This is a genomic window from Ralstonia sp. SA306, assembly GCF_054792405.1.
The window spans coordinates 1,943,731-1,999,882 of the sequence record NZ_CP096451.1 but is presented as its reverse complement, the minus strand read 5'-3'; the positions used below and the strand labels follow the sequence as shown (position 1 = coordinate 1,999,882).

Sequence of the window (56,152 nt, the reverse complement as noted above, 5' to 3'; positions counted from 1 at the left end):
CCGACACCATTCTTGCGTCGGTGATGATGGTAAACAACGAAATCGGCGTGGTTCAGGACATCGAGCAGTTGGGCGAGATCTGCCGCGAGAAGGGCGTGATCTTCCACGTGGATGCCGCCCAGGCCACCGGCAAGGTGGGCATCGACCTGCAAAAGCTGAAGGTCGACCTGATGTCGTTCTCGGCCCACAAGACGTATGGGCCGAAGGGCATCGGTGCGCTGTACGTGCGCCGCAAGCCGCGTATCCGCATCGAAGCGCAGATGCACGGCGGTGGCCACGAGCGCGGCATGCGTTCGGGCACGCTGGCTACGCACCAGATCGTCGGCATGGGCGAGGCCTTCCGCATCGCCAAGGAAGAAATGGCGACCGAGAACGAGCGCATCCGCATGCTGCGTGACCGTCTGTATCGCGGCCTCAATACGATGGAAGAGGTGTATGTGAACGGCGACATGGAAGCCCGTGTGCCGCACAACCTCAACATCAGCTTCAACTTCGTCGAAGGCGAGTCGCTGATCATGGCCATCAAGGACGTCGCCGTGTCGTCGGGCTCGGCCTGCACGTCGGCATCTCTGGAACCGTCGTACGTGCTGCGTGCGCTGGGCCGCAACGACGAACTGGCGCACAGCTCGATCCGCTTCACGGTGGGCCGTTTCACCACGGAAGAAGAGGTCGATTACGTGGTCGAACTGCTCAAGAACAAGATCGGCAAGCTGCGCGACCTGTCTCCGCTGTGGGAGATGTACAAGGACGGCGTGGATCTGAACAGCATTCAATGGGCGGCGCACTAAGCGCGGCGTTTGAGAACAACGGCGCCCCCGCGCCAGCCAACGATTGATAGAGGTGTGAAATGTCTTACAGCAACCAAGTTCTGGACCATTACGAAAACCCGCGCAATGTCGGTTCGTTCGAGAAGGGCGACGACACGGTCGGTACCGGCATGGTCGGCGCGCCGGCTTGCGGCGACGTGATGAAACTGCAGATCAAGGTCAACGAGCAGGGCGTGATTGAAGACGCAAAGTTCAAGACCTACGGCTGCGGTTCTGCCATTGCTTCGTCGTCGCTGGTGACGGAGTGGGTGAAGGGCAAGACGCTGGATCAAGCGCTGGAAATCCGCAATACGGCCATCGCTGAAGAGCTGGCGTTGCCGCCGGTGAAGATCCACTGCTCGATCCTGGCCGAGGACGCCATCAAGGCGGCGGTGGCGGACTACAAGGAAAAGCACGGCTCGGCCGAGCAGAAGGCGGCTTGAGCCGGATTGGATAGAAAGGACGCAGCATGATCACCCTGACCGACAAGGCCGCGCAGCACGTTTCCCGCTACCTGACCCGCCGTGGCAAGGGCGTGGGCTTGCGCGTGGGCGTGAAGACCACGGGCTGCTCGGGCCTGGCCTACAAGCTCGAATATGCAGACGAGATTGCCGCCGAAGACGAGGTCTTTGAGTCCAACGGCGTCAAGGTGATCGTCGATCCGAAGAGCTTGCCGTACATCGACGGCACCGAGCTGGACTACGCGCGAGAAGGGCTGAACGAAGGTTTCCGCTTCAACAACCCGAACGTGAAGGACGAGTGCGGCTGCGGCGAGTCGTTCCGCGTGTGAGCGGGGCGCATTGAAGCAGGCGATTGTCGGTTTCGAGCGGGACGAGGAAGGCCACTGGGTCGCCCGTCTCGCCTGCGGGCATGGGCAGCATATGCGCCACGATCCGCCCTGGCAATTGCGGCCCTGGACTGAAACCGAAGCCGGGCGCGCCAGCAAGATCGGCGTGATTGTGGAATGCCTGAAGTGCGATCGGGGTGAGCCGGTCGAATAAGGAACACGAGGCGGCGCAGCCGCTTTTTTTATTCATGAATTTCGGCTTGTCAGCGAACACGACGCATTTTTCCCTCTTCGGTCTGCCCGAGCACTTCGAGGTCGACGACGACGCGCTGAACGCTGCGTACCGCACCGTGCAGTCGCAGGCGCATCCGGATCGCTATGCCCACGCAGGCGACGCCGAACGCCGCGTCGCCATGCAATGGGCCACGCGCGCCAACGAGGCGTATCAGACGCTGCGAGATCCGCTCAAACGGGCGACGTATCTGCTGCATCTGCGTGGTATCGACGTGCAGGCCGAGAACAATACCGCCATGCCGGCCGCGTTTCTCATGCAGCAAATGGAATGGCGCGAAGCCCTGGGCGACGCCAAGGTGGAGCGCAACGTCGATGCGTTGGACGGTTTGCTTGGCATGCTGCGCAAGGAAAAACGGGCGCGTTATCAGGCGCTGTCCGGTCTGCTCAATGGCGATGGCAACACCGCGGCAGCAGCGGACGCCGTGCGCCAATTGATGTTCATCGAAAAGATCGAACGCGATACCGCCGAGGCCATCGACCGGCTGGAAGACTAAAACCCAGAATTTGCGACAATGTTGGGTTTGCCTCGGCAGGCAGCCCATCCGCGCAATCGAGACATCCCCATGGCTTTACTGCAGATTTCCGAACCTGGCGAATCGCCCGCACCGCACCAGCGCCGTCTGGCGGTGGGCATCGACTTGGGCACGACCAACTCGCTGGTGGCCTCCGTGCGCAGCAGCGTGCCGGAAGTGTTGCCCGATGATCAGGGCCGCCCGCTGCTGCCCTCCGTGGTGCGCTATCTGCCCGCGGGCGGTGCCCACATCGGCTACAAGGCTCAGGCCGAAGCTGTGCGTGACCCCAAGAACACCATCATCTCGGTCAAGCGTTTCATGGGGCGCGGCTTGAAGGATGTGGCCCACATCGAGAACACGCCATACGACTTTGTCGACGCGCCCGGCATGGTGCAGTTGAAGACCGTGGCCGGTGTGAAGAGCCCGGTGGAAGTGTCGGCGGAGATTCTCGCCACGCTGCGCCAGCGCGCCGAAGACACGCTCGGCGATGAGCTCGTCGGCGCCGTCATCACCGTGCCCGCGTACTTTGACGATGCGCAGCGCCAAGCCACCAAGGACGCGGCCAAGCTGGCCGGCCTGAACGTGCTGCGTCTGCTGAACGAGCCGACCGCTGCCGCCATCGCCTATGGCCTGGACAATGCCGCCGAAGGTATTTACGCGGTCTACGATCTGGGTGGCGGTACGTTCGACATCTCGGTGCTCAAGCTCACCAAGGGCGTGTTCGAGGTGATGTCGACGGGTGGCGACTCTGCGCTCGGCGGTGACGACTTCGACCAGCGCATCGTCTGCTGGATCGTCGAGCAAGCCGGTCTGCAACCGCTCTCTGCCGAAGACACGCGCCTGCTGCTGAACAAGGCACGCGCCGCCAAGGAATGGCTCTCCACCGCCGACAGCACCGAGATTGACGCGATGCTCTCCACCGGCGAGACCGTGCACCTCGTGCTGACCGCAGAGGCCTTTGCCGAACTGACCGCCAACCTGGTGCAGAAGACGCTGTCGCCGGTGCGCCGCGCGCTGCGCGATGCGGGCGTGACGGTCGAAGAGATCAAGGGCGTTGTGCTGGTCGGTGGCGCGACGCGCATGCCGATCATCCGCCGTGCCGTTGGCCAGCTGTTTGGCCAGACGCCGCTCACGAACCTCGATCCCGACCAAGTGGTCGCTATCGGTGCGGCCATGCAGGCCAACCTGCTGGCCGGTAACCGTGCGCCGGGTGAAGACTGGCTGCTGCTCGACGTGATCCCGCTGTCGCTGGGCGTCGAGACGATGGGTGGCCTGGTCGAGAAGATCATCCCGCGTAACAGCACGATTCCCGTCGCTCGGGCGCAGGAGTTCACCACCTTCAAGGACGGCCAGACGGCCATGGCGATCCACGTGCTGCAGGGCGAGCGCGAACTGGCGAGCGATTGCCGTTCGCTGGCGCGTTTCGAGTTGCGTGGCATCCCGCCCATGGTGGCCGGCGCTGCGCGCATCCGCGTGACGTATCAGGTGGATGCTGATGGCTTGCTGTCGGTGTCGGCACGCGAAACGGTGTCGGGCGTGGAGGCGGCGATTGCTGTGAAGCCGTCGTACGGTCTGGGCGATGACGATGTCGCCCGCATGCTGAAGGAAGGTTTCCAATCCGCCGAAGACGACATGCGTCGTCGTGCGCTGGCGGAAGAGCGCGTTGAAGGCGAGCGCTTGCTGGAGGCACTGTCGCAGGCGCTGGCGGCCGATGGCGATTTGCTGTCGCCCGAAGAGCGTGCGGCCATCGACACCGAAATTGCCTCGCTGCGCACCACCATGCAGGGCGAAGACCACCGCGCCATCAAGGACGCCGTGGACGCCCTGTCGCACGCTACCGACGAATTCGCCGCGCGCCGCATGGATCGCGGCATTCGCAAGGCGCTCGCCGGCAAACGTATCGAGGAGCTCGGCTGATCGCCGATCGCATCCCCCAAAACACACTTATCGAACGAGTTTCTTCATGCCACACATCGTCGTTCTTCCTCACGTCGAATACTGCCCGGAAGGGGCCGTGATCGAAGCCAAGCCCGGCACGACCATCTGCGACGCGCTGTTGGGCGCCGACATCGAGATCGAGCACGCATGCGAGAAGTCGTGTGCCTGCACGACGTGCCACGTGATCGTGCGCGAGGGTTTCAATTCGCTGGAAGAGGCGACCGAGAAGGAAGAGGATCTGCTCGACAAGGCCTGGGGCCTGGAGCCGAACTCGCGCTTGTCGTGCCAGGCCAAAGTGGCGGATACCGACCTGACCGTCGAGATTCCGAAGTACACGATCAACCACGCCAAGGAAAACCACTGAGCCGAGTGGCCAGCGGTGGAGGGAGCCCATCATGAAATGGAACGACATCCAGCAGATCGCGGAAGCGCTGTATGACAAGTACCCCGACGTCGATCCGACGCGCCTGAATTTTGTGGACTTGCACAACAAGGTCGTCACGCTGGAAGGCTTCGACGACGACCACAAGCGTGGCGGCGAGAAGTTCCTCGAGGCCATCCAGCAAGCCTGGATCGACGAAGCGGAATAAGCGCGCAGCCTAAACGCGCACGCATGAAAAAACCGGCCCGAAGGCCGGTTTTTCTTTGGGGCGAAGGCGACGGCGAGTTAGCCAGCCACCAGCGTACCGTTCTCGATATGCACGCGCTCGCCTGCCTGGAAGCCCGGGGCAGCCTTGTACGTGAAGCTGCGGTTCGTGCCGTTGTCCATGCGCACGTTCACGCGGTATTGAGTGTCGCGGCTGTAGTAGTTCTCCGCCACATGGCCGCCGTAACCGCCCGCCACTGCGCCGCCGACTGTCGCCAGCGTACGGCCATTACCGCGCCCAATCTGGTTACCCAGCAAACCACCCACCACCGCGCCGCCGATCATGCCCAGGCCGGTTTCCTTGCCCTGCGTGGTGATCGGGGTGACCGACGTCACATGGCCTGCATATGGGCTGGCCGACTGGCGCGGCTGTGTTTGCGCATAGCTCGGACTGGTCGACGGCGCGCGTTCAGCGTACGACGGCTCACGGGCTCGCGTCGGAGCGGGAGCCATGTTCTGCGCCGGATACGGAGCAGCCTGATTCGGCTGCGTGGTCTGGCCCGGTGCAGCCAGCGCCATCGGGGCCGAAGCGCCCGGCATTGCCGCTGCCGATTGCGCAGCCACATTCGGATCTGTGCTGCCCTGCGTAGCCTTCGAGGTCGGCAGCACGCCAGTGATGGCGGCCACCGCAGTCAGGCTGGCGATGATGACAGCCACAGCCGCCGTGGTCATCAGCGGATGCATGCGTCGTGACGACGACGGCACCTGACCCGGCGACGTGCCGCCATATTGTTGACCTTGGTTCGGTTGGATGTTGTTCGTCATCTTCGTTCTCCTGCGGCCCGTGATTGGTTCGTGGTTCGGCCCTTCGATGATCACAGTGTGGTCCATCGCCCGAACGGATGCCGTTTTAATTTGTAAGCATCTGTACTCCAGTTTTTCTATTTAAAATCAATGGCTTGGCAGGATTTGATACACATTGTCAAAGCGGGGCGATGTTACAAATAGCGGGGTGGGCGCGGGATTTGCGCACCTGCGGGGCAACAAAAAACGCCCCCGAAGGAGCGTTTTTTGAGATGGAGGACCGAGTCGATCAGTCTTCGCGGCGCAGGTGCGGGAAAAGGATCACATCGCGGATGTTCGGGCTGTCCGTGAGCAGCATCACCAGGCGGTCGATGCCGATGCCGCAGCCGCCGGTCGGGGGCATGCCGTATTCCAACGCGCGGATGTAGTCGGCGTCATAGAACATGGCTTCTTCGTCGCCGGCGTCCTTCTGCTCGACTTGTTTGCGGAAGCGCTCAGCCTGGTCTTCCGGGTCATTCAGCTCGGAGAAGCCGTTGGCGATCTCGCGGCCGGTGATGAACAGCTCGAAGCGCTCGGTGATGCCGGGAAGCGTGTCGGAGCCGCGTGCCAGCGGCGACACTTCGACCGGATAGTCGATGATGAAGGTCGGCTCCCACAGTTGCGACTCGGCGGTTTCTTCAAACAGCACGAGCTGCAATGTGCCCACGCCGGCGTTCAGGAATTGCGGCGCGTTGGTGTCGATCTTGAACTTCTTCAGCTCGGCGCGCAGGAAGTCGACATCCGCCAGTTGCGCGTCGGTGTACTGCGGCGCGTACTTCTGGATCGCTTGGCAGATGGTCAGGCGATGGAACGGCTTGGCAAGATCCAGCTCGCGGCCCTGGTAGGTGAGCGTGGCGGTGCCCGAGGCGTCGATCGCCGCTTGGCGGATCAGTTGCTCGGTGAAGTCCATCAGCCAGCGGTAGTCCGTGTAGGCTGCGTAGAACTCCATCATCGTGAACTCGGGATTGTGTCGCGGCGACACGCCCTCGTTACGGAAGTTGCGGTTGATCTCGTACACGCGCTCGAAACCGCCGACGATCAGGCGCTTGAGGTACAGCTCCGGCGCAATGCGCAGGAACATCTGCATGTCCAGCGCGTTGTGGTGCGTGATGAAGGGCTTGGCTGCCGCGCCGCCCGGAATCGGATGCAGCATCGGCGTCTCGACTTCCATGAAACCGTTGCCGGCCATGAAGTTGCGCAGCGAGGCCATGGCCTTGGTGCGGGCGCGGAAGGTGTCGCGTGTTTCCTTCGACACGATCAGATCGACGTAGCGCTGGCGGTACTTCTGTTCCTGGTCGGCCAGGCCGTAGTAGTCGCCCGGCAGCGGACGCAGGCTCTTCGAGAGCAGGCGCAGCTCCGTCACAGCCACCGACAGTTCGCCGGTCTTCGTCTTCATCAGCGTGCCGCGCGCAGCCACGATGTCGCCCAGGTCCCACTTCTTGAAGCTGGCGTAGACGTCTTCGCCCACGGCGTCGCGGCTGATGTAGAACTGGATGCGGTCGGTGGCGTCCTGTACGGTGGCAAAGCTGGCCTTGCCCATCACGCGCTTGAGCATCATGCGGCCGGCAACGGCCACCTGCACCGGTTCGGCTTCCAGCGCAGCCTGCTCCAACTCGCGGTACTTGGCTTGCAGATCACCGGCATGGTGCGTCGGGCGGAAATCATTAGGGAACGCGACGCCTTGCTGGCGGATCTCTGCCAGTTTCTCGCGGCGCTCGGCGATGATCTTGTTGTCGTCCTGCGCCGGCACGGCGGCCGTGGTGTTCGATTCGGCCGGGTTGTTCTGTTCGGTCATGATGGTGAGGAGAGGAATGTCGGTTCAGGCGATGTTGCGCAGGTCGTCCAGCTCGGTCGCGCCAAAATCGGGGCGGACGAGGTAGGCGGCGATGCGCGTGGCGGCGTCTTGCGGCGAGACCAGCTCGCCATGCGCGTGCAGATCGCGGAAGCGCTGCACGCCGGCAAAGTCGGCGCCACGGATGGTGCGTTGCATGTCGGTGTCGATCACGCCCGGGGCCAGCGCCACGGCGCGCACGCTGGCGTCGCCATCGGCATTGAGGGCGCGCACGAACATGTCCAGCCCCGCCTTGCCCGTGCAATATGCCGCCCAACCGGTGATCGGCCGGCGCGCCGCGCCTGACGAAATCGCCAGCACGCGGCGCTGCGCGTTCCACTCGGCGGTGCCGCGCAGCAGGGCAGCAGTCAGCGCCATCGGGCCTGCGAGGTTCAGTTGCAGGTGCGGCAGCAGCGTATCGGCACGCAGCGTGTCGATGGTGCCGATCGGCTCGACCGCGCCGGCGTTCAGCACCAGTGTCACGTTGGCAAAAGCGGGCAGGGCGGCAAGCGTCTTGGTCATCCAGGCCTCGGCGGCATGCGCGTCGGACAGGTCGACCTGGTGCCAGTCGAGCGTCACGCCGGCGGCTGCCGCCTGCGCGCGCAATTCGGCGTTATCGCCGCGTGCCACGCAGATGAGGCGGCGACCGGGCTGCATCAGCGCCTGGGCCAGCGCGGCGCCCAGGCCGCGCGAGGCACCGGTCAGGATGAACAGGGACGTGTCAGACATGGCAGTCGCTCTGGTTTGGCTCGGATCAGACGCCCTGCTTCAGGCTGGCCTGGATAAAGGGATCCAGGTCGCCGTCCAGCACCTTCTGCGTGTTGGAGATTTCCACGTTGGTGCGCAGATCCTTGATGCGGCTCTGGTCGAGCACATACGAGCGGATCTGATGGCCCCAGCCCACGTCGGTCTTCGCAGCTTCCTGTGCGTCGGCAGCGGCCTGACGTTTGCGCAGCTCGTGCTCGTACAGGCGCGACTTCAGCATCGTCATCGCTTCAGCACGGTTGCGGTGCTGCGAGCGGTCGTTCTGGCACTGCACGACGATGCCGGTCGGGATGTGCGTAATCCGCACGGCCGAATCCGTCTTGTTGATGTGCTGACCGCCCGCACCCGAAGCGCGATACGTGTCGACACGCAGATCCGCCGGGTTGACCTCGATCTCGATCGAATCATCGACTTCCGGATACACGAAGATCGACGAGAACGACGTGTGGCGGCCACCCGCGGAGTCGAACGGCGACTTGCGCACGAGGCGGTGCACGCCGGTTTCGGTGCGCAGGAAGCCAAACGCGTATTCGCCCTCGACCTTGATCGACGCGCTCTTGATGCCGGCAACGTCACCTTCGGATTCTTCCAGCACTTCGGTCTTGAAGCCCTTGCGCTCGCAGTACTTCAGATACTGGCGCAGCAGCATCGACGCCCAGTCGCACGCTTCGGTGCCGCCGGCGCCGGCCTGGATGTCGATAAAGCAGTTGGCGGCGTCCATCGGGCCGGAGAACATGCGGCGGAATTCCATGTCTTCGACAATGGCGCGCATGCCCGCGGTGTCAGCCTCGATGGCTTCGATGGTGTCGTCGTCGCCCTCTTCGCGGGCCAGCTCGAACAGCTCGGCGCCGCCGGTGAGGTCTTCGTCGAGCTTGGTCAGCGCCAGCACGACGGTTTCAAGCGACTTCTTCTCGCGACCCAGCTCCTGGGCGCGTTTGGGATCGTTCCAGACCTCGGGGTTTTCGAGTTCTTTATCGACTTCAACTAGACGTTCAGATTTGACGTCGTAGTCAAAGATACCTCCGAAGGTCGTCGGCGCGCGACTTCAGGTCGGCCAACGTGTTCTGGATGGCATTGAGGCGTTCTGCTTCCATGGTGCAAAAATCCGGTCGGAAACCGGAAATTATAGCGGAATCAAGGGGTTTCCCGTCCGGTTGGAACTCCAAAACGGCCATTTTCTGGGCTGCGCGCCGGGATTTGTGTGACTGCCGCGGGCGTCCCGCGTGGCTTCAGTTAGCATGACGACCAATCCATATGGCTTTTGGCGCCGTCCGATGATCATCCGCTCGCTGCTCGATACCGATCTGTACAAATTCACGATGATGCAGGTGGTGCTGCATCACTTTCCTGGCGCGCACGTCGAATACCGCTTCAAGTGCCGCAACGCGGGTGTTGATCTGGTGCCATTCATTGACGAGATTCGTGCGGAAATCCGCCATCTCTGCACCCTGCGCTTTACCGATGCGGAACTCGATTACCTGCGCGGGATGCGCTTCATCAAGAGCGATTTCGTCGATTTTCTCGACCTGTTTCATCTCAACGAGAAGTACATCGACGTGCGTCAGGCGCCCAGCAACGATGGGCAGATTGAGATCGTCATCGCGGGGCCGTGGCTGCACACGATCATGTTCGAGGTGCCGGTCCTGGCCATCGTCAACGAGGTGTTCTTCAGCCGCACGCAGACGCACCCGCAGTGGGAGGAGGGCAAACGCCGCCTGACCGACAAGCTGGCATCGCTGAAGCGCCCCGGCCTGGAAGAATGCCGCATTGCCGATTACGGCACCCGCCGTCGCTTCTCGCACACTTGGCACGAACATGTGCTGCTGGAGACGTGTGCGCAGCTCGGCGCCCAGTACGCGGGCACCAGCAACGTCTACTTCGCCATGAAGCACGGCATGACGCCGCTTGGCACCATGGCGCATGAGTACCTGCAAGCCTGTCAGGCACTCGGTCCGCGCCTGCGCGATTCCCAGACCTTTGCGCTGGAAACCTGGGCCAAGGAATATCGCGGCGATCTCGGTATCGCGCTGTCGGATACCTACGGCTTCGACGCCTTCCTGCGCGACTTCGACATGTTTTTCTGCAAGCTCTTCGACGGCGTGCGCCACGATTCCGGCGACCCGTTCGAGTGGGGCGAGCGCATGCTCAAGCATTACGAGGACATGCGTGCCGAGCCGAAGTCCAAGGCGCTGATCTTCTCCGACAGTCTCGACATGCCCAAGGTCATCGGCCTGTATGAGCGTTTCCACGGCCGCTGCAAGCTGGCCTTTGGCGTGGGAACCAACCTGACCAACGACCTGGGCTACACGCCGCTGCAGATCGTCATCAAGATGGTCCGCTGCAACGGCCAACCGGTGGCCAAACTGTCGGATGCGCCGGAGAAGACCATGTGCGACGATCCGGCCTATCTCACGTACCTGAAGCAAGTGTTCGGCGTGCAATAAGGCTCACGCCAGCGCCGAATAAGTTTCAACGGCGTTGGCTGATCGTGCTCGAAGCGGCTCGTATAATCGACCGATCTTTCGGAGCCGCCATGGAATCACAACCGGACACCCCCGTCGACCCGCTCGACACCAGCCGTGCACGCGATGCCATCTTTGGGCGCATCCGCAATGCGCAGCATCGTCCCGAGAAGCCGACACAGGGTGAGCACGACGCCGTGGTGGATTACCTCGCGCGCCATCCCGCCGGCCCGCGCCCGCCAGTGCCCGAGAACCTCGCCGCGCATTTCGCCGAGCAGGCACTGAAGATGGCCTCCACGCTGGATACGGTGGGCGCGCTATCCGACGTGCCGGGCGCTGTGGCCCGCTATCTGTCTGGCTTGAACCTTCAACCGCAGGCGGTGGCTTGGACAACGTTGCAATCGCTTGACTGGGCGGCGGCCGGCATCGGCGTCGAATTCCGTCCGCCCGTGCGTGAAGCAAAAGCCGATCATGAACACAGCGATCTCGTCGGCATTACGGGTTGCTTCTGCGCGATTGCCGAGACGGGCTCCCTGATGCTGCTGTCGGGGCCGGAGAATGTCGCCTCCACGGCGCTGCTGCCCGAGACGCATATCGCCGTGGTGCCGCAGTCGCGCATCGTCGCCAATCTGGAAGACGCCTATGCGCTGATGCGAGCGGAGCGGGGCGAGCTGCCGCGCGCCACCAACGTCATCAGCGGGCCGTCGCGCACGGGTGATATCGAGCAGACTATCGTGCTTGGCGCGCATGGCCCGTACCGCGTGCACGTGATCGTGGTGACGGCTTCCTGAGACAGCGTTCGGGGCTCCTTGCTGCATCAAACCTCTGTGGATGTTTAAGGGGCGACAGACCTCTGGCGTTTACACTGGCGTCTTTGTTTGTGTGGCGCAGTTGCGTTTGCGATGTGCGCCCGCGATTAGGAGAACGCCTACGTGAAACGCCTCTGGCCCCTTGTCTTCCTGTTTGTCTGTGGCCTGGCGCGCGCCGCTGATGTAAGCGGCGCTGAGTTGCATCTGCTGTGGGGTGTGCCGTTTGCGGGCATCCTGCTTTCGATTGCCATTGCACCGCTCGTCGTGCCAAAGCTATGGCACGACCATTACGGCAAGATCGCAGCGGCGTGGGCGTTGGCGCTTCTGGTCCCGTTCGGGATCGTGTTCGGCTCTGACGCGGCCATCGCTTCCGTCAATCACGCAGCCCTTGCTGAATACATTCCCTTCATCGCTCTGATCGCCGCTTTGTACGTTGTTGCAGGTGGCATCTGCATTCGCGGCAATCTGCACGGCACGCCAAAGCTCAATACCGGCTTGATCGCACTTGGCACGGCCCTGGCCAGCATCATGGGGACGACCGGCGCGGCCATGCTGCTGATTCGGCCATTGCTGCGCGCCAACGAAGCACGCCGGCATCGCGCACACGTCGTCGTGTTCTTCATCTTTCTGGTAGCCAATGCCGGTGGAGCGCTTACGCCGCTGGGCGATCCGCCGCTATTCCTCGGCTTCCTGCAGGGCGTTGATTTCTTCTGGACCACGCAACATCTGTGGCGCCAGACGCTCACGATGTGGGTGCTGCTGCTGGCGATCTTCTTCGTCATCGACAGCTACCTCTATCACACGGGCAAGGAAGAGCTGCCCAACATCACCGACGCCACGCCGGACGACGCCGGCCCGGTACGCTTCGAGGGCAACGTCAACTTTGTGCTGCTGGCAGGCATTCTCGGACTCGTACTGATAAGCGGGCTGTGGAAGCCCGGCATCGTCTTCTATGTGATGGGCACCGAGGTGCTGCTGCAGAACGTAGTGCGCGACATCGGGCTGGTGGTGATCGCGCTGCTTTCTCTGTGGCTCACGCCTGGGGGCGCGCGCGCCGGCAACGAGTTCAACTGGGAGCCTATTCTGGAAGTCGCCAAGCTGTTTGCCGGCATCTTCATCACGATCGGGCCGGTGATCGCCATGCTCAAGGCTGGCGTGGACGGTCCTTTCGCGGGCATCGTCCATCTCGTCAACGACAGCGCGGGCCAGCCGAACAACGCAATGTACTTCTGGGCGACGGGGTTGCTGTCGTCGTTCCTCGACAATGCGCCGACGTATCTCGTGTTCTTCAACACCGCAGGCGGCGACGCGCGCATGCTGATGAGCGAGGGCGCCTCCACGCTGGCCGCCATTTCCGCTGCGGCCGTGTTCATGGGCGCCAACACTTACATTGGCAACGCGCCCAACCTGATGGTCAAGGCCATCGCCGAAAGCCGTGGCCTGCAGATGCCGAGCTTCTTTGGCTACATGTTGTGGTCTGTGTGCATTCTCGTGCCGATTTTCGTTCTGATGACCTTCGTCTTCTTCCGCTAACCGAACGTGTGCTGAACGTATGAAACCCGGAATCCTTGTCACCCGCGCGATGTTTCCCGAAGTGCTCGAGCGCTTGCGCGAGACCTTCGATGTGATCGACAACCAGGCGGACGTCGCTTATCCGCCCGAAGCGCTGGCGGAGCGTTTGCAGGGTCGCGTGGGCCTGCTGTCCAACGCCGCCGACACCATCAACGCCGATCTGATCCGCCGCGTGCCGACCCTGCGCGCGGTGTGCAACATGGCCGTCGGCTACAACAACTTTGACCTCGCGGCGATGACGCGCGCCGGCATCCTGGCCACCAACACGCCCGATATCCTGACCGAGACCACCGCCGACTTCGGTTGGGCCTTGCTCATGGCCGCCGCTCGCCGTGTGTCCGAATCCGAACGCTGGCTACGTGAGGGGCATTGGAAGCGCTGGACTTACGACGCCTTCCTTGGCGCCGAGGTGTACGGCAGCACGCTGGGCATTCTTGGCATGGGCCGTATCGGCCAGGCGCTGGCGCGGCGTGCGAGCGGCTTCTCGATGCGTGTGATCTATCACAACCGCAGCCGGCTCTCGCCGGAAGTCGAACAGGAGACGCGCGCCACGTACGTCAGCAAGGATGTGCTGCTGAAGCAGGCGGATCACCTCGTGCTGGTGCTGCCGTATTCCAAGGAAAGCCACCACGCCATCGGCGCCGCAGAGCTGGCACAGATGAAGCCGACCGCTACGCTGGTCAACCTCGCGCGCGGCGGCATCGTGGATGACGCAGCGTTGGCGCAGGCGCTGGCGGACAAACGCATCTTCGCGGCCGGCCTGGATGTGTACGAGGGCGAGCCGAAGGTGCATCCGGCGTTGCTGGAGGCCGAGCACGTGGCGCTCACACCGCACATTGCCAGTGCCACCTTGGGCACGCGCCTGGGTATGGCCAACCTGGCGGCCGATAACCTGATCGCTGCGCTGGGCTTCGGCCCGCACGCCGGGCAGCCGCCCAACTTGTTGAACCCGGATGCGCTCGCGCAGCGCGCGTCCTCCTGATCGAAAACTGATATGGATTGGCTGGCTTTACTGACCTTGCTGGGCATAGCCGTGGTGGCTGTGCTATGCGTGTTGATCTGGCGTGGCGTGTCTCGCCCGGCGGAAAACGATGCGTCGCCGATGCTCGCGGCACTGCGCGATGAACTCATCCGCGGCAACGAACGCATCGAGCGAGAACTGCGCGGCGAAATCGCTGAGACGGCCCGCATCGGCCGCAGCGACGTCGCACAGCAACTGGGGCAGTTCCAGCAGGTGCTGGCGACACAGCTCACCAGCGTCGCCACGCTGCAGAACAACCAGATCGACACGTTTGCGCAGCAGCTCACCAAGCTGACTGAGACGAACACGCAGCAGCTCGAAGCCGTGCGCCAAAACCTGCAGCAGCAAGCCCAGCAGGCACGCGAGGAGCAGGGTAACGCGCTCCGCCGCTTTGGCGAGACGATGCAGCAGCAGCTCTCCCAATTGGGTGAGGGCAACGAACGCCGCCTGGCTGAGGTGCGCGCCACGCTGGAACAGAAGCTCAAGGACATCGAGGCGAACAACGCGACCAAGCTCGACGAGATGCGCCGCACCGTCGACGAAAAGCTGCACGCCACGCTGGAGCAGCGCCTGGGCGAATCGTTCAAGCTGGTGTCGGATCGGCTGGAACAGGTGCATCGCGGCCTGGGCGAAATGCAGGCGCTGGCCCAGGGCGTGGGCGACCTGAAGAAGGTGCTGACCAACGTGAAGACGCGCGGCACCTGGGGCGAAGTTCAGCTTGAGATGCTGCTGGAGCAGATGCTCACGCCCGAGCAGTACGGCAAGAACGTCGAGACCGTGCACGGTACTGGTGCGCGCGTGGAATTCGCCATCCGCCTGCCCGGCAAGACCGATGCCGATCACGATGCAACGGTCTGGCTGCCGATCGACGCCAAGTTCCCGAAAGAGCAGTACGAACGCTTGCTCGACGCGCAGGAACGGGCCGATGCCGACGCCGCTGCCACCGCTAGCCGCGAACTGGAAGTCGCGGTGCGCAAAGAGGCGCAGACCATCCACGAGAAGTACATCGCGCCGCCGGCCACGACCGACTTCGCCATCCTCTTCCTGCCGACCGAGGGCCTCTATGCAGAAGTGCTGCGCCGTCCGGGCCTGACGGACGAGTTGCAGCGCAAGTTCCGCGTGACGGTGGCAGGCCCGACCACGCTTACGGCTATCCTCAACAGCCTGCAGATGGGTTTCCGAACACTGGCGCTGGAAAAGCGCTCCAGCGAAGTCTGGCAAGTGCTCGGCGCCGTGAAGAGCGAGTTCGGAAAGTTTGGCGATGTGCTGGCCGCGACCAAGAAAACGCTGGAGCGGGCCGTCAGCAACATCGAGCAGGCCGAGGTGCGGACGCGCCAGATGAACCGCAAGCTCAAGGCGGTGGAGGCGCTGCCGAGCGATTCCGCGCAGAGCGTGCTGGGGCTGGAAACCGCCGTGCCGCAGGACGACGAAACCGAGGCCGAGTAAAGCCGGGTCGAACAGAACGTCGGCATCAGCAAAAGAAAAGGGGCGGATATTTCCGCCCCTTCTTCTTGAACCGCGCAGAAGCGATCAGGCTTCTTCCGGCACGTCGCGCAGCAGGATCTCGATACCGCCAAAGCGCTCGGCTACCCAGTTGTAGGCGTGGCAGGCGAGCCACAGCGCACCAAAACCCACCAGAGCATTGAGGATCAGGCCGCTGAGCACGACAATCGTCGGCAGTTCACCGTAGCGGACGAAGCCGACGAAGAAAAACAGCCCTACGACCGGCAGCGAGAAACAGAGATACACCAGCACCAGCGCGCGTGCGGTGTGGGCCGGGTGAAGATACGCAATCTCCTTGGTCATCATGGCAGTGCTCAAGCTCAAATCCGAAACAATCAAACTGGCGCAGAGTGTAGCGAATCGACCGATGCGCCGATACCCGCAGCCAGCAGGTGACGCAAAAAACCGACAGCATGCGGTGTTGCAGCCGGCACAAGAGCCGCCGTCGCCACGCCACTCAGACGAGGCCGTCGAATAGCAATACCTGCACAGCGTCACCGGCGTTGACCTGGCCTTGTTCGTGGGCGAGCACGACGAAACAATTTGCTTCGCTCATGGAACGCAGGACGCCCGAACCTTGCTGGCCGGTCAGGCGGACTTCAAGCTGGCCGCGAGCATTCAGGGCGGCGATTGCGCGCTGGTATTCCGTGCGCCCGGGGCGCTTGCGGATTGGGGTAGCGCTCACGGCCGGCACCAGTGGTGCGCCGGCGTCGGTGGCGCCCATCATGCGCAGCAGCGCGCCGCGTACGAAGTGATAGAACGTCACCATCACCGCCACCGGGTTGCCCGGCAAGCCAAAGAGGAACGCGCTGCGGCCATTTGACGCGATGCGCCCGAACGCCATCGGCCGGCCCGGGCGCATGGCGATCTTCCAGAACGTCACGTCGCCGAGCTTGGCCATCATCTGTTTGGTGAAGTCCGCTTCGCCGACGGAGACACCGCCCGAAGTGATGATCGCATCGGCGTTTTCGGCGGCGGTGCGGAAGGCGGCTTCCAGCGCCGCCGGGTCGTCGCGCACGACGCCCATGTCGAGCAGTTCCACGCCCAGGCGCGAGAGCATGCCGTGCAGCGTGTAGCGGTTGGAGTCGTACACGCAGCCGGCGTCGAGCGGCTCACCAATGGAGCGCAGCTCGTCGCCGGTGGAGAAGAACGCCACGCGCAGCTTGCGGCGCACAGACACTTCGGCGATGCCGAGGGATGCGAGCAGGCCAATATCGGCGGGGCGCAGCGTACGGCCGGCGGACAGCGCGGCACTGCCTCGCGCAAGGTCTTCACCACGCAGACGACGGTTGTCGCCGGCGCGCACGGCATCGCGAGCAAAGCGGACGGTCTCAGCATCGCCTTGCGTGAATTCCTGCGGGATGACCGTATCGCAGCCTGCCGGCATGACGGCACCGGTCATCACGCGCACGGCTTCACCTGCGCTGGGCGCACCATCAAAGGCGACACCCGCGTACGCCGTACCGATCACGCGCAAGGAGACTTCGCCTGTCTCGCCTGCAAGTTCCGCGCTGGCAAAGGCAAAGCCGTCCATCGCCGAGTTATCGTGCGAAGGCACATCGATGGACGACAGCACGTCTTCGGCCAGCACGCGATCAAGCGCGCTGCGGATGGGCACGCGGGCCACGCCGCTCACGGGCTGCACGAAGTCGCGCATGATGGCTTGCGCTTGCGCGACGGGCAGGGCGTTCGGATCGTAATCGGACAGGCACGAAACGACAGAGGCGAGGGTGGTCATGGCGTCGATGAGGGATCGGATGGCGTTGGCGCTCTAGCGGCGCTCCGCCAGATGGTGCAGCTCTTCCAGCGTATTGATGTTGGCGAAGGCGGTGCTGTCGTCAAACAACACGTCCACCGTCGCGTGGCGCGCGGCCCAGGTTTCGATCTTGCGGCCGCCGCCTTGCAGATAGGCGATCAGGTCATCGGCCAGCAGGGCATCGATCAGACAGAATACCGGCTGCACTTGCCGACGCAGTTGACCTTGCGCATCCGGCTCCATCGTCACCGGCATGGCGATGCGCGCGTTGGCCTCCTCCATTGCCTGCGAGAGCTTGGCCGCGAGGTCGGTCGGCACGAAGGGCGAATCGCAAGGCGCGGTCAGAAGGTAGCGCGTCTGGCATTGCTCCAGCCCGGCCAGGATGCCCGCCAAGGGGCCGGCAAAGTCCGGCACCGAATCCGCCACCACCGGCACGCCAAACGATTCATACGCGGCGAGGTTGCGATTGGCGTTGATCAGAATATGGCCGACCTGCGGCGACAGGCGCATCAGCGTGTGCATCGCCATTGGCGCGCCGCGAAATGTCTGGAGGCCCTTGTCGACGCCGCCCATGCGGCTGCCCCGGCCGCCGGCCAGGATCAGGCCGGTGATGTCGGATGTTGGAATCATGTCGTTGAATGCTGGCGGGTTCAGCCGCCGATGTAGGACATTTCGATGCGCCGGCCGGCCGGATGGGCCTCGCCGCTGGCACGCAACTCGGAGTAGCGGTCGGCGCGGCCTTGCCAGACCGTGCGGATCGCGTTGGAGAGTTCGAGATCGGTCGCGCCGCTGCGCAATAGGGCGCGCAGGTCGAAACCTTCTGTGGCGAACAGGCAGAGATATAGCTTGCCTTCGGTCGACAGCCGGGCGCGCGTGCACTCGTGGCAGAACGCCTGCGTCACGCTGGAAATCACGCCGATTTCGCCTGTGCCATCGACGTAGCGCCAGCGCTCGGCGGTCTCGCCGCTGTAGTTGGCCGACACGGGTTCAATCGCAAACTCCGCCGAGAGCCGCTTGATGACCTCCGCTGAGGGCACGACAGAACGCATTTCCCAGTGATTGGTCGTGCCCACGTCCATGTATTCGATAAAGCGGACGATGATGCCGCTGCCACGGAAGTGACGCGCCATCGGCACGATTTGGTCATCGTTGTCGCCTTTCTTGACGACCATGTTGACCTTGATCGGTGCCAGTCCGACCTTGTGCGCCACTTCGATGCCATGCAGCACTTCGCCCACCGCAAAGTCGACGTCGTTCATGCGGCGGAAAGTCGCATCGTCGATGCCGTCAAGGCTGACGGTTACGCGGCTGAGGCCCGCGTCCTTGAGCGACTGCGCCTTGCGTGCAAGCAAGGCGCCGTTTGTGGTGAGCGTCAGGTCCAGCGGCTTGCCTTCGGCCGTGGTCAGGCGCGCGAGCATCTCGACCAGGCGTTCGATGTCCTTGCGCAGCAGCGGCTCGCCGCCGGTCAGGCGGATCTTCTCGACGCCGTGCTCGATAAACAACCGCGCCATGCGCTCGATCTCTTCGAACGACAGCAGCTCGGAATGTCGCAGGAAGCGGTAATCCTTGTCGAACACGTCCTTCGGCATGCAGTAGACGCAGCGGAAGTTGCAGCGGTCCGTCACCGAGATGCGCAGATCGTGCAGCCGGCGGCCGCGCGTGTCCGTCAGCGTGCCCTCTGCGGGGACGAGCACATTGGGGACATTAGGCACCGTGGCGCGATGGTGCTGGCCATCACGCAGATCGTAGAGGGGGATGACGGTTTCGGTCATGGTGTGGTGCGGTGCGTCAATCCGCGAAGCGGGACTGTTGCATCCGATACAACTTCGAGTGTAGCGCAGCCCCCGTTCCGCGCGGGCGGTGGGGTTTCATACTCGATATATCGCGCACAGGAAAAAGGGCGGCCGAAGCCGCCCTCAAGTATTTGCCCCGGCGGTTACCCGCCGGTGTGCTGCTTACTGCTGGTCTGCACCACCCGCCGGGCGGTTGGTTTCGACCAAAACCATCGGGCCGTGCTGGACCGGCGGCAGCGGCTTGCGCTCGCGCGGCACACGCGGTGCCGTAACGGTGCGCGCAGCTTCTTCCTGCGAGGCACGCAGCTTCTGATCGTCAGTGTGGACCCATGTCATGCCAGCGTTGTCCAGCACGCTCTGCAGCGTCTCGATCGGCAACGGTGAAGCCTTGGCGATCGTGCTGACCGGAGCCGGCACCGGAGCCGGCACTTCGGCGAAGGCCGTCACGATGGCCTCTTGAGGCGCTTGCACTTCTGCGGCAGGCGCTACGGTAGCGGTTGCAAGGGCAGGCTCCGCGGGCTGCACTTGCGGCAGGGCCGATACAGGTGCGACAGCTTCCGGAGCATGCACCGGTTCGTGTACCACCGGAGCCGGGTTCTCAACAGGTGCGAACGACGTCGTCTGCACGGGTTCCGTCACGGTCGCGGGCAGCACCGGCTCGGCATGCATTTCGGCGACGGCTTCGTCTGCGTGTTCAGCGCCTTCGTTTTCACCTTCACCTTCACCTTCACCTTCACCTTCACCTTCACCTTCACTTTCTGCACGGACGCCTTCCGCACCCTCGCGGTCACGACGATAGCGGTTGCGGCCACGGCGGCCACGACGGCGGCGCTCTTCACCTTCACCGTTGCCTTCCACGCCAGGAGTCACGCCTTCGCCCACGACGCCTTCTGCCGGCGCAGCGGTGTCGAGCAGCGGTTGCGGCACTTGCGATGCGGCGGTCGGGTCGATTAGGGCTTCGGCGGCCACGGCTGCGGCTTCCTTGGCTTGTTGGTCGCGCTCGCTGCGGCTTTCGCGCGGCTCGCGGTTTTCACGTGGCTCGCGCGGCTCACGACCCTCACGGGCTTCACGCGGCTGGCGTTCGCGGCGTTCCTGATTGCGCTCGCGGCGGCCTTGGCCCTGGTTCTGGCCCTCGCCGCGCACTTCCTGCCCTTGCTGCGGCTGACGAGCTTCAGCCGTCTCGCGAACAGCGCCTTCGACCTGGGCCGGCTGGCGGTTGCGATCGCGGTTGCCGCGCTGACCGTCACGCTGGCCGTCACGTTGACCTTCGCGCTGGCCTTGTTGCTGACCTTCGCGGACTTCGTTGCGCTCGCGGCCCTGGCGGTTGCCATCACGGCCGTTTTGGCCTTGACCTTGGCGCTCGCCACGTTCGCCGCGCTGGCCACGGCCACCACGGTCCTGACGATTGCCACGGCCTTGGCGGTTGCCTTCTTCAGCACGTTGCTTCGGTGTTTCGACGGGCGCAGCCACCACCGGCTCGGCCGGCTTGGCGCCAAACAGCGATTTCAGCCACGAAACGAAACCACCCTGGGCGGGCACCGGAGCCGGCGCCTGCGGTGCTGGAGCGGCTTCAGTACGAGCCGGACGCTCAGCGCGCGGCACCGACACGGGTGCCGGTTGGTCCGGCGTGATGCCCTTGACAGCGGCTTCCTGGCGCGGCTTTGCAGCTTCCTTACGGGTGCTGTAGGCGGTGTCGGCTTCCAGTTCCTTAGCGGCCTCTTCGGCCATCTTGTAGCTGGCCTTGTCGTCGTCCAGACGCGGATCGTCGTGGCGCAGGCGCTCCAGCTTGTAGTGCGGCGTCTCCAGATGCTTGTTCGGGATCAACAGCACGTTGACCTTGAAGCGCGTCTCGATCAGGTTGATATCCGGGCGCTTCTCGTTGAGCAGGAACGCAGCCACCTCCACCGGCACTTGGCAGTGGATCGCGGCGGTGTTTTCCTTCATCGCCTCTTCCTGGATGATGCGCAGCACCTGCAGGGCAGAGGATTCAGTATCGCGAATGTGGCCCGTGCCGTTACAGCGCGGGCAAGTGACGTGCGAGCCTTCCGACAGCGACGGACGCAGGCGCTGGCGCGACAGCTCCATCAGGCCGAAGCGGCTGATCTTGCCCATCTGCACGCGGGCGCGATCGTGGCGCAGCGCGTCTTTCAGGCGGGTTTCCACGTCCTTCTGGGCCTTGCTCGACTCCATGTCGATGAAGTCGATCACGATCAGACCGCCCAAGTCACGCAGGCGGAGCTGGCGAGCGATTTCGTCGGCAGCCTCAAGGTTGGTGCGTGCGGCGGTTTCTTCGATATCGGCGCCTTTGGTGGCGCGTGCCGAGTTCACGTCAATGGCGACGAGCGCCTCGGTGTGGTCGATCACAATGGCGCCGCCCGACGGCAGCATCACCATGCGCGAGTACGCCGATTCAATCTGGTGTTCGATCTGGAAGCGCGAGAACAGGGGAACGTCGTCGCGGTACTTCTTCACCCGATTCATGTTGTCGGGCATTACCACGCTCATGAAAGCGCGGGCCTGATCGTAGATATCGTCCGTATCGATCAGGATTTCGCCGATATCTGGCTGGAAGTAATCGCGAATCGCGCGGATCACCAAGCTGGATTCGAGATAGATCAGCAGCGGGGCCTTATTGTCGACGGCGGCACCATCAACGGCCTTCCACAGCTGCATCAGGTAGTTCAGGTCCCACTGAAGCTCTTCGGCCGATCGGCCGATACCGGCGGTGCGGGCGATGATGCTCATGCCGTCCGGCACTTCCAGCTGCGCCATCGTCTCGCGCAGTTCCTGGCGGTCTTCTCCCTCGATGCGGCGCGACACGCCACCGCCCCGCGGGTTGTTCGGCATCAGCACGAGATAGCGGCCGGCCAGCGAAATGAACGTGGTCAGAGCAGCGCCCTTGTTGCCGCGCTCTTCCTTTTCAACCTGGACGATCAGCTCCTGGCCTTCAGACAGGGCGTCCTGGATGCGCGCGCCGCGCACGTCCACACCGTCCTTGAAATAGGCGCGGGCGACTTCCTTGAAGGGGAGAAAACCGTGCCGCTCTTCGCCGTAGTTGACGAAGCACGCTTCCAGCGACGGTTCGATGCGGGTGATGACACCCTTGTAGATATTGCCTTTGCGCTGTTCGCGCCCGGCGGTTTCGATGTCGATGTCGATCAGTTTCTGACCATCGACAATGGCGACGCGCAATTCTTCTTGCTGCGTCGCATTGAACAACATGCGTTTCATTGCAACCTCACTCCAATGCCGTGCAAGCACGGCGCTTCATGGAGCACGCAAAGGCGGAGCGGGTGGTCAACGAATTGCCGAGGTGTCTGCCAACAAAAAAGGCGCGACGGGGCACGGGTGAAAGAAATGAGGGCATTCCACGCGTCGTCATGGATGGCAGGGCGGAGTCCGCGGACGCGGTTGGCGTCCAGTTGCGCGTCCTGTCACTCGTGCCACGGGCCTGATGCATTCGCAGGCGGGCCGGCGGCGGCGAGTCGCGTGAAGCGACCACAAAGAGCGAATTGACGGACGGCTTGTCCGGACGAAACCCGCGGCGGGGCAAATCGGGCGGCGTGCTGCTTTTTGGAGTTTTGCCGCCGGACCGCCATGGCAACGCGGTAACCGGATGTTCAGCCGGCCGGCACCAGTCTGGTGCGGCAAGGGCTTCTTTCACCAAGCGGGCGCCGTATGGATGACCATGTGGCGCCCGCCTTTGAATTCTGTTCTACCAGCTGCTCGTTCTACGCTGGCCGACCTTGCCGACGTGATCTTTGGTTCACGTCCTGCGCGATGGGACAGCGGTGCGTGCTGCTTTCGTGCCGATTAGTCGGCCACGTGATTAGCTTTGTAACACAAGTGGGCGAGAGATCGGCGCGTTCCGGACCGAAACGGTGGCTGTGTACAATACCTGTTGTTTCGTTCCGACCGGCTGTTGCTGGCGCTTAAACGACTGTCCAGCGAGAAAATTATATTGAAAATGAATGAGTTACGCCATCCATTTGATGGCCGCATTCAACAGGCCGGACGTGGCACACTCGGCGACGCACTCGACGGCAAGTCGGTCGCCTATGTTGAAATCGGCGAGGACGCCGAAGGGCAGCGCATCGATAATTTCTTGATGCGCGTGGCCAAGGGCGTGCCCAAAAGCCATATCTACCGCATCCTGCGTTCCGGCGAGGTGCGGGTTAACAAGGGTCGCATCAATGCGGAATACCGCTTGAAACTCGGCGACCTGGTTCGTATTCCGCCGCTGCGGATCGCCCAGCAGGTAGAAGCCGCGCGCCCGGTGCCGGCGGCAGAATTCACGATCCTTCACGAAGATACGCATCTGTTGGTGATCGATAAGCCCGCCGGGGTGGCTGTACACGGCGGCTCCGGGGTCGCGTTCGGGGTGATCGAGCAATTGCGCCAGTCGCGCCCGGAAGCGAAGTTTCTGGAGTTGGTACACCGCCTCGATCGTGAAACGTCGGGTGTTCTGCTGCTCGCCAAAAAACGCTCTGCGCTGGTAGCGCTGCATGAGCAGATCCGTGAGGGTCAGTTGGACAAGCGGTACTTTGCGGCTGTGAAAGGCGTCTGGCCGCACAAGCGTCAACACATCAAATCGCCACTGCACAAATACACCACGCCGGAAGGCGAGCGCCGGGTGCGTGTACAGGCGGATGGGCAAGCGTCGCACACGATCTTCAACAAGGTGGGGGTTTTTGGCCCGTACACATTGCTGGAGGCCGAGCTGAAGACCGGGCGTACGCACCAGATACGTGTGCATCTCGCGCACGCCGGTTTTCCGATCCTGGGTGACGACAAGTACGGCGATTTCGCCTTGAACAAGGCTCTATCCCGTGCGAATGCTTCGCCGCGGCTGGCGCGGATGTTCTTGCATGCGCATCGCCTGCAGCTGACGCATCCGCAAAGCGGTGAAATCGTCACGTTCAATGCGCCGTTGCCCGCCGAGTGTGCCGATTTCCTAAACGCTTTCCAGGGCCCCGATTCCGATGCCGCAGCAGCGCTTTGATCTGATCGTCTTCGATTGGGATGGCACGTTGATGGATTCGACGTCGGCCATTACCCGGTCGATCCAGCTTGCATGCCGGGATCTTGACCTCCCGGTGCCCGACGATACACGGGCGAGCCACGTGATCGGACTGGGCCTGCGGGATGCCCTCGAATATGCTGTGCCGACCCTCGATCCTGCCGACTACGGCAAGCTGGCTGACCGATATCGCTTCCATTACCTCAGCCGCGACGCGCAGCTCGTGTTGTTTCCGGGTGTGCGTGAGATGCTGGAGGCATTGCGCCGCCAGAATTATCTGCTTGCCGTGGCGACGGGCAAATCCCGCGTTGGCCTGCAACGTGCGATGGAAGCGACGAATCTGACGGGCGTCTTCGACAACACGCGCTGCGCCGATGAGACATTCTCCAAGCCGCACCCCGCGATGCTGCTCGAGCTCACGCGCGATCTCGGCATGGAGGTCGAGCGCACGGTGATGATTGGCGACACTACGCACGATCTGCAGATGGCGGCCAATGCGGGCGCCGCCGGCGTAGCCGTCACATACGGCGCGCATCCTGCCGATGTGCTGGATTCGCTTACGCCACTGTATAGCGCCAAGTCGGTTCCCGATTTACACAATTGGCTGACGCAACATGCCTGATATGGCTGAGCAAATTCGTGTGTGCGAGGGCGCCGCGCTGGAAGATGGCGGCCTGGGGGTCCGGTTTCAGGTGGAGGTGCGCGGGCGGCTCGTCAGCGCGTTTGTCGTCCGTTACGCGGGCGGCGTCCACGGTTATTTGAACCAGTGTGCGCATGTGCCGATGGAAATGGATTGGCAGGAAGGCCAGTTTTTTGAAAGTTCGGGCCTGTATCTGATGTGTGCAACGCATGGCGCCATTTACGAGCCGGATACTGGCCGGTGCGTCGGCGGCCCTTGCCGGGGCTCGCATTTGTCCAAGCTTGAGGTTGCTGAGCGCGACGGCGCAGTCTGGTGGCAGCCGGATGCGCTATTTCGGGCGCCCGTGCCCGCGCCGGTGCCAACACCTTCTGCCTAGCAGCGCAGTTTTTCTTCTCGACCGTTTTTCTCCTTGTCTATGACCGACTCGATTCCGCCGAAAGGGCCCGACGACGCCCCCAACGAGGGTGCAGGCAAATCAGAAGCGCTGGAAGTCACCCAGCACGCTGATCATCCGCTTGAAGCCGAATTGCGGAACCCGGCTGCCGGTAAGCCCGCATCGGCATCTGCGCCGGCAGCATCCGCGCAGGCCGGCGGCTGGGAGCGAGAGGTGCTGGAAAAAGTATTGATGGCAACCGTCCGTGAGCAGCGCGCCGCGCGCCGCTGGCGCATCTTTTTCCGCTTCGTGACACTGGGCCTGATCGGGGTGCTTATTTACGCGTTCGCCAGTCTGGAAGGCGAGACCGTCAGCACGGGCCGCCACACGGCGGTTGTCACGCTCGACGGCGAAATTGCGGCCAATACAAACGCCAGCGCCGAGAACATCAACGCCTCGTTGCAAGCCGCGTTTGCGGACGACAACACCGTCGGTGTGATCCTGAAGATCAATTCGCCGGGCGGCTCGCCGGTGCAGGCGGGCATGATCAACGATGAAATCCGCCGTCTTCGCGCCAAGTACAAAAAGATTCCGCTGTACGTTGTGGTCGAAGAGATGTGCGCGTCAGGCGGTTATTACGTGGCCGCAGCTGCCGACAAAATCTACGTCGACAAGGCCAGCATCGTCGGCTCGATCGGCGTGCTGATGGACGGCTTCGGCTTTACTGGTCTGATGGACAAGGTGGGCGTGGAGCGCCGCCTGCTCACGGCCGGTTCGAACAAGGGGATGCTCGACCCGTTCTCGCCCGTGTCGCCCCAGCAGAAGCAGTATGCGCAGGAGATGCTCGATCAGGTGCACCAGCAGTTCATCGATGTGGTGAAGCAGGGGCGAGGCAACCGTCTGAAGGACGATCCGATGCTGTTCACGGGCCTGTTTTGGACGGGCGCCAAGGCCGTGGATCTTGGTCTGGCCGACGCGATCGGCAGCTCGGATTTCGTCGCTCGCAGCGTCATCAAGGCTCCGGACGTGGTCGACTACACCGTCAAGGAAAACTTCGCCTCGCGCGTGGCACGCAAGCTCGGCACGGCCATGGGCGCGGGCGCTGTGAAGGCGCTGGCCTCTACGGGCCAGCTCAAGCTGCTGATGAAGGAGTAGAAGAGGGAAGAGGCGCGCTACCGCGCCAGCAGCGAGAAGATTGCCGGCCGCTTGTGCAGGTTCATGTGGTCGGCGCGCCAGTCGCTCACCGGCAGTGTGACGACCTGCTCGTCGGGCAGCGTCAGGTCCACTGCAATCGATAGCAGCGTACTCGGCGCGCAGCCAGCCTGAATGGCCTCGAGCAACGCGCCGTTCCGGTATGGCGTTTCGATAAACACCTGTGTTTGGCCCGCTGAGCGTGAAAGCTGCTCCAGCGCGCGCAGCTTGGTCTTACGCTCCGCGGCGTCGACCGGCAGATAGCCGTTAAACGCAAAGCTCTGGCCGTTCAAGCCAGACGCCATCACCGCCAGCAGGATCGAACTCGGCCCCACCAGTGGCTTTACGCGCACGCCGCGTCGGTGCGCGAGACGCACGAGATTCGCGCCGGGATCGGCCACCGCCGGCACGCCGGCTTCCGACATCAGCCCCGCGTCCTGGCCGGCAACCACCGGCGCCAGCAGCGCTTCCAGCTCCGATTCGGGCGTTTTGACGTTCAGCTCGCGGATGGTGATTTCCTGCAGTGGGCGCGCCAGCGGCGTGGTCTCGGCCAGCTTCTTCAGTAGCGCGCGTGCGGTCTTGGCATGCTCCGCGACGAAGTAATCGAGTCGCGCGGTGACCTGCTGCACGCCGGCCGGAATCACGTCAGGGAGCGGGTCAGCCGCATCGCGCGAGCCCAGCGTATTTGGAATGAGGTAAAGCGTACCGGCCATGGTTCAGGCGAAGAGCGGGTAGTGAACGTTGCGCAGCATGCTGGTCAGGGCGATCAGCGGCAGGCCAACCAGCGCGGTCGGGTCGGACGACTCCACGCGTTCAAGCAAGGCGATGCCCAGACCTTCCGATTTGGCGCTTCCTGCAACGTCGTACGGGTGTTCCAGATGCAAGTAGGCGTCCAATTCCTCATCGGAAAGATCGCGGAAGGTCGCCAGCGTGCGGATGTCCTCGCTCTGGTGCTGCCCGGTCCGGCCGTCGTACAGGCACAACGCTGAATGGAATGTGACGGTGCGTCCTCGCATCCAGTGCAGTTGCGCCAGTGCGCGGGCATGGTCGCCGGGTTTGCCGACCTGCTTGCCGTCCAGTGTGGCGACCTGATCGGAGCCGATGACCAGCGCGCCGGGATGGCCCGCTGCGACCTTCTCCGCCTTTTGCCGGGCGAGGCGCAGAGCGGTCCGGTCGGGCGACTCGTCCGGAGCGGGGGTCTCGTCAATGTTCGGTACCACGATCTCAAACGGCAGGCGCAAGCGTTCGAGCAATTCCCGCCGATATGGCGAGCTGGAGGCAAGAATTAGCGGCGGACGCGATGCAGAAGTCATAAGTGCTTGAAGATGCAGTGGATTTTGAGCAAAACCTTTTGACGCCAGAGGTTTCTGCCCGCTATAATCCCGCGTTTCGCGGTTTGGCCGCGCAGTGTCGCAAACCGGGCGCCCAGGCGCAAGGTGTCGGGCGCTGCAGGGCGGTCGATCCGGTTCGCGCACCAACAGCAACGCGTTTAGCAGGTTCGATTCGTGGATTTTCGTGCATTCGATCTTTTCGCGTTCATTCGCGCAGGCGAGCCGGCAAGTGGCGCGGTCCATCTGACCGACATGCCTCGCCTGCTTGCTGAGCAAGCGGCCGATGCTCCGGCTGACGCCAACGCGCAGTTCCGTTGGCAGCTGCAGGGTCTGGTGCGCGAGGAAGCCACCGCCGGTCAGTTGCCGCGCCAGCGGCTCTTCGTGGATCTGGAAGTGGAGGGTGCGGTCTGGCTGCAATGCCAGCGATGCCTCAAAGCGTACGAGCAACCTCTGCCGGTGCGCATGCGCCTGGAGGTCATGCGCTCGGAAGCCGAGGCCGATGCCGCTCCGCTGGATGACGATGAGGCCGATGTCATCGTCGGCTCGCGCAACTTTGATCTGATCACGCAGATCGAAGATGAGCTGTTGCTGGCGTTGCCGGTGTCGCCGCGTCATGCAGCCTGTCCGGATGAGGTATTGCCGGAGGAGGCTGAAGCTGAAAAGAAGCCGTCGCCGTTCGCGGTGCTGGCCAACCTGAAGACCAAACATTAGGCGTGCGCGAGTATTGCGCGCGCTGATGGCAGTACGTTTCACACGCCTACCGGAATGGCTACGCTCCGGCTCCGTGTGATGTGATAAAATTGATCAAATTGCTTAGGAGTCAGTCATGGCTGTTCAACAAAACAAGAAGTCGCCGTCCAAGCGCGGCATGCATCGTTCGCACGATTTCCTGACGGTGGCCCCGGTCGCTGTCGAGCCGACCACCGGCGAAGTGCACCTGCGTCACCACGTGAGCCCGAACGGCTACTACCGTGGCCGCAAGGTTGTGAAGACCAAGAACGACTGATGCGATTTGCCAGTTTTCTGGCAAGCGTGTTGGGCTGGTCTGAACGCACAGGTTCATGATGCAAGCGAAAAAGCGGCAAGCCAATTTGCCGCTTTTTTGTTGAGCGAAATTCGGCAATGCGTGTACGGGTTTGTGTACCATACGCGCGCCAACGGCCGGAGCCGCACATGAAACCGCAACTCAGACTCGCATGACCATCAAGCTTGCCATCGACTGCATGGGTGGTGATCACGGCGTTGGCGTGACAATCCCTGCAGCGATTCATTTTCTCGCCGCACACGAAGACGTCGAAATGCTGCTCGTCGGGCAGCCCGATGCCATTGCGACGCAGCTTAAGCGGCTTCACGCTACCGCGAACCCGCGCGTCCACATCGTTCCCGCCTCCGAGGTGGTGTCGATGGACGATCCGGTCGAGGTTGCGCTGCGCAAGAAGAAAGATTCTTCGATGCGCGTGGCCATCAATCAGCTCAAGGAAGGCGTCGCTCAGGCGTGCGTTTCCGCTGGTAATACCGGCGCATTGATGGCGGTGTCGCGTTACGTTCTCAAGACGCTGGACGGCATTGATCGCCCAGCCATCGCCACCGCGATCCCGAATGAGAAAGGTGCCGGCACCACCGTGCTGGATCTTGGCGCCAATGCCGACTGCGAGCCCGAGCACCTGCTGCAGTTCGCGCAGATGGCCTCGGCGATGGTGTCGGTGGTTGAGCAGAAGCCTCGTCCGACGGTTGGGCTGCTGAACATCGGCGAAGAAGTCATCAAGGGCAACGAGGTCGTCAAGCAGGCGGGTGAGTTGCTGCGTGCCTCCGATCTCAACTTCTTCGGCAACGTTGAAGGCAACGACATCTTTAAGGGCACGACCGACATCGTTGTCTGTGATGGCTTTGTCGGTAACGTAGCGCTCAAGAGCACCGAAGGCTTGGCCAAGATGATCGGTGAGATGCTGCGCCAGGAATTCGGCCGCTCGTTGTTCACGAAGCTGCTCGCCGTCGTGGCGCTGCCAGTGTTGACGCGTTTCAAACGGCGCGTGGACCATCGGCGCTACAATGGCGCCGCGCTGCTCGGCCTGCGTGGTCTGGTCATCAAGAGCCACGGCTCGGCCGATGCCTACGCGTTCGAATGGGCCATCAAACGTGCCTACGACGCTGCGGCTAACGGCGTGATCGCCCGCATTGCGCAGGCGTTCGAATCGCACCATGACGCAGCGGGCGCTGCGCCGGTCTCCACTTCCACTCCGGCTGCCGACGCTGCTTGAACGCGTCGCTCCCGAGTCAGATTTCACCCCACCGCACATGACACGTTTCGCAAGGATCATCGGTACGGGCAGCTACCTGCCGCCCAAGCGGGTTACCAATGACGAACTGGCGGCCCAATTGGCCGAGAAGGGTATTGAGACGAGCGACGAATGGATCGTCTCGCGCAGCGGCATCCGGGCGCGTCATTTCGCCGAGCCTGATGTTACGTGCAGCGACCTCGCAGTGAAGGCGGCTGAGCGCGCTATCGAAGCTGCCGGCATCGATCGCTCCGAACTCGACCTGATCCTGGTGGCGACCTCCACGCCGGATTTCGTGTTCCCGAGCACGGCTTGCTTGGTGCAGCAAAAGCTCGGCATCACCAACGGGTGCCCCGCGTTCGACGTACAGGCCGTGTGTTCCGGCTTCGTCTACGCGCTGGCGACCGCCGACAAATTTATCCGCTCGGGTGCGTACCGCAACGTGCTCGTGATCGGTTCGGAAGTTTTCTCGCGCATCATCGATTTCAGCGACCGCACCACTTGTGTGTTGTTTGGCGATGGCGCTGGTGCCGTGGTGCTGCAGGCTTCTGACGAGCCGGGCATCCTGTCGACTGCGCTGCATGCTGACGGCAGCCACGCCAACATCCTGTGCGTGCCGGGCAACGTGGCCGCAGGGGCAATTCAGGGTAGCGCCTTCCTGTACATGGATGGTCAAGCCGTCTTCAAGCTGGCCGTCACGGTGCTCGACAAGGTTGCCCGTGAAGCGCTGGCGGCCGCGGAGCTCGAAGCCTCGCAAGTCGACTGGTTGATCCCGCACCAGGCGAACATCCGCATCATGCAGGGCACGACCAAGAAGCTGGGCCTCTCGAACGAGCGCCTGATCGTGACCGTCGACGAGCATGGCAACACGTCGGCTGCCTCGATTCCCTTGGCGCTCGATGTTGCTGTGCGCGATGGCCGCATCCAGCGCGGTCAGCACGTGATGCTCGAAGGCGTAGGTGGCGGCTTTACCTGGGGCGCCGCGCTGCTGCGCTTCTGATCGACGAATTTCCAGAACGAACAATACGAGCCATGACATTCGCTTTCGTCTTCCCCGGCCAGGGTTCGCAATCGGTCGGCATGCTCAATGCGTTTGCCGATCATCCGGCCGTGGCGGCCACGCTGGCCGAGGCGTCCGACGCGCTGGGCCAGGACATCGGCAAGCTGATTGCCGAAGGCCCGGCTGAAGAGCTGAATCTGACGACCAACACGCAACCCGTCATGCTGACAGCAGCTGTTGCTGTCTATCGCGCATGGCAGGCTGCCGGCGGCCCGACGCCGACCGTCGTGGCCGGCCATAGCCTCGGCGAGTATTCGGCGCTGGTCGCCGCAGGTGCCATCGCGTTCAAAGACGCTGTACCGCTGGTGCGTTTCCGCGCCAAGGCGATGCAGGAAGCCGTACCGGTGGGCGAGGGCGGCATGGCCGCGATCCTCGGCCTGTCGGACGATGACGTACGCGCCGCATGCGCCGAAGCTTCGGTCGCGGGTGTGGTCGAAGCCGTGAACTTCAACGCGCCGGCCCAGGTGGTGATCGCCGGTGCCAAGGCGGCTGTCGAGAAGGCTTGCGAAATCGCCAAGGCCAAGGGTGCCAAGCGCGCGCTGCCGCTGCCGGTGTCGGCACCGTTCCACTCGTCGCTGCTCAAGCCGGCGTCGGATCGTCTGCGCGAGTATCTCGCCAACGTGACGGTCAATGCCCCGGTGATCCCCGTTATCAATAACGTTGACGTGGCTGTGGTGAGCGACCCGGCTGCCATCAAGGATGCGCTCGTGCGCCAGGCTGCGTCGCCGGTGCGCTGGGTCGAGACGGTCCAGAAGATGAAGGCCGACGGCATTACCCGCGTGGTCGAGTGCGGCCCGGGCAAGGTGCTGGCGGGTCTGGTCAAACGTATCGATGGTGAGATCGTTGGCGACGCGATCTTCGATCCGGCGTCGCTAGAAGCCGTGCTGGGCCAACTCAAATAATCAACGGGATTCGTATGACCCAAGCATTGAACAATCAGGTTGCTCTCGTTACCGGTGCTTCGCGCGGCATCGGCCGTGCCATTGCGCTGGAACTAGCGCGCCAAGGTGCGACGGTGATCGGTACGGCCACCTCGGAAGCCGGCGCGCAAGCCATCACCGCGTACTTTGCCGAGGCCGGCGTGAGGGGCTCGGGTGTGGTGCTCAACGTGAATGACGCCGCGCGCTGCGAGGCGGTCATCGACGAAACCATCAAGACGCACGGTGGCCTGAACATTCTCGTCAACAATGCAGGTATCACGCAGGACAACCTGGCGATGCGCATGAAGGACGACGAATGGGTGTCGGTCATCGATACGAACCTCTCCGCCGTGTTCCGCCTGTCGCGCGCCGTGTTGCGCCCGATGATGAAGGCGCGCGGTGGCCGCATCATCAACATCACCTCGGTCGTGGGCTCCGTCGGCAACCCGGGTCAGGCGAACTACGCCGCGGCCAAGGCCGGCGTGGAAGGCATGGCTCGCGCGCTGGCGCGTGAGATCGGTAGCCGGAACATCACGGTCAACTGCATTGCACCGGGCTTTATCGATACCGACATGACCAAGGTCCTGTCGGAAGAGCAACATACCGCGCTGAAGGCGCAAATTCCGTTGGGCCGCCTCGGTGCGCCTGAGGACATCGCCAGCGCGGTTGCCTTCCTGGCGTCACCGGCGGCGGGCTACATTACGGGCTCGACGCTGCACGTCAACGGCGGCATGTACATGGGATAAGGAAGCCGTCCCGGCGGCGGCTGCGCGGGCTTTGCACATGTGCAGAATCCTGCGCGATCGCTGATTTAACTGGCTTTTAGCATCATGTTGGGCGCAATTTTTGCATGGATTCCCGCGCGGTTTTTCACCGCGCAAACCTGCTAGAATGCGCGCACTTTTTGTCGAATACTTCCCTGGAGGGTTAAATGGACAACATCGACGCACGCGTTAAGAAGATCGTTGCTGAGCAACTCGGCGTGGCCGAGGCAGACATCAAGAACGAATCGTCGTTCGTGAACGATCTGGGCGCGGATTCGCTCGATACGGTTGAGCTGGTGATGGCTCTGGAAGACGAGTTCGGTATGGAAATTCCGGACGAAGAAGCCGAGAAAATCACCACGGTGCAGCAAGCCATCGATTACGCGACCGCCCACGTCAAGGCGTAAGCGTCAATCGATCTCTTGACATCGCGGGCCACAGAAAGGGCGGTTGTCCGGCTTGACCGGGTGGCGCGTTTTCTGTGGCCTTTGTCGCTGATACAGAGTTGCAGGAAAGCATAGTGAGCCGTCGTCGCGTAGTAGTAACCGGCCTGGGGCTGGTCTCTCCGGTAGGGAACTCGGTCGCCGAGGGGTGGGCCAATCTGGTCGCCGGCAAGTCCGGGATCGCCACCATCACCAAATTCGATCCGTCGAACCTGGCCGTGCATTTCGCTGGCGAGGTGAAGGGTTTCAACGCCGAGGATTACATCCCGGCGAAGGAAGCCCGCAACATGGATACCTTCATCCATTACGGCATCGCTGCCGGCGTGCAAGCGCTGAAGGACAGCGGGCTGGAAGTCACCGAAGCCAATGCAGAGCGCATCGGTGTACTGGTCGGTTCCGGTATCGGCGGTCTGCCGATGATCGAAGATACGCACCAGACCTACGTCGATCGCGGGCCGCGCCGGATTTCGCCGTTCTTTGTGCCGGGTTCGATCATCAACATGATCTCCGGCCATCTAAGCATCATGTTCGGCTTGAAAGGCCCGAACTTGGCAGCCGTCACGGCTTGCACGACTGGTCTGCACAGCATTGGTCTGGCTGCGCGCCTGATCCAGGCGGGCGATGCCGACGCGATGGTTGCGGGCGGTGCTGAATCGACCGTGTCGCCGCTGGGCATCGGTGGCTTTGCCGCCGCCCGCGCACTGTCCACGCGCAACGAGGATCCGGCCACCGCGTCGCGCCCCTGGGACAAGGACCGCGATGGCTTCGTCCTGGGCGAAGGTGCGGGCGTGATGGTGCTGGAAGAGTACGAGTCGGCCAAGGCGCGCGGCGCCAGGATCTACGCGGAAGTCGCAGGCTTCGGCATGAGCGGCGACGCATTCCACATGACGGCGCCGAACATGGACGGCCCGCGTCGTTGCATGCTCAACGCGCTGCGCGATGCCGGCATGAACGCAGATCAGATCCAGTACCTGAATGCGCACGGCACCTCCACGCCACTGGGCGACAAGAACGAGTCCGAAGCCATCAAGGCGGCTTTTGGCGATCATGCCAGCAAGGTCGTCGTGAACTCCACCAAGTCCATGACCGGCCACTTGTTGGGCGGCGCGGGCGGTCTGGAGTCGGTGTTCACGGTGCTGGCGCTGCACAATCAGGTGTCGCCGCCGACCATCAACATCTTCAACCAGGATCCCGAGTGCGATCTCGATTACTGCGCCAACACCGCGCGTGACATGAAGATCGACGTGGCCGTGAAGAACAACTTCGGCTTCGGCGGGACGAACGGTACGCTGGTGTTTAAGCGCCCGTAAGGCAGAGCGGCACGTAGCCTCACGGCGCGTGCTGCTTCGTTCTTGCCTTGGTTGTCCAGCACATTGTTTTTCCGGCGCTGTATCGGCGGTTGTGCGCGATCAGCCGATTCGGCATTGTCGCCCTTGTCTGCGCCGTTGTGTTCTGGGCGATCAAAACGTGGGGTGCCATGTTGCCGTCGGTGACTTGGGGCATCATCAGCGGGTTGACGATGGTTGCCTGCCTTCCTTTGATGGTGAACCGTTCGCCGCTTGCTATGGAACTGATGTGGCGCGCTCGTCTCAAAGAAGACGGAGAGCCCGGCCAAGCCGCGTGGCAGGTCCGATTGAAAGCACCAGAAGCTGTCCAAAATGCGGCTCTGTTATGGTCATGGGCGCTCGGTGAGCGCGTCTTGGTCCTGGGGGTCGCGCGGCGTGGGTGGTGTCCACAGATTTTTGTGCTGATGCCGCCGTGGTTTTCCGCCGGGACGCTACGTCGTATGCGAAGTCTGTTGCGCTTGGGGCCTCCGCGAGTGGTTTCCCAGGTGTCCGGTGTGTCGTAGGTAAAATACAACGTTTCCAAGTCACAAAAATTCAAGGCGATACACTGCAGGTGAAGAATCCGTGAGCGAACGCGAAGCCGACCAGATCCTCGTCGAGCGCGTCCAGCAAGGCGACAAGCGAGCGTTTGAACTGCTGGTGGTCAAGTATCACCGGAAGATCATCCGGCTCGTCTCGCGCCTGATCCGTGACCCGGCCGAAGTCGAGGATGTGGCACAGGATGCCTTTATCAAGGCCTACCGTGCGTTGCCCCAATTTCGGGGGGAATCCGCGTTCTATACGTGGCTGTATCGCATCGCCGTCAACACGGCCAAGAATTACCTGGCGACTCAGGGGCGGCGCCCGGAATCGTCCAGCGACATCGACACCGAAGAGGCTGAAACTTTTGCCGACGGTGAGCTACTAAGGGATATCAATACGCCGGACTCCATGCTGCACACCAAGCAGGTGGCCGAAACGGTCAACCGTGCAATGGAAGCGCTGCCCGAAGAATTGCGTACCGCAATCACGCTCCGGGAGATCGAGGGTCTGAGCTATGAGGAAATCGCTGAAGCGATGGAATGCCCGATCGGCACGGTCCGGTCCCGCATCTTCCGGGCGCGCGAGGCGATTGCCGAGAAATTGCGCCCCCTGCTGGGAACAGTGGAGGGCAAACGGTGGTAGCCAGCCGATATGACAAGCCGGCGGCCGCATGCGGCTGCAAACGGTGAAACCTCGGGAAGTCTTCTCTCGGATCGTTGATTGGACGTTGGAGTTTTTGGGGTCGGGAAATGGGTCAGGCTCAATTGCAAACGGCAGAAGCGGAGTTCGCACAACGCATCTCTGCCTTGATGGACGGTGAAGTCGCAGCGCACGAGGTGTCGTCTGCCGTGGAAGTCGCCAAGGATGGCGAGGGCGCAGCACATTGGCGCGAATATCAACTGATCGGCGACGTGCTCCGGTCGGAAGATCTGCTGAACACGCGTTCCTCTGAAGATTTCCTCAGCCGGTTCTCGGCCAAGCTCGACGCCGAGCCTCACTTGCTGGTGCCGGCAGTAGCGCAGCGTGCGAAAACCCAAGAGAGGCACCGCTTCCTGGTCAGTCCTGCTTGGGTCCGCCGGATCGTGCCTACGACCGCCGTGGCGGCGGCGGTGGCAGCTGTTAGCTGGGTTGTCGTGCCGCAACTGCGCGGTCCTGCCGATGGCGCTGACGGCTCCCCAGCATTGGTCGCCAAAGCGACGCAAGGTGCTGGCGCGCAGGCGCTGACCGTGGCGGCAACTGACAATACGCCGATGATCCGCGATGCCCGTCTGGACGAATACCTGAGTGCCCACCGGCAATCAGCGACCAACGGCATGGTGGTTCCCTATCTGCGTGCAGTGGCCAATGGGGTGGCGAACACCCAGGACTCCAATCAGGAATAATGCGGGCATCCATGTCGAAGGTGTGGCACCCCGTTGCCGGGGCAGGCGCCCGCAAGCTGCAGGCCGTTCGTCGGTCGGTTTTTCTCCTTCTGTGTGTTTCGGCGCTGGCAACAGCCGCCCAGCCGCAGCCCGATCCGATGCCGCGCAAGGAGGCCGCCTCCTGGCTGGCCAAAATCCATCGCGCAGCGCTTAAGCAGAACTATGTCGGTACGCTCACCTATCAGCGTGGCACCGGCATGCACTCCACCCGCATCCAGCATTACGCTGATCTCTTCAACAACGAATACGAGCGCGTCGAGGCGCTGGACGGCAAGCAGCGCGAAATGCTGCGCCAGAATGACGTCGTCCGGAACCTGATTTACGACGTCAAACTCGTTGTGACGGAGAAGCAGGAGCACAAGGACAGCTTCCCCGCACTGCTCGCCACCACCAATGGCGATGTGCTTGATCAGTACGACATGCGCCACCTGCCGACCGAGCGCGTCGCGGGCATGGATTGTGAAGTCTTCCAACTCGATCCGAAGGACGGCTACCGTTATGCCTACCGAATCTGGGCGGAGCGCAACAGTGGTTTGTTGATGCGCGCCCAGACTATCGGTGAAGACGGCAAGGTGCTTGAGCAGGTTGCCTTTTCGCAAGTAGAGTTGGGTGTGCCGTCGGAAAAGCAGAAGATCGTCACTGCGCTCAAGAACCTGAACGGCTGGAATCAGTACGAGATTGTGACCCAGCCGACTAACCTGGCCGAGCAAGGCTGGACGATCGGCAACCCTGTCAAGGGCTTCCAGAAGATCCGTGAGGTGCGCCGTCCGCTGGGCGACATTGCGCCAGCCGGCAAGAACAGTTCCGGTTTCGAGGTCCAGCAGGTCGTGTTTAGCGACGGGTTGGCAGGGCTGTCGCTCTTTATCGAGCCGGTATCGGAAAAGCGCACGCGCCGCGAAGGCTTCATCTCACAAGGCGCTACGCATGTGATGGTGCGACGTGTTGCCGATTTCTGGCTGACGGTCGTGGGCGAAGTCCCGTTTGCTACCATCAAGCAGTTTGGCGCAGCAGTCGACTACAAGCCGGTGTCCGCCAACGCGGCCAACAAGCCGGCCAGCGCGCCGTAATAGCCACAAGCCGGCATCTATCTTGGGTGCGCGACGTGGTCGCGCAGTGCCAATTCTCTATCTGTTCTTGTTCCGGGGAGCTTTCATGCGTACCGCTCGATCCGTTCACGCCTTGCGTCTGCTGTGCGTTGCCGCCGCTGTGGCGGTTGGGAGCGCGCTGGCGCCGGCCCACGCACAGAACGCCACGGGTAGCGTGGCCACGGGCACGTATGGTTTGCCTGATTTTGCCGATCTGGTCGAGAAGGTGAGCCCCGCTGTCGTCAACATCCGCACGACCGAAAAGGTCCGTATGCAGCAGGGTGGTCCGAACGATGACGACATGGCCGAGTTCTTCCGCCGCTTCTTCGGTGTACCGATGCCGGGCATGCCGGGGCAGGGCCAGAAGCGCCGCAACGCGCCGCCGCAACAGGAAGAGGAGCAGAGCCGCGGTGTCGGTTCCGGCTTCATCATTTCAGGCGACGGCTACATCCTGACCAACGCGCATGTGGTGGAAGGCGCGGAAACCATCTATGTCACGCTGATCGACAAGCGCGAGTACAAGGCCAAGCTGATCGGCCTGGACAAGCGTACCGACGTTGCGCTCGTCAAGGTCGAGGCGAGTGCTCTGCCTAGCCTGAAGCTCGGCGATTCTGACAAGGTGCGCGTAGGCGAGTGGGTGCTCGCAATCGGTTCCCCGTTTGGGCTGGACAATACGGTGACTGCAGGCATTGTGTCGGCCAAGGGGCGCGATACGGGCGACTACCTGCCGTTCATCCAATCCGACGTAGCCGTCAACCCCGGCAACTCGGGCGGCCCGTTGATCAACCTGCGCGGCGAGGTGATCGGCATCAACAACCAGATCTACAGCCAAAGCGGCGGCTACATGGGCATCTCGTTCTCGATTCCGATCGACGAGGCGATGCGTGTGGCTGAGCAGTTGAAGGCGACGGGGCGCGTGACACGCGGCCGCATCGGTGTGGCAATCGACAACGTGCCGAAGGATGCAGCGGAGTCGCTGGGTCTGGGCCGTGCGCGTGGCGCCTATGTTGGCAATGTCGAATCGGGCGGTCCGGCGGACAAGGCCGGCATCGAGGCCGGTGACATCGTCTTGAAGTACAACGGCCGCGATGTCGAGAGGGCGGGTGACCTGCAGCGCCAAGTCGGCGAAACCAAGCCGGGGGCGCGCGCTACCGTGCAGGTCTGGCGCAAGGGCGCAACGCGCGATCTGACCGTGACGGTCGCCGAGTTGCAGGCCGACACCAAGGTGGCGCAGCGCGCCAAGGGCGCGCAGCCTGATAACAGCCAGCAGGGTCCGGGCAAGCCGAATGCGCTGGGGCTGGTGGTGGCTGACTTGTCTGACGGCGCGCGTCGCGAGTTCAAGACCAAGAGTGGCGTTGAAGTGCAGGTCTCTGAAGGGCCGGCGGCGCGCGTCGGCATTCGACCGGGTGATCTCATTCTGCGCGTGGGCGATACCGACGTCTCCAACGCCAAGCAGTTCAACGAGGTGGTCGCCAAGCTCGACAAAAACCGCATGGTTGCCGTGTTTGTACGCCGTGGCGATGCGACCCAGGTGGTGACACTGCGCCCGAGCGCGGCCCGTTCGGGTAGCGGCCAGTGATCGAGCTGACGCTCTACGGACGCACGTACTGCCACTTGTGCGACGACATGAAGAACGCGCTGGAGCCGCTCCGGCGCGGTTTTTCTTTTGTGCTGCACGAAGTGGACGTCGACAGCGATCCGGCGCTGGAAGCGCGGTTTGACGAGTTGGTGCCCGTACTGATGACCGGGGGCCCGGCAGCCTCGCCCCAAGACGTGCGGGAGTTGTGTCACTACTTTCTCGATGTGCCTGCCGTGCAGGCATGGCTTGCAGCGCAGACGGCGCGCGCGCCTGACACAGCGCCCCTGCCGCAAAAAGAGGCGCGGGAAGCCCCCTGAAATCCGGTAAAATCGCCTGTTAGCGCCGATTTTTGCATTGCACGATTTCTGTGTCGCAAGTTCGGCTTGGAATCCAATACCTCCCGCCAGCGCAGCCAATGTGCGCCGGCCATGCCGGAACCGCCTCGCGCTCCCGGCAGACGCGCCCGGGATGGGCGCTTTTCGACGCATTCGATGGACAATATCCGCAATTTCTCGATCATCGCCCACATCGACCACGGCAAATCGACGCTGGCCGATCGCATCATCCAGTTGTGTGGCGGGCTCTCCGACCGCGAGATGGAAGCCCAAGTACTGGACTCGATGGACATCGAGAAGGAACGCGGCATTACCATCAAGGCGCAGACCGCCGCGTTGTCCTACAAAGCACGGGACGGCAAGGTCTATAACCTCAACCTGATCGACACCCCGGGACACGTCGACTTCAGCTACGAAGTCAGTCGCTCGCTATCCGCGTGCGAAGGTGCTCTGCTGGTGGTCGATGCTTCCCAAGGCGTGGAGGCGCAAACCGTTGCCAACTGTTACACCGCCATCGAGCTGGGTGTGGAAGTGGTGCCGGTGCTCAACAAAATCGACTTGCCTGCGGCCGATCCGGACAACGCGATCCAGGAAATCGAAGACGTGATCGGCATCGACGCGACAGACGCGACGCGCTGCTCCGCCAAGACCGGCGTAGGCGTGGCCGACGTACTGGAAGCGCTGATTGCCAAGGTGCCAGCGCCCAAGGGTGACCCGGCCGCGCCGCTGCAAGCGCTCATTATCGACTCGTGGTTCGACAACTATGTCGGTGTGGTGATGCTGGTGCGCGTGGTGAACGGCACGCTGCGCGCCAAAGATAAAATCCTGCTGATGGCAACCGGTGCGCAGCACTTGGTGGAACAGGTGGGCGTGTTCTCGCCGAAGTCGGTGCCGCGCGAATCGCTGTCCGCGGGGCAGGTGGGCTTTGTCATCGCCGGCATCAAGGAACTGAAGGCCGCCAAGGTGGGTGACACCATCACCCACGTTGCACCGCGCAAGGCCGAGGCGCCGCTGCCGGGCTTCAAGGAAGTCAAGCCGCAGGTGTTTGCCGGCCTGTATCCGGTGGAAGCCAACCAGTACGAAGCGCTGCGTGAATCGCTGGAAAAGCTCAAGCTCAACGACGCCTCGCTGCAGTACGAGCCGGAAGTGTCGCAGGCGCTGGGCTTCGGCTTCCGCTGTGGCTTCCTTGGTCTGTTGCACATGGAGATCGTGCAGGAGCGCCTGGAGCGCGAATTCGACATGGATCTGATCACCACCGCGCCGACGGTGGTCTATCAGGTGCAACTGCGCGACGGCACGATGATGCAGGTGGAAAACCCCGCCAAGATGCCCGCGGACCCGAGCAAGATCGAGGCGATTCTCGAACCGATCGTCACGGTCAATCTGTACATGCCGCAGGATTACGTGGGCGCCGTGATTACGTTGTGCGAGCAGAAGCGCGGCTCACAGATCAACATGAGCTACCACGGCCGCCAAGTTCAGCTGACGTATGAGATCCCGATGGGCGAGATCGTGCTGGACTTCTTCGACCGGCTGAAATCCGTTTCGCGCGGTTATGCGTCGATGGATTACGAGTTCAAGGAGTACCGCGTGTCGGACGTGGTCAAGGTCGACATCCTGATCAACGGCGACAAGGTCGATGCGCTGTCCATCATCGTCCACCGTTCAAACAGTACGTACCGTGGCCGTGAAGTGGCCGCCAAGATGCGCGAGATCATTCCGCGCCAGATGTACGACGTGGCAATCCAGGCAGCCATTGGCGCCAATGTGATCGCTCGCGAAAACGTCAAGGCGCTGCGCAAAAACGTGCTGGCCAAGTGCTATGGCGGTGATATCTCGCGCAAGAAGAAGCTTCTCGAAAAGCAGAAAGAGGGCAAGAAGCGCATGAAGCAGGTTGGTACCGTTGAAATTCCGCAAGAGGCCTTCCTGGCCATCCTGCGCGTCGAAGAAAAATAATCCAGACATCGCTCGGACGATCTCTCATCCATGAACTTCGCCCTGATTCTGTTTGTTCTCGTCGTCCTCACCGGTATTGCGTGGGTGGCTGACAAGCTCGTGTTCCAGCGCCAGCGTCAGGCGGCTGCGGCCGCGGCACTGGCTGAATTCGACGCGCGTGCGCAGGCGCAAGCGCAGTACGGCGGCGGTGGCGACATCGGTGCCGCGCGTCTGCAACTGGCTGAAGACAAGCTGCGCCAGCCCTGGTGGCTGGAGTACACGGCCAGTTTCTTCCCGGTCATCGCCGCAGTGTTCCTGCTGCGCTCGTTCGTGATCGAGCCGTTCAAGATTCCGTCGGGCTCGATGATTCCCACGCTGCAGATCGGTGATTTCATCCTCGTCAACAAGTACACGTATGGCATTCGTTTGCCCATCGTGAACAAGAAGATCGTCGAGTTGAATCAGCCGCAACGCGGCGACGTGATGGTCTTTCGCTATCCGAAAGACGAGTCGATGGACTACATCAAGCGCGTGATCGGCGTGCCCGGCGACGTGGTGAAGTACGACAACAAGCGCCTGACCGTGAATGGCCAACCGGCCACCTACGCACCGCAGTCCGATTACCTCGATGGCGAGCGCTTGACGTACTCGAAGCAGTATCAGGAGACGTTCGGCAACGTCACGCACAACATCCTGAACGACGCCGACCGCCCCGCTTATGTCTCCGGTCCGGACGATTTTCCGTTCCGCGAAAACTGCACTTACAATCAGACGGGTTTCACCTGCAAGGTACCTGCAGGTCACTATTTCATGATGGGCGATAATCGCGACAACAGTGCGGACTCCCGTTACTGGGGTTTCGTGCCGGACAAGAACATCGTCGGGAAAGCGTTCTTCATCTGGATGAACCTGGGTGACCTGAAGCGGATCGGTGCTTTCCATTGATCCGGTAAGTGATGCAAAAATCTCTTATTGAAACTCGGCAATTGCACAACGGGGGAAATGCAATGCGGATTCGTCAGGCCGGTCTGAAACGCCCGTCGCGCGGGATTACGATGTTCGGCATCCTGATCGGCATCATTGTGCTGATCACGTTTGTGCTGCCGGCTATTCGGTCCGTCCCAAGCCTGATGGAATATCAAGCCATCACGCGCGCCGTGAAGCAGGCGCGTGAACGTGCAAGCACGCGCGAAGAAGTGGCCAACGCCTTTGACAAGCAAGCCGCGATCGACGACATCACGTCGATCAAGGGTGAAGATCTGGAAGTGCTGGATGGCAGTGGTTCCATCCAGGCAGTGCGTTTCTCCTATAAGCGAGATATCCCGTTGTATGGCCCCATCGGTCTGGTGATCACCTATTCGGGGACCCAGCGTTGACATGAGTTTGGATGCACTACAGCAACGTCTTGGCTACCGCTTCAGCAAACCGGAGTTGCTGCAGCAGGCGCTCACCCATCGCAGCCACAGCGCGATGCACAACGAGCGCCTGGAATTTCTTGGCGATTCAATCCTGAATTGCGCCGTCGCCGACATGCTCTACGGCATGTTCGGCAAGTTGGATGAGGGCGATCTCTCGCGCGTGCGGGCCAATCTGGTCAAGCAGCAGGCGCTGTACGAGATTGCGCAGATGTTGCTGTTGCCCGATGCCCTACGTTTGGGCGAAGGTGAATTGAAGAGCGGTGGTTTCCGCCGGCCTTCGATCCTGGCTGATGCGCTCGAAGCGATTTTCGGGGCGGTGTTCCTCGACGGCGGCTTCGATGCTGCCCGCACCCTGATCCGCAAACTCTATATCCCGATCCTTGAACAGGTCGACCCGCGCACGCTCGGCAAGGACGCCAAGACGCTGTTGCAGGAGTACCTCCAAGGTCACAAGATTGCGTTGCCGCTGTACACGGTGGTTGCTACCCACGGCGCGGCGCATAATCAGCAGTTCGAGGTCGAGTGCTCGATCCCGAAGCTGGAGATTCGCGTCTCTGGCAGCGGGGCATCGCGGCGCGCGGCCGAGCAATCGGCGGCCAAGCTGGCCCTGGATGAAGCGCATCGCCTAGTGCCGCAGCTCGTCAAGCGCAGCCGCGCCGAGCGCACCGGCAAGACGCGCAAGCAGGCTACGCCGCCCGATCCGCAGTTGTCTCTCAGGTTGAAGGAATGATCAGATAAATGAGCGACACCCCATTGCAACCTCCGCAGCCAGAATCTGGTGTGCCGGAGGGGTTCCGCTGCGGCATGGTCGCCATTGTTGGGCGGCCGAACGTCGGCAAATCCACGCTGATGAATGCCCTGGTGGGCCAGAAAGTCAGCATCACATCGCGCAAGGCGCAGACCACGCGCCACCGCATCACTGGCATTCAGACGACCGATGACGCCCAGTTCGTCTTCGTCGATACGCCGGGCTTTCAGACACGCCACGCCACGGCGCTGAACCGCTCGCTGAACCGCGCAGTCACCTCCACGCTTACGTCGGTGGATGCCGTGTTGTTCGTGGTTGAAGCGGGCCGCTATGGCCAGGACGACGAGAAGGTGCTCTCGCTGCTGCCGCGCGAGACGCCCGTGATCCTGATTGTCAACAAGGTCGATCGGCTCGACGCGTACACGCGCGCCGAGATGGTCGCCGTGTTCCTGCAGGACATGGCACAGGTGTTTCCGTTTGCCGAAATCGTGCCGATGTCGGCCAAGAACCGCGACGACATCGACCGCTTGCTCGGCATCGTGCGCCCGTACCTGCCGGAAGGCGAACCGATGTACGACCCGGAAGCGCTGACCGATCGCAGCGAGCGCTTCCTGGCCGCAGAAATTGTTCGCGAGAAGGTCTTCCGCTGGACTGGCGACGAATTGCCGTATTCCAGCACCGTCATCGTCGACAAATTCGAGACCGAAGGCCGCCTGCGCCGCGTATTCGTGACCATCTTGGTTGACCGCGACGCGCACAAGGCGATGATCATTGGCGCGAAGGGTGCCAAGCTCAAGCAGATCTCCACTGAAGCCCGCATGGACATGGAAAAACTGTTCGACGGCAAGGTGTATCTGGAGGTCTGGATCAAGGTCAAGAGCGGTTGGGCCGACAACGAAGCCGGCCTGCGCGCCTACGGCTACGAGTAACCACTCAGCCGGGCCACTCTACACACGCTCGATGGCGGGACGATCCGATCCGATTCCGGACGAGGCCGCGGAATGGCTCGCCGAGGAAAGCGTAGCCGGCGCCGCGCCGCGCAAGAGCTTTCCTGCCGGGCGTTCCGAAACACGCGTTGCTGCGCAGCCGGCCTTCGTGCTGCACAGTTATCCGTATCGGGAAACCAGCCTCATCATCGACGTATTCACGCCGGACTATGGGCGCATGGCGCTGGTCGCCAAGGGGGCGAAGCGACCGCATTCGGCCCTGCGCGCGGTGCTGCAGACATTTCAGCCGCTGTCGCTTTCCTGGAGCGGGCGAGGTGATGTGCGCACGCTGACCCGTGCCGAGTGGGTCGGCGGCATGCTGCCGTTGGGCGGGGAGGGGCTGCTATCCGGTTTCTATCTGAACGAACTGCTCGTCAAGTTCGTCGCCCGCGAAGACGGCCACCCGGTACTGTTCTCACACTACGTCGAAACGCTCAACAAGCTTGCTCATGGTGAACCCGCGGCCTTCACGCTACGCGCGTTCGAACGTGTGCTGCTACGTGAGACTGGCTTCGCTGCACGGCTCGACCGCTGCATCGACGGTGAGCCGGTGCAAGCCGACGCCGAATATGTCTATCACCCGGAGCGCGGCATCCGACGGACGCTGCCGAGCGATCCATCGTCCTGGCCTGTTTTGCGGGGCCAGACGCTGATCGACATGGAACATGACGATTACGCGTCACGCCCAACGACCGCGCAGCAAAGCCGCAGCCTGATGCGTTTCCTGCTGCATTATCATTTGCACGGCACGCCGCTTTCGACGCGCCAGATCCTGATCGACTTGCAGAAACTATGATCTTTCATGCCTCGCCGGGAATCATCGACCTGGGCATCAACATCGACCACGTCGCCACGCTGCGCAACGCGCGCGGTACCACTTACCCGGACCCGATCGCCGCGGCGCTGTTGGCTGAAGAAGCCGGCGCCGACCTCATCACCCTGCATCTGCGCGAAGATCGTCGCCACATCAAGGACGCCGACGTACGCGCGCTGCGGCCGCAACTGCGCACGCGCATGAACCTGGAGTGCGCCGTCACGCAGGAGATGCTCGACATCGCGTGCGACATCGGCCCGCAGGATGTCTGCCTCGTGCCCGAGCGCCGCCAGGAAGTCACCACCGAAGGCGGCTTGGACGTGGTGGGTGGTTTCGCCAAGGTGCAAGCCGCTTGCAAGCAACTGGCCGATGCGGGCATCCGCGTGTCGCTGTTCATCGATCCGGATGCGGCACAGATCGAGGCGGCGGCCGCTGCCGGCGCGCCCATCATCGAATTACACACGGGCCGCTATGCCGAAGCTACGGACGACGCCGAGCTCCGGGCAGAGCTCGTTCGCATCGAAACCGCGGTGGAAGAAGGTATCCGCTGGGGCGTGCGCGTGAACGCAGGCCACGGCCTCCACTACACGAACGTGCAGCCGATTGCGGCCATCGCTGGCATTCACGAACTCAACATCGGCCACGCCGTCGTTGCGCACGCGGTGTTTGCCGGTTGGCAGAACGCGGTGCGCGAGATGAAGGCGATCATGGTCGCGGCGCGGCTGTCGTCCACCACGCCGGCGGCCGCACACCCGGGCGTGCCCGTATGAACGAACGCGCCGCCGCCGCGGCGTCCGGTGCGATTTACGGCATCGGCACCGACATCATCCAGATCGAGCGCGTCGAAGGCGTGATGCAGCGGACTAACGGCCGCTTTGCCGAAAAGGTGCTCGGGCCCGATGAGCTGCGTGTCTACCATGCCCGGAAGGCGCGCTCCGAGCGGCGTGGCCTTGCGTTCCTTGCCACGCGTTTTGCCGCCAAGGAAGCCGTGTCCAAGGCCATCGGCCTGGGAATGCGCTGGCCGATGACGTGGCGGGCGTTACAGACGCTGAACTTGCCATCCGGCCAACCTGTGGTGCGCTATAGCGGCGAACTGGCCGACTGGATCACGCAGCACGGCCTTCATATCCAGATCAGTGTGACGGACGAACGCGACTATGCAGTCGCCTTCGCCGTTGCCGAGTTGCAAACGAAATCCTCCGCATGACTCAAACCAAGAAGCAGAAGCACCCCGGCCCGATCGTTCTGGATGTTGCCGGCCTGGAACTCGGCCCCGACGATGTTCGACGCATTGCCCATCCGCTGACGGGCGGCGTGATCCTGTTTGCGCGCAACTTTGAATCGCGCGCGCAATTGACGGCGCTCACGCAGGCCATTCGCGCGATTCGCAGCGACGTGCTGATTTGCATCGACCACGAAGGCGGTCGCGTGCAGCGCGCCAAGACCGACGGTTTCACGCATCTACCCGCCATGGGCGCGCTGGGCAAGCTCTGGGACACCGACGTGCTGGCCGCGACGCGCGTTGCCACGGCTTGCGGCTACGTGCTGGCCGCCGAACTGCGCGCGTGCGATATCGACCTGAGCTTCACGCCCGTGCTCGATCTCGACTACGGTAGCAGCAGCGTGATCGGCGATCGCGCGTTCCATCGCGACCCGCGCGTGGTAACGATGCTGGCCAACCACCTGACACTGGGCCTGCGCCTAGCCGGCATGTCGAACTGCGGCAAGCATTTCCCCGGCCACGGCTACGTCCAGGCTGATTCGCACATCGCCGTGCCGGTGGACGAGCGCCCGCTGGAGGCTATCCTCGCTGACGACGCGCAGCCCTACGGGTGGATGGGAATCGGCCTGCAGTCAGTGATGCCGGCGCACGTGATTTACTCGGCGGTCGATCCGAATCCGGCGGGCTTCTCTCGCTTCTGGCTGCAGGACATGCTGCGCGCGCATTTCAACTTCGACGGCGTGATCTTCAGTGATGACCTGAGCATGGAAGGCGCGAGCGTTGCCGGCACGGTCGTCGATGGCGCACGAGCGGCGCTCACGGCCGGCTGCGACATGGTGCTGATCTGCAATGCGCCGGAAAAGGCCGATCAACTGCTCGGCGAGTTGGATGTGCCGATGGGCAAGGCGTCGCAGCGGCGCGTGCGGCGGTTGTTTGGTGGTCGCGCCGTGAAGGACTGGGCGAAGCTGCAGCAGCAATCGGCTTACAAGCAGGCGCTGCGTACGTTGCGCGAGGCGAAACTCATCAAGTAGCGTCCAAACGCCAAGAAGATTGATCGCAAAAGAAAAAGGCTCCCGAGGGAGCCTTTCTTCTTACTGCGACGCCAGCTTACTTGGCGCGGCTGCGGTACTCGTCGGTACGCGTGTCGATTTCGATCTTCTCGCCGATGTTGCAGAACAGCGGGACCATGATCGTGAATTCTTCATTGTCGTTGATGCGAGCCGCCTTCAGAACCTTGCCCGACGACGTGTCGCCCTTGACGGCCGGTTCGGTGTAGACGATTTCGCGGACAACCGTCGTCGGCAGTTCCACCGAGATGGCGTTCTCGTTGTAGAACGTCACTTCGACCTTCATGCCGTCTTGCAGGTAGTTCAGCGCGCTGCCCATGGCGGCCGGCTCAACGTTGTACTGTTCGTAGGTGACCGGGTCCATGAACACGTACATCGTGCCGTCGAAGTAGGAGTACTCGGCTTCCTTCTTCTCGAGGATGACTTGGTCCATCTTGTCGTCGGCGTTGAACACCGACTCGCCGCCTGCGCCCGTCAGCAGGTTCTTGTACTTCATCTTGACGACGGCGCCCGAACGGCCCGAACGGCTGTACTCGGTCTTGAGAACGACCATTGCGTCGTTGCCGATCATGAACACGTTGCCAGCGCGGAGTTCCTGCGCGATTTTCAAAGCCATTTCACATTTCCTGAGAGTAAGAGGGTTCGATGCGCGCCAAGCAACGAAGCACCGCGCGATACCCTCCGGGCCGCGCGAACCAGGTCAGAGCCGGGGGTCGCATACAGATCAGCCCGCTATTTTACCTGTTTTTGGCAAAATGCCACCAAATTCGCGGCGAGATCGCCTAGTTGCATCAAGCTTTGTTCCCAGGTGACGGCCCGTGCGCGCAGGCGCGCCGCCGTAGCTGCAAAGTGCGCCCAGTTGAGTGATGCGGGCGCACCATTCCAGGCGTGCCAGAAGGCGACGAGCGCCTTGGCGTCGGCCTCTGCCAGGGCGGTGGTATAGCGCGCCAGAAAGGCGTCCAGCTTCGTGAGGTGCACCTCGTCGCTTTGAGGATAGATGTGCCAGACAAAGGGCTTCAGCGCCCATTGGGCGCGCACGAATGAGTCTTCTCCGCGCACGAAATTGATGTCGCACGCCCAGAGCAGCGGGTCGTAGTGCTCCTGTGGCACGAACGGCACGACCGCCGCGCTCAGGTTGCCGCGCGTCCAGCGGGCGCCCGTCTTGGCGCCACGGGCGTCACCCAACAGCTCGGCGATCTGCTGGGCGGCCAAGCCTTCCGGGACTAGGCAAATCACCGGCTGGGGCGACGCCTCCCATTGAGCGACCAGCGTTGGCAGTGCCGGGTTGGCATAGGCGAACAGGCTCACGCGCAGGGCGTCAGGGCTGTCGCGCATCAGGTCGTCGACGCCAAGCCGGTGCCACAACGCCTGGTGGGCGGCGGGGCTCGCCTCGAACGTCTTGCGTTGGGCGCCCAGATGCGATTCCCGCAGGACGCCGCCGGTGTTGCGGGCGAAGCCGGGGAAAAAGAAGTGTTTGACGAGCGGCAGCCGCATATGTGGCGACTGCATCGCGTGATGCTCGGAGACCCAGTTCTCGGCGCTCAGGTATTCGAGGTTGATCCAAACCGGCGCCGATCCTTGGGATGCCCGCTCGGCCATGAGCTTCAGCATGGGCTCGGGGACGGCGCATGCGAAGGCGCCGATCACCACGTCGTGCAGCGCGGGGTGCGCGTCGGCAGCGAGCAGGCTGGCGGCCTGCGCATCGTCAACCCAGTGGCGAATGTCCACGCCCGAGACGCGCTGCGCATCGGCCTTTGCGTCAACAGTGGGGCAGATCTTTTCGAATGAGCGAAGGTCGTCGACCCACAGGCGGACGGTGTGCCCGTGCTCCTGCACAAGCTGGCGAGCCAGTCGCCAGCAGACGCCAATGTCGCCGTAGTTGTCGACGACGCGGCAGAAGAGATCCCAGGATGTGATGGTGCGCATGCAGGAAGGCTAGCCGGACAGCGAAGAAGATGGGCCGACATTGTAGTCGGCGGCTTGTTCTACACTGACGGCCTCTGATCCAGCGAACGCCATGTCGTCCGACCCCACGCAACCCCAGCCCTCCGAGACGCCCGAGAGCGTCAAGCCCAGCGCGCCTGCAAACGTGCCCGAGTTCGACGCTAAAGCGCACATCGCGCGCCTGCCGAACCTGCCGGGCGTGTATCGCTACTTTGATGCGCAGGGCAACGTGCTCTATGTGGGCAAGGCACGCGACCTCAAGAAGCGCGTGTCGAGCTACTTCAACAAAACGCTGCTTTCGCCGCGCATCGCGATGATGGTGGCGAAGATCGCGCGCATCGATACCACGGTCGTGCGCAGCGAGGCCGAAGCGCTGCTGCTCGAGAACAACCTCATCAAGGCGCTGGCGCCGCGCTACAACATCCTGTTTCGCGACGATAAGTCGTATCCGTATCTGAAGCTCACGCAGCACGCGTATCCGCGCATGGCGTATTACCGCGGCGCGACCGACCGCAGGCATCAGTATTTCGGCCCATTCCCGAGTGCGCATGCCGTGCGCGAGAGCATGCAGATTCTGCAGAAGGTGTTCCAACTCCGCACGTGCGAAGACACGGTCTTCAACAACCGCACGCGGCCGTGCCTGCTGCATCAGATCCATCGCTGCAGCGGCCCGTGTGTACAGGCGATCAGCGCAGAGGATTACGCACGCGACGTCGCCAACGCGGCCGGTTTCCTGCAAGGCCGTCAGGACGAAGTCATGCAGACGCTGCAGGACAAGATGCAGCGCTACGCCGAGTCGCTGGAGTTCGAGCAAGCCGCCATCGTGCGAGACCAGATCGGCGCATTGTCGACGGTGCTCAAGCAGCAGTCGGTGGAAGAAGTCGGCCATGCCAGCGACATCGACATCCTGGCGGTTGCCATCAAGGGCGGCCACGCCTGCGTGAACCTCGCGATGGTGCGCGGCGGGCGCCATCTGGGTGACAAGGCTTACTTCCCCACGCACGTGGAAGAGGGCGCCGCCATTGTCGGCGTGGATGTCGAAGCCGACGGTGAGGCTGCCGCAGAGATAGCACGCGATGCCGAACGCATGGCCAGCGACATCCTCGAAGCCTTCGTTGCGCAGCACTATCTCGATCAGTTTGTGCCGCCAGTGTTGGTGGTCAGTCATCAGATTCACGCAACCGAGTTGATCGACACGTTGGCCGAGCAGGCCGGGCGTCGCGTTTCGGTTGTGCGCCAGCCACAGGGCGGGCGCCGCGCGTGGCTGGAGATGGCGGAGAAGGGCGCCGAGCTGTCGCTGATGCGCCGGCTTTCCGAGCAAGGCAGCCAGCAGGCCCGCACACTCGCGCTGGCCGAGACCATCGGCATTGACCTCGAAGACCTGGCCGCGCTGCGCGTCGAGTGCTTCGACATCAGCCACACCGCCGGTGAGGCCACGCAAGCCTCGTGCGTGGTTTTCCACAGCCACGCCATGCAAAACAGCGAGTACCGCCGGTACAACATTCAGGACATCACCCCGGGCGACGACTACGCGGCCATGCGGCAAGTCCTCACACGCCGCTATCAAAAGATCGTCGAGCAGGCTGGCGAAGACACCCCGAACATGCCCGGCATTGTGCTGATCGACGGCGGCAAGGGGCAGGTGGAAGTCGCGCGCCAGGTCTTTGAGGAGCTGGGGCTGGATATTGGATTGCTCGTCGGCGTGGCCAAGGGAGAGGGGCGCAAGGTCGGCCTGGAAACGCTCATCTTCGCCGATGGCCGTCCGTCACTGGAGTTGGGGCAGGGCAGCGCCGCACTGATGCTCGTCGCGCAGATTCGCGACGAAGCGCACCGCTTTGCCATCACCGGCATGCGTGCCAAGCGGGCCAAGGCGCGCAATACGTCGCGGCTGGAAGAGATCGAAGGCATAGGCGCCAAGCGCCGGCAGCGTTTGCTGGCGCGCTTTGGTGGCCTGCGTGGCGTGATGGCCGCAAGCGTCGACGAACTCGCCACGGTGGAAGGTATCTCGCAGACTCTGGCCGAAGAAATCTACCGTCAGTTGCATTGATCGGCGACAATGCCCCATCTTGTCGCGTTGGTTTGCGCTTGCGCGGCGGTTGTCCTCTCGATTTGCCATGCCTTTCAACTTCCCGATCCTCCTGACCTGGTTGCGTGTGGCCATGATCCCGCTGGTGGTGGGCGTGTTCTACGTGCCGGACACCTGGATGGCACTGCCCGCCAAGAACCTGACGGCTGCGGTGTTCTTCATCGTTGCAAGCCTCACTGATTGGTTCGACGGCTTTCTTGCCCGCCGCTGGAACCAGACCTCTGCTTTCGGAGCCTTCCTCGATCCGGTGGCCGACAAGCTGATGGTGGCCGCCGCGCTGCTGGTGCTGCTGTCATTGGGCCGCGTGTCCGACGTCATCGCACTCGTCATCATTGGCCGTGAGATCACCATCTCTGCCCTGCGTGAGTGGATGGCGCAAATTGGCGCGTCGAAGAGCGTGGCCGTCAACTTCCTCGGCAAGCTGAAGACGACCTTCCAGATGATCGCGATTCCGTTGCTGCTGTTCGAGGGTCGCCTGTTCGGCATGATCGATGCGCAGGTGTGGGGCACGTGGCTGATTTACGTGGCGGCGGTGCTCACGCTGTGGTCGATGGCGTACTACATGAAGCTCGCCTGGCCACAGATTCGCGAGCGCGCAAAATGAGCCTGTAAAAACTCTTGCGCAAAACTGTTGACGAGGACGAGCTTTCTTTGCCATAATTTCGTTCTCGCGTTGCAGTGATGTGACGCAAACGGTCTGGCAGCACAAAGGTTGTACGGCAGTGCTGATAGCCAAAATGCGGGAATAGCTCAGTTGGTAGAGCGCAACCTTGCCAAGGTTGAGGTCGCGAGTTCGAGCCTCGTTTCCCGCTCCAGTTTGAAATGTGTGGCCGTGTTGATGTGATGGCACGGCGGCATAACCGGTTACGCGGGAATAGCTCAGTTGGTAGAGCGCAACCTTGCCAAGGTTGAGGTCGCGAGTTCGAGCCTCGTTTCCCGCTCCAATCCCGAAGGGAAGCCTTGCTTCCCTTTTTCTTTATCGGCACGGCAAGCACGCGGTTCTTCACGAATTGCTACAATGCGGTGCTGAGCCCCTGGCGGGGTAGCAAAGTGGTTATGCAGCGGCCTGCAAAGCCGTGTACGCCGGTTCGATTCCGGCCTCCGCCTCCAGAATGCAAGAAAAAAGCCCCGACTGGTTCGGGGCTTTTTGTTTTTGCACCGTGCGCGATGCGCGTGCTTCGGCTTAACGTCTCCGTCCTGCATTCCTCAGTTTGGACAGTGCGTCACCGCGGCGTTGGCGCAGAGCCAGACGGCATCGCCAGCCAATCCCCCCCCCTCGGTTAAGTGGTTGCATGAAAAAACTGGGTTGCCTAGACTCAAGTGGTTTTAATTTGAAACCATATGAGACAACCGATGCCCTCTGATTGCGTTGCCGAACATTCGTCGACCGAGCGTGCCGTTCCCTCCCCAGCGCTGCCCCGCGCGTGGGTTGTCATGCTGGCGCTTTGCGCAGCGGCTAGCGTATCGAATGTCTACTTTGCCCAGCCGTTGCTCGAACCATTGGCCCGTGAGTTCGCACTTAGCGATGCATGGGCGGGAGGCATCATCGGCGCGACACAAGCTGGCTGTGCACTTGCCCTGGCGCTCGTCGTGCCGCTGGGGGATCGCTGGCCGCGCAAGCCGCTGCTGTTGGTGCAGCTCGTCTTGCTCACGCTGGCGTTGCTCGCGGTGGCACTTGCAGAGGTACGCTGGTGGTTGTTGCTCGGCATGTTCTCCGTTGGTTTGCTTGGCACAGCGATGACGCAAGGACTGATCGCCTGCGCTGCCGCGTTGGCGCAATCGACAGAGCGCGGGCGTGTGGTTGGCGCGGTACAGGGTGGGGTCGTGATCGGTGTTTTGCTGGCGCGGGCCGTTGCTGGCTGGATCGCGGATGCCGCCGGCTGGCGTGCCGTCTATACGGTGTCAGCCGGCCTCTCGGCAGCGATGCTCTTTATGCTCTGGCGCTCGTTGCCCGCGCCGCCGACTGCGCTTTCGCCCATGAGATACGCCGCGCTCCTGCGCTCGATGTGGCAACTCTTGCTGACCGAACGTGTGTTGCAGGTACGCGGCCTGATCGGTTTGTTGATGTTCGCGGCGTTCAATGTGTTCTGGAGCGCGATGGCGATCGCTTTGAGCGCTCCTCCCTATGCGCTCTCACCGGCGGGCATCGGTGCATTCGGTTTGGTTGGAGCGATTGGTGCACTGGCTGCCGCGCGAGCCGGGCATCTGGCGGACCGTGGTTGGGCGCAGACGGCCACGGGCGTCGCGCTGGGTTTGTTGCTGCTCGCGTGGTGGCCGCTCGGTCTCGGATTGCAGCATCTGGCGTGGCTGATCGCCGGCTTGATCCTGTTGGACCTGGGTGGCCAAGCCGTGCACGTGCTGAATCAGAGTCTGATTTTCCGCTTGCAGCCGGAAGCGCACAGCCGGCTGGTTGGGGCGTACATGCTCTTTTACGCGGCAGGAAGCGGGCTGGGGGCGATGGCTTCGACTGCGGTGTATGCGTCGGCAGGGTGGTCGGGAGTGTGTGTCCTGGGGGCGGTGCTCAGCTTGGCGGCGCTTGCATTCTGGGCGGCGACCGCGGCTTGGACGCGCGGGCAAGCGCGCTAGCGGAAGGTTCGGCAACGAGGATCCCGGGCAGCGTATACCCGGTAGCCTCACCAGCCCGTGGGCCCGCTCCTGTACTTCCTGAGAACTCGCACCTTGTAATGGCGTGATAAAAAATGATAGAACGCCATGGAAACTCGGCTCTGCGCTTAGCTTTTCACAATTGTTTGCAATATGACGGGGGCGGCCTTTTAGCATGAGCTGGGCTCAAGCCGGTGTGCGACACATGCTGGTGGGGCGTGGGTAAGGTCTTGCGCGGCGGGCACATGTCGCGCCAATGGTGGCTGGTGGATCGAACACCGATGCACCGGTCCGGGACCCCGATCACAACGACCAAGGGAGTGACCCGGCATTCCGCATAGCGATAGCCGGACCCGTTACGGGGAAAGGGCAGTCCAGATGGCGATACGAATTGCCTCGGTAGAAGACAACCAGGCGCAGTCCGATTTGATCCGCGAGATCCTGGTTTCGTCCGGATACGAATGCGAGTGTTTCAGTAACGGGGATGCCTTCGTCAAGGCGCTGCGGGATCGCACGTTCGACCTGCTGCTGCTCGACTGGCAGTTGCCTGATATCAGCGGCATTCAGCTTGTAAGCTGGGTGCGGCAGACAGTCGGCCCGGCGCTGCCGGTGCTGTTCCTGACCAACCGGTCGCTCGAAGACGATGTGGTGCGCGGGCTGGCCGCCGGCGCGGACGATTACGTCATCAAGCCGGTGCGCCGCGCCGAGCTGGTGGCGCGCGTGGGTGCGCTGCTGCGCCGCGCTGCACCGCGCACGGGCGAATCGCTTGAGCGCATTCGCGTCGGCCCGTATGCGGTGGACCCGGTCGGGCGCGTGCTGACGCTGAATGGCTCACAGGTCGAGCTGTCGCCGCGCGAGTTTGATCTTGGGCTTTACCTGTTCCGTAATGTCGGCAAGCTGGTGCCGCGTGAGCTGATCGAGCAGGCGGTCTGGGGGCGCAGCATTGGCCCGGATTCGCGCACGCTGGCCACGCATATCTCCAAGCTGCGGCTCAAACTCGATCTCAATCAGAAGAATGGCGTGCGGCTGGTCTCGGTGTATTCGCATGGCTATCGCCTCGAAACCACGCAGGAAGATGGTGAAGCAAGCTGACGCAATCTGGGGTGGTTTGATTGGGCGCGCCGCGTTTGTCGGCGCGTTCGTTCTTTTTGGCGGCGTGTGGCAGGCGGCGACGGCTCAGCCTTCCGGCGCCGATGGCACCGATTTCCTCTATCGCGTGCAGCAGGGCGACACGCTGATCAACCTCGCGGCGCGTTACATGGACAGCGTCGAAGGCTGGCGCTTGCTGCAGCAGCGCAACCATGTGGCAGATCCGTATCGGTTGAAGCCTGGCTCGCTCCTTCGGATTCCGTTCGATCGTATTCCGGTGGTGCCGGCGACTGCGCAGGTCGTGTTTGCCCGCGATGCAACGTCCGGGGGCAAGCCGCTGCAAGCGGGCATGAAGCTCGCAGAAGCGTCGCAGATTGATACCGGCGACAAGGGCGCCGTTACCCTGTCATTTGATGACGGCACGCGCGTTACGGTGCCGCCGGGCAGCCACGTGGCGCTGTCGCGTGTGCGAGCATTTGCGCGTGCCGGGCTGATCGATGTGCGTGTGCACGTGAAGCAGGGCGAGGCCGAATCCAATGTCTCGCCCAGGAAGAACGGCGTGGGCCGGTACGAGATTTCCACGCCGGCGCTGGTGACGGGTGTGCGCGGTACGCGTTTCCGCGTGCAGGCGAGCGAAGCCGTATCGACGAGTTCC

At 62.7% G+C, this 56,152-nt stretch carries 57 protein-coding genes and 3 tRNA genes (2 of these 60 running past the window's edge); 47 read left to right on the top strand and 13 right to left on the bottom strand.

The window, feature by feature from the left end:
* From M1D44_RS09595 to iscX, 8 genes are all read left to right on the top strand, one after another.
* On the top strand, window positions 1–788 hold the 3' portion of the coding sequence (locus tag M1D44_RS09595; RefSeq protein ID WP_024976136.1) for an IscS subfamily cysteine desulfurase. It extends 430 nt beyond the left edge of the window; the window shows 788 of its 1,218 coding nt (coding positions 431–1,218); the start codon falls outside the window, past its left edge; the stop codon is at window positions 786–788.
* 59 nt (window positions 789–847) lie between these two features.
* Entirely contained in the window at window positions 848–1,249 is a 402-nt protein-coding gene (gene iscU, locus M1D44_RS09590; RefSeq protein WP_004635709.1) for a Fe-S cluster assembly scaffold IscU, read from the top strand.
* 26 nt (window positions 1,250–1,275) lie between these two features.
* The gene (iscA, locus tag M1D44_RS09585) at window positions 1,276–1,596 is read left to right on the top strand and encodes an iron-sulfur cluster assembly protein IscA (protein ID WP_024976135.1); all 321 of its coding nucleotides are present in this window, start codon (window positions 1,276–1,278) and stop codon (window positions 1,594–1,596) included.
* 10 nt (window positions 1,597–1,606) lie between these two features.
* Window positions 1,607–1,807: a DUF3565 domain-containing protein gene (locus tag M1D44_RS09580; protein WP_024976134.1), complete on the top strand. Its 201-nt coding sequence runs from the start codon at window positions 1,607–1,609 to the stop codon at window positions 1,805–1,807.
* 34 nt (window positions 1,808–1,841) lie between these two features.
* On the top strand, window positions 1,842–2,381 hold the full coding sequence (hscB, locus tag M1D44_RS09575) for a Fe-S protein assembly co-chaperone HscB (RefSeq protein ID WP_316853345.1): 540 nt from the start codon (window positions 1,842–1,844) through the stop codon (window positions 2,379–2,381).
* Window positions 2,382–2,450: 69 nt separating this feature from the next.
* A complete protein-coding gene (hscA, locus tag M1D44_RS09570) occupies window positions 2,451–4,316 on the top strand; it encodes a Fe-S protein assembly chaperone HscA (protein WP_112185305.1) in 1,866 nt (621 codons plus the stop codon).
* 46 nt (window positions 4,317–4,362) lie between these two features.
* Entirely contained in the window at window positions 4,363–4,701 is a 339-nt protein-coding gene (fdx, locus tag M1D44_RS09565; RefSeq protein WP_024976131.1) for an ISC system 2Fe-2S type ferredoxin, read from the top strand.
* 31 nt (window positions 4,702–4,732) lie between these two features.
* Window positions 4,733–4,927, top strand: coding sequence for a Fe-S cluster assembly protein IscX (gene iscX, locus M1D44_RS09560; RefSeq protein WP_009238557.1), 195 nt, complete (start codon window positions 4,733–4,735; stop codon window positions 4,925–4,927).
* A gap of 77 nt (window positions 4,928–5,004) precedes the next feature.
* Here the strand turns inward: iscX and M1D44_RS09555 are convergent, their stop codons facing one another.
* The 4 genes from M1D44_RS09555 to prfB form a co-directional block, all read right to left on the bottom strand.
* Entirely contained in the window at window positions 5,005–5,748 is a 744-nt protein-coding gene (locus tag M1D44_RS09555) for a glycine zipper 2TM domain-containing protein (protein WP_112185303.1), read from the bottom strand.
* Window positions 5,749–6,016: 268 nt separating this feature from the next.
* Window positions 6,017–7,561 (bottom strand): lysine--tRNA ligase, encoded by a 1,545-nt coding sequence (gene lysS / locus M1D44_RS09550; RefSeq protein WP_024976129.1) that lies wholly within the window; start codon window positions 7,559–7,561, stop codon window positions 6,017–6,019.
* 24 nt (window positions 7,562–7,585) lie between these two features.
* Window positions 7,586–8,326: an SDR family oxidoreductase gene (locus M1D44_RS09545; RefSeq protein WP_316853346.1), complete on the bottom strand. Its 741-nt coding sequence runs from the start codon at window positions 8,324–8,326 to the stop codon at window positions 7,586–7,588.
* A gap of 25 nt (window positions 8,327–8,351) precedes the next feature.
* A protein-coding gene (prfB, locus tag M1D44_RS09540) for a peptide chain release factor 2 (RefSeq protein WP_102064856.1) occupies window positions 8,352–9,456 on the bottom strand; the annotation gives its coding sequence in 2 pieces (ribosomal slippage) (window positions 8,352–9,374 and window positions 9,376–9,456; 1,104 coding nt in all).
* Between the two features lie 180 nt (window positions 9,457–9,636).
* Here prfB and pncB point away from each other — a divergent pair.
* The 5 genes from pncB to M1D44_RS09515 all read left to right on the top strand — a co-directional run bounded on the left by pncB (window position 9,637) and on the right by M1D44_RS09515 (window position 15,672).
* A complete protein-coding gene (gene pncB, locus M1D44_RS09535; RefSeq protein ID WP_316853465.1) occupies window positions 9,637–10,806 on the top strand; it encodes a nicotinate phosphoribosyltransferase in 1,170 nt (389 codons plus the stop codon).
* A gap of 89 nt (window positions 10,807–10,895) precedes the next feature.
* Window positions 10,896–11,615 carry a LutC/YkgG family protein gene (locus M1D44_RS09530; protein ID WP_024976125.1) on the top strand — a complete coding sequence of 240 codons (720 nt, stop codon included), beginning with the start codon at window positions 10,896–10,898 and terminating at the stop codon, window positions 11,613–11,615.
* A 141-nt stretch (window positions 11,616–11,756) separates the two neighbouring features.
* A complete protein-coding gene (locus M1D44_RS09525; RefSeq protein ID WP_024976124.1) occupies window positions 11,757–13,166 on the top strand; it encodes a sodium:proton antiporter in 1,410 nt (469 codons plus the stop codon).
* 19 nt (window positions 13,167–13,185) lie between these two features.
* Entirely contained in the window at window positions 13,186–14,187 is a 1,002-nt protein-coding gene (locus tag M1D44_RS09520; RefSeq protein ID WP_112185297.1) for a 2-hydroxyacid dehydrogenase, read from the top strand.
* A 12-nt stretch (window positions 14,188–14,199) separates the two neighbouring features.
* On the top strand, window positions 14,200–15,672 hold the full coding sequence (locus M1D44_RS09515) for a DNA recombination protein RmuC (RefSeq protein ID WP_024976122.1): 1,473 nt from the start codon (window positions 14,200–14,202) through the stop codon (window positions 15,670–15,672).
* 84 nt (window positions 15,673–15,756) lie between these two features.
* Here M1D44_RS09515 and M1D44_RS09510 read toward each other — a convergent pair whose 3' ends face one another.
* The 5 genes from M1D44_RS09510 to M1D44_RS09490 all read right to left on the bottom strand — a co-directional run bounded on the left by M1D44_RS09510 (window position 15,757) and on the right by M1D44_RS09490 (window position 22,509).
* On the bottom strand, window positions 15,757–16,035 hold the full coding sequence (locus tag M1D44_RS09510; RefSeq protein ID WP_004635681.1) for a hypothetical protein: 279 nt from the start codon (window positions 16,033–16,035) through the stop codon (window positions 15,757–15,759).
* A gap of 151 nt (window positions 16,036–16,186) precedes the next feature.
* The gene (moeA, locus tag M1D44_RS09505) at window positions 16,187–17,467 is read right to left on the bottom strand and encodes a molybdopterin molybdotransferase MoeA (RefSeq protein ID WP_112185295.1); all 1,281 of its coding nucleotides are present in this window, start codon (window positions 17,465–17,467) and stop codon (window positions 16,187–16,189) included.
* A 33-nt stretch (window positions 17,468–17,500) separates the two neighbouring features.
* A complete protein-coding gene (mobA, locus tag M1D44_RS09500) occupies window positions 17,501–18,115 on the bottom strand; it encodes a molybdenum cofactor guanylyltransferase MobA (RefSeq protein WP_112185293.1) in 615 nt (204 codons plus the stop codon).
* Between the two features lie 20 nt (window positions 18,116–18,135).
* Entirely contained in the window at window positions 18,136–19,257 is a 1,122-nt protein-coding gene (moaA, locus tag M1D44_RS09495) for a GTP 3',8-cyclase MoaA (protein WP_024976119.1), read from the bottom strand.
* 183 nt (window positions 19,258–19,440) lie between these two features.
* A complete protein-coding gene (locus M1D44_RS09490) occupies window positions 19,441–22,509 on the bottom strand; it encodes an Rne/Rng family ribonuclease (RefSeq protein ID WP_439004471.1) in 3,069 nt (1,022 codons plus the stop codon).
* Window positions 22,510–23,245: 736 nt separating this feature from the next.
* On the opposite strand from M1D44_RS09490, the gene M1D44_RS09485 reads away from it, so the two are divergent.
* The 4 genes from M1D44_RS09485 to M1D44_RS09470 are packed head-to-tail and all read left to right on the top strand — an operon-like array spanning window position 23,246 to window position 26,466.
* Window positions 23,246–24,280 carry an RluA family pseudouridine synthase gene (locus tag M1D44_RS09485; protein WP_316853466.1) on the top strand — a complete coding sequence of 345 codons (1,035 nt, stop codon included), beginning with the start codon at window positions 23,246–23,248 and terminating at the stop codon, window positions 24,278–24,280.
* Window positions 24,261–24,920: an HAD-IIIA family hydrolase gene (locus M1D44_RS09480; protein ID WP_024976116.1), complete on the top strand. Its 660-nt coding sequence runs from the start codon at window positions 24,261–24,263 to the stop codon at window positions 24,918–24,920. The genes M1D44_RS09485 and M1D44_RS09480 overlap by 20 nt, the downstream gene beginning before the upstream one ends.
* Window positions 24,913–25,314: a Rieske (2Fe-2S) protein gene (locus tag M1D44_RS09475; protein WP_316853348.1), complete on the top strand. Its 402-nt coding sequence runs from the start codon at window positions 24,913–24,915 to the stop codon at window positions 25,312–25,314. Before M1D44_RS09480 ends, M1D44_RS09475 begins: the two co-directional genes overlap by 8 nt.
* A gap of 39 nt (window positions 25,315–25,353) precedes the next feature.
* Window positions 25,354–26,466 (top strand): S49 family peptidase, encoded by a 1,113-nt coding sequence (locus M1D44_RS09470; RefSeq protein ID WP_112185283.1) that lies wholly within the window; start codon window positions 25,354–25,356, stop codon window positions 26,464–26,466.
* 17 nt (window positions 26,467–26,483) lie between these two features.
* On the opposite strand, the gene M1D44_RS09465 is transcribed toward M1D44_RS09470, so the two are convergent.
* Together M1D44_RS09465 and M1D44_RS09460 are read right to left on the bottom strand one after the other, a co-directional pair.
* Entirely contained in the window at window positions 26,484–27,215 is a 732-nt protein-coding gene (locus tag M1D44_RS09465) for an SAM-dependent methyltransferase (RefSeq protein WP_316853349.1), read from the bottom strand.
* 3 nt (window positions 27,216–27,218) lie between these two features.
* Window positions 27,219–27,815, bottom strand: a complete 597-nt coding sequence (locus tag M1D44_RS09460) for a Maf-like protein (RefSeq protein WP_024976112.1) — start codon at window positions 27,813–27,815, stop codon at window positions 27,219–27,221.
* Between the two features lie 192 nt (window positions 27,816–28,007).
* Between M1D44_RS09460 and M1D44_RS09455 the strand changes: the two genes are divergently transcribed.
* The 22 genes from M1D44_RS09455 (at window position 28,008) to nagZ (ending at window position 47,738) form a co-directional block, all read left to right on the top strand.
* Window positions 28,008–28,544 (top strand): YceD family protein, encoded by a 537-nt coding sequence (locus M1D44_RS09455; RefSeq protein ID WP_316853350.1) that lies wholly within the window; start codon window positions 28,008–28,010, stop codon window positions 28,542–28,544.
* A gap of 115 nt (window positions 28,545–28,659) precedes the next feature.
* Window positions 28,660–28,839: a 50S ribosomal protein L32 gene (gene rpmF, locus M1D44_RS09450; protein WP_024976110.1), complete on the top strand. Its 180-nt coding sequence runs from the start codon at window positions 28,660–28,662 to the stop codon at window positions 28,837–28,839.
* A gap of 190 nt (window positions 28,840–29,029) precedes the next feature.
* Window positions 29,030–30,091, top strand: coding sequence for a phosphate acyltransferase PlsX (gene plsX, locus M1D44_RS09445; RefSeq protein WP_316853351.1), 1,062 nt, complete (start codon window positions 29,030–29,032; stop codon window positions 30,089–30,091).
* A gap of 37 nt (window positions 30,092–30,128) precedes the next feature.
* Window positions 30,129–31,109 carry a beta-ketoacyl-ACP synthase III gene (locus M1D44_RS09440; RefSeq protein ID WP_112185277.1) on the top strand — a complete coding sequence of 327 codons (981 nt, stop codon included), beginning with the start codon at window positions 30,129–30,131 and terminating at the stop codon, window positions 31,107–31,109.
* A gap of 32 nt (window positions 31,110–31,141) precedes the next feature.
* Window positions 31,142–32,071, top strand: a complete 930-nt coding sequence (fabD, locus tag M1D44_RS09435; RefSeq protein ID WP_316853352.1) for an ACP S-malonyltransferase — start codon at window positions 31,142–31,144, stop codon at window positions 32,069–32,071.
* 14 nt (window positions 32,072–32,085) lie between these two features.
* Window positions 32,086–32,835, top strand: coding sequence for a 3-oxoacyl-ACP reductase FabG (gene fabG, locus M1D44_RS09430; protein ID WP_316853353.1), 750 nt, complete (start codon window positions 32,086–32,088; stop codon window positions 32,833–32,835).
* 185 nt (window positions 32,836–33,020) lie between these two features.
* Window positions 33,021–33,260, top strand: a complete 240-nt coding sequence (gene acpP / locus M1D44_RS09425) for an acyl carrier protein (RefSeq protein WP_004635650.1) — start codon at window positions 33,021–33,023, stop codon at window positions 33,258–33,260.
* Between the two features lie 113 nt (window positions 33,261–33,373).
* A complete protein-coding gene (gene fabF / locus M1D44_RS09420) occupies window positions 33,374–34,606 on the top strand; it encodes a beta-ketoacyl-ACP synthase II (RefSeq protein ID WP_112185271.1) in 1,233 nt (410 codons plus the stop codon).
* 600 nt (window positions 34,607–35,206) lie between these two features.
* Window positions 35,207–35,806, top strand: a complete 600-nt coding sequence (rpoE, locus tag M1D44_RS09415; RefSeq protein WP_004635646.1) for an RNA polymerase sigma factor RpoE — start codon at window positions 35,207–35,209, stop codon at window positions 35,804–35,806.
* 107 nt (window positions 35,807–35,913) lie between these two features.
* The gene (locus M1D44_RS09410) at window positions 35,914–36,546 is read left to right on the top strand and encodes a sigma-E factor negative regulatory protein (protein ID WP_024976104.1); all 633 of its coding nucleotides are present in this window, start codon (window positions 35,914–35,916) and stop codon (window positions 36,544–36,546) included.
* An 11-nt stretch (window positions 36,547–36,557) separates the two neighbouring features.
* A complete protein-coding gene (locus M1D44_RS09405) occupies window positions 36,558–37,652 on the top strand; it encodes a MucB/RseB C-terminal domain-containing protein (RefSeq protein WP_024976103.1) in 1,095 nt (364 codons plus the stop codon).
* Window positions 37,653–37,737: 85 nt separating this feature from the next.
* A complete protein-coding gene (locus M1D44_RS09400; RefSeq protein ID WP_316853354.1) occupies window positions 37,738–39,249 on the top strand; it encodes a DegQ family serine endoprotease in 1,512 nt (503 codons plus the stop codon).
* On the top strand, window positions 39,246–39,566 hold the full coding sequence (locus M1D44_RS09395; RefSeq protein WP_024976101.1) for a glutaredoxin family protein: 321 nt from the start codon (window positions 39,246–39,248) through the stop codon (window positions 39,564–39,566). Before M1D44_RS09400 ends, M1D44_RS09395 begins: the two co-directional genes overlap by 4 nt.
* A 174-nt stretch (window positions 39,567–39,740) precedes the next feature.
* Window positions 39,741–41,540, top strand: coding sequence for a translation elongation factor 4 (gene lepA / locus M1D44_RS09390; protein WP_024976100.1), 1,800 nt, complete (start codon window positions 39,741–39,743; stop codon window positions 41,538–41,540).
* Window positions 41,541–41,570: 30 nt separating this feature from the next.
* Window positions 41,571–42,464, top strand: a complete 894-nt coding sequence (gene lepB, locus M1D44_RS09385) for a signal peptidase I (RefSeq protein ID WP_316853355.1) — start codon at window positions 41,571–41,573, stop codon at window positions 42,462–42,464.
* A gap of 62 nt (window positions 42,465–42,526) precedes the next feature.
* Complete coding sequence (locus M1D44_RS09380; RefSeq protein WP_024976098.1) at window positions 42,527–42,895, top strand: DUF4845 domain-containing protein; 369 nt, start codon at window positions 42,527–42,529, stop codon at window positions 42,893–42,895.
* 1 nt (window position 42,896) lies between these two features.
* Complete coding sequence (gene rnc / locus M1D44_RS09375) at window positions 42,897–43,667, top strand: ribonuclease III (RefSeq protein WP_024976097.1); 771 nt, start codon at window positions 42,897–42,899, stop codon at window positions 43,665–43,667.
* A gap of 8 nt (window positions 43,668–43,675) precedes the next feature.
* Complete coding sequence (era, locus tag M1D44_RS09370; RefSeq protein WP_316853356.1) at window positions 43,676–44,614, top strand: GTPase Era; 939 nt, start codon at window positions 43,676–43,678, stop codon at window positions 44,612–44,614.
* A 31-nt stretch (window positions 44,615–44,645) separates the two neighbouring features.
* On the top strand, window positions 44,646–45,467 hold the full coding sequence (recO, locus tag M1D44_RS09365; RefSeq protein ID WP_112185268.1) for a DNA repair protein RecO: 822 nt from the start codon (window positions 44,646–44,648) through the stop codon (window positions 45,465–45,467).
* The gene (pdxJ, locus tag M1D44_RS09360) at window positions 45,464–46,255 is read left to right on the top strand and encodes a pyridoxine 5'-phosphate synthase (protein ID WP_316853357.1); all 792 of its coding nucleotides are present in this window, start codon (window positions 45,464–45,466) and stop codon (window positions 46,253–46,255) included. Before recO ends, pdxJ begins: the two co-directional genes overlap by 4 nt.
* Window positions 46,252–46,692 (top strand): holo-ACP synthase, encoded by a 441-nt coding sequence (gene acpS, locus M1D44_RS09355; RefSeq protein WP_316853358.1) that lies wholly within the window; start codon window positions 46,252–46,254, stop codon window positions 46,690–46,692. The genes pdxJ and acpS overlap by 4 nt, the downstream gene beginning before the upstream one ends.
* Entirely contained in the window at window positions 46,689–47,738 is a 1,050-nt protein-coding gene (gene nagZ / locus M1D44_RS09350) for a beta-N-acetylhexosaminidase (protein ID WP_316853359.1), read from the top strand. Before acpS ends, nagZ begins: the two co-directional genes overlap by 4 nt.
* Window positions 47,739–47,814: 76 nt before the next feature.
* On the opposite strand, the gene efp is transcribed toward nagZ, so the two are convergent.
* Window positions 47,815–48,384 (bottom strand): elongation factor P, encoded by a 570-nt coding sequence (efp, locus tag M1D44_RS09345; RefSeq protein WP_024542043.1) that lies wholly within the window; start codon window positions 48,382–48,384, stop codon window positions 47,815–47,817.
* A gap of 122 nt (window positions 48,385–48,506) precedes the next feature.
* Entirely contained in the window at window positions 48,507–49,700 is a 1,194-nt protein-coding gene (gene earP / locus M1D44_RS09340; RefSeq protein WP_024976093.1) for an elongation factor P maturation arginine rhamnosyltransferase EarP, read from the bottom strand.
* Between the two features lie 91 nt (window positions 49,701–49,791).
* On the opposite strand from earP, the gene uvrC reads away from it, so the two are divergent.
* The 8 genes from uvrC to M1D44_RS09300 form a co-directional block, all read left to right on the top strand.
* The gene (gene uvrC / locus M1D44_RS09335; RefSeq protein ID WP_024976092.1) at window positions 49,792–51,765 is read left to right on the top strand and encodes an excinuclease ABC subunit UvrC; all 1,974 of its coding nucleotides are present in this window, start codon (window positions 49,792–49,794) and stop codon (window positions 51,763–51,765) included.
* 67 nt (window positions 51,766–51,832) lie between these two features.
* Window positions 51,833–52,408 carry a CDP-diacylglycerol--glycerol-3-phosphate 3-phosphatidyltransferase gene (gene pgsA, locus M1D44_RS09330; RefSeq protein WP_004635606.1) on the top strand — a complete coding sequence of 192 codons (576 nt, stop codon included), beginning with the start codon at window positions 51,833–51,835 and terminating at the stop codon, window positions 52,406–52,408.
* Window positions 52,409–52,543: 135 nt separating this feature from the next.
* A tRNA-Gly gene (locus tag M1D44_RS09325) sits at window positions 52,544–52,619 on the top strand.
* 53 nt (window positions 52,620–52,672) lie between these two features.
* Window positions 52,673–52,748 (top strand) — tRNA-Gly (locus M1D44_RS09320).
* Window positions 52,749–52,840: 92 nt separating this feature from the next.
* A tRNA-Cys gene (locus M1D44_RS09315) sits at window positions 52,841–52,914 on the top strand.
* Window positions 52,915–53,157: 243 nt separating this feature from the next.
* Window positions 53,158–54,390 carry an MFS transporter gene (locus M1D44_RS09310; protein ID WP_428984656.1) on the top strand — a complete coding sequence of 411 codons (1,233 nt, stop codon included), beginning with the start codon at window positions 53,158–53,160 and terminating at the stop codon, window positions 54,388–54,390.
* A gap of 396 nt (window positions 54,391–54,786) precedes the next feature.
* Window positions 54,787–55,500 carry a response regulator transcription factor gene (locus tag M1D44_RS09305; RefSeq protein ID WP_024976090.1) on the top strand — a complete coding sequence of 238 codons (714 nt, stop codon included), beginning with the start codon at window positions 54,787–54,789 and terminating at the stop codon, window positions 55,498–55,500.
* Window positions 55,484–56,152 carry the start of a FecR family protein gene (locus tag M1D44_RS09300; RefSeq protein ID WP_316853360.1) on the top strand. It continues 1,011 nt past the right edge of the window, so the window shows 669 of its 1,680 coding nt (coding positions 1–669); it begins with the start codon at window positions 55,484–55,486; its stop codon lies beyond the right edge, outside the window. Before M1D44_RS09305 ends, M1D44_RS09300 begins: the two co-directional genes overlap by 17 nt.

Excerpts from the sequence above, each read along its gene's own strand:
- fabD (WP_316853352.1), top strand. The coding sequence starts at position 31,142 with ATGACATTCGCTTTCGTCTTCCCCGGCCAGGGTTCGCAATCGGTCGGC.
- M1D44_RS09515 (WP_024976122.1), top strand. The coding sequence starts at position 14,200 with ATGGATTGGCTGGCTTTACTGACCTTGCTGGGCATAGCCGTGGTGGCT.
- hscB (WP_316853345.1), top strand. The coding sequence starts at position 1,842 with ATGAATTTCGGCTTGTCAGCGAACACGACGCATTTTTCCCTCTTCGGT.
- M1D44_RS09470 (WP_112185283.1), top strand. The coding sequence starts at position 25,354 with ATGACCGACTCGATTCCGCCGAAAGGGCCCGACGACGCCCCCAACGAG.
- M1D44_RS09465 (WP_316853349.1), bottom strand. The coding sequence starts at position 27,215 with ATGGCCGGTACGCTTTACCTCATTCCAAATACGCTGGGCTCGCGCGAT.
- pncB (WP_316853465.1), top strand. The coding sequence starts at position 9,637 with ATGATCATCCGCTCGCTGCTCGATACCGATCTGTACAAATTCACGATG.
- lysS (WP_024976129.1), bottom strand. The coding sequence starts at position 7,561 with ATGACCGAACAGAACAACCCGGCCGAATCGAACACCACGGCCGCCGTG.
- earP (WP_024976093.1), bottom strand. The coding sequence starts at position 49,700 with ATGCGCACCATCACATCCTGGGATCTCTTCTGCCGCGTCGTCGACAAC.
- mobA (WP_112185293.1), bottom strand. The coding sequence starts at position 18,115 with ATGATTCCAACATCCGACATCACCGGCCTGATCCTGGCCGGCGGCCGG.
- uvrC (WP_024976092.1), top strand. The coding sequence starts at position 49,792 with ATGTCGTCCGACCCCACGCAACCCCAGCCCTCCGAGACGCCCGAGAGC.
- lepA (WP_024976100.1), top strand. The coding sequence starts at position 39,741 with ATGGACAATATCCGCAATTTCTCGATCATCGCCCACATCGACCACGGC.
- hscA (WP_112185305.1), top strand. The coding sequence starts at position 2,451 with ATGGCTTTACTGCAGATTTCCGAACCTGGCGAATCGCCCGCACCGCAC.
- rpmF (WP_024976110.1), top strand. The coding sequence starts at position 28,660 with ATGGCTGTTCAACAAAACAAGAAGTCGCCGTCCAAGCGCGGCATGCAT.
- era (WP_316853356.1), top strand. The coding sequence starts at position 43,676 with ATGAGCGACACCCCATTGCAACCTCCGCAGCCAGAATCTGGTGTGCCG.
- M1D44_RS09400 (WP_316853354.1), top strand. The coding sequence starts at position 37,738 with ATGCGTACCGCTCGATCCGTTCACGCCTTGCGTCTGCTGTGCGTTGCC.
- M1D44_RS09310 (WP_428984656.1), top strand. The coding sequence starts at position 53,158 with ATGCCCTCTGATTGCGTTGCCGAACATTCGTCGACCGAGCGTGCCGTT.
- M1D44_RS09530 (WP_024976125.1), top strand. The coding sequence starts at position 10,896 with ATGGAATCACAACCGGACACCCCCGTCGACCCGCTCGACACCAGCCGT.
- M1D44_RS09475 (WP_316853348.1), top strand. The coding sequence starts at position 24,913 with ATGCCTGATATGGCTGAGCAAATTCGTGTGTGCGAGGGCGCCGCGCTG.
- plsX (WP_316853351.1), top strand. The coding sequence starts at position 29,030 with ATGACCATCAAGCTTGCCATCGACTGCATGGGTGGTGATCACGGCGTT.
- pgsA (WP_004635606.1), top strand. The coding sequence starts at position 51,833 with ATGCCTTTCAACTTCCCGATCCTCCTGACCTGGTTGCGTGTGGCCATG.
- moaA (WP_024976119.1), bottom strand. The coding sequence starts at position 19,257 with ATGACCGAAACCGTCATCCCCCTCTACGATCTGCGTGATGGCCAGCAC.
- M1D44_RS09485 (WP_316853466.1), top strand. The coding sequence starts at position 23,246 with ATGAATGAGTTACGCCATCCATTTGATGGCCGCATTCAACAGGCCGGA.
- M1D44_RS09545 (WP_316853346.1), bottom strand. The coding sequence starts at position 8,326 with ATGTCTGACACGTCCCTGTTCATCCTGACCGGTGCCTCGCGCGGCCTG.
- M1D44_RS09460 (WP_024976112.1), bottom strand. The coding sequence starts at position 27,815 with ATGACTTCTGCATCGCGTCCGCCGCTAATTCTTGCCTCCAGCTCGCCA.
- moeA (WP_112185295.1), bottom strand. The coding sequence starts at position 17,467 with ATGACCACCCTCGCCTCTGTCGTTTCGTGCCTGTCCGATTACGATCCG.
- pdxJ (WP_316853357.1), top strand. The coding sequence starts at position 45,464 with ATGATCTTTCATGCCTCGCCGGGAATCATCGACCTGGGCATCAACATC.
- M1D44_RS09520 (WP_112185297.1), top strand. The coding sequence starts at position 13,186 with ATGAAACCCGGAATCCTTGTCACCCGCGCGATGTTTCCCGAAGTGCTC.
- acpP (WP_004635650.1), top strand. The coding sequence starts at position 33,021 with ATGGACAACATCGACGCACGCGTTAAGAAGATCGTTGCTGAGCAACTC.
- lepB (WP_316853355.1), top strand. The coding sequence starts at position 41,571 with ATGAACTTCGCCCTGATTCTGTTTGTTCTCGTCGTCCTCACCGGTATT.
- iscU (WP_004635709.1), top strand. The coding sequence starts at position 848 with ATGTCTTACAGCAACCAAGTTCTGGACCATTACGAAAACCCGCGCAAT.
- M1D44_RS09405 (WP_024976103.1), top strand. The coding sequence starts at position 36,558 with ATGTCGAAGGTGTGGCACCCCGTTGCCGGGGCAGGCGCCCGCAAGCTG.
- M1D44_RS09555 (WP_112185303.1), bottom strand. The coding sequence starts at position 5,748 with ATGACGAACAACATCCAACCGAACCAAGGTCAACAATATGGCGGCACG.
- M1D44_RS09510 (WP_004635681.1), bottom strand. The coding sequence starts at position 16,035 with ATGATGACCAAGGAGATTGCGTATCTTCACCCGGCCCACACCGCACGC.
- recO (WP_112185268.1), top strand. The coding sequence starts at position 44,646 with ATGGCGGGACGATCCGATCCGATTCCGGACGAGGCCGCGGAATGGCTC.
- fabG (WP_316853353.1), top strand. The coding sequence starts at position 32,086 with ATGACCCAAGCATTGAACAATCAGGTTGCTCTCGTTACCGGTGCTTCG.
- iscA (WP_024976135.1), top strand. The coding sequence starts at position 1,276 with ATGATCACCCTGACCGACAAGGCCGCGCAGCACGTTTCCCGCTACCTG.
- fdx (WP_024976131.1), top strand. The coding sequence starts at position 4,363 with ATGCCACACATCGTCGTTCTTCCTCACGTCGAATACTGCCCGGAAGGG.
- M1D44_RS09410 (WP_024976104.1), top strand. The coding sequence starts at position 35,914 with ATGGGTCAGGCTCAATTGCAAACGGCAGAAGCGGAGTTCGCACAACGC.
- M1D44_RS09480 (WP_024976116.1), top strand. The coding sequence starts at position 24,261 with ATGCCGCAGCAGCGCTTTGATCTGATCGTCTTCGATTGGGATGGCACG.
- M1D44_RS09380 (WP_024976098.1), top strand. The coding sequence starts at position 42,527 with ATGCGGATTCGTCAGGCCGGTCTGAAACGCCCGTCGCGCGGGATTACG.
- M1D44_RS09490 (WP_439004471.1), bottom strand. The coding sequence starts at position 22,509 with ATGAAACGCATGTTGTTCAATGCGACGCAGCAAGAAGAATTGCGCGTC.
- M1D44_RS09305 (WP_024976090.1), top strand. The coding sequence starts at position 54,787 with ATGGCGATACGAATTGCCTCGGTAGAAGACAACCAGGCGCAGTCCGAT.
- acpS (WP_316853358.1), top strand. The coding sequence starts at position 46,252 with ATGAACGAACGCGCCGCCGCCGCGGCGTCCGGTGCGATTTACGGCATC.
- rnc (WP_024976097.1), top strand. The coding sequence starts at position 42,897 with ATGAGTTTGGATGCACTACAGCAACGTCTTGGCTACCGCTTCAGCAAA.
- M1D44_RS09440 (WP_112185277.1), top strand. The coding sequence starts at position 30,129 with ATGACACGTTTCGCAAGGATCATCGGTACGGGCAGCTACCTGCCGCCC.
- iscX (WP_009238557.1), top strand. The coding sequence starts at position 4,733 with ATGAAATGGAACGACATCCAGCAGATCGCGGAAGCGCTGTATGACAAG.
- nagZ (WP_316853359.1), top strand. The coding sequence starts at position 46,689 with ATGACTCAAACCAAGAAGCAGAAGCACCCCGGCCCGATCGTTCTGGAT.